40 protein-coding genes and 1 tRNA gene are annotated in these 56947 nt (G+C 34.7%); 18 read left to right on the top strand and 23 right to left on the bottom strand.

All coding sequences use genetic code 11. The features are described 5' to 3' along the window. Nucleotides 1–64 precede the first annotated feature (64 nt). Together FLACOL7796_RS12275 and proS are read right to left on the bottom strand one after the other, a co-directional pair. Nucleotides 65–136: transfer RNA gene (locus FLACOL7796_RS12275), tRNA-Glu, on the bottom strand. Nucleotides 137–213: 77 nt separating this feature from the next. Further along, nucleotides 214–1692: a proline--tRNA ligase gene (gene proS / locus FLACOL7796_RS12280; RefSeq protein WP_173971066.1), complete on the bottom strand. Its 1479-nt coding sequence runs from the start codon at nt 1690–1692 to the stop codon at nt 214–216. A 101-nt stretch (nt 1693–1793) separates the two neighbouring features. Here proS and FLACOL7796_RS12285 point away from each other — a divergent pair, with 101 nt between their 5' ends. The 5 genes from FLACOL7796_RS12285 (at nt 1794) to FLACOL7796_RS12305 (ending at nt 7431) form a co-directional block, all read left to right on the top strand. Next, entirely contained in the window at nt 1794–2810 is a 1017-nt protein-coding gene (locus FLACOL7796_RS12285) for a hypothetical protein (RefSeq protein WP_173971067.1), read from the top strand. Between the two features lie 45 nt (nt 2811–2855). Continuing rightward, entirely contained in the window at nt 2856–4358 is a 1503-nt protein-coding gene (locus tag FLACOL7796_RS12290; RefSeq protein ID WP_173971068.1) for an OmpP1/FadL family transporter, read from the top strand. Between the two features lie 214 nt (nt 4359–4572). Further along, a complete protein-coding gene (gene rimO / locus FLACOL7796_RS12295) occupies nt 4573–5886 on the top strand; it encodes a 30S ribosomal protein S12 methylthiotransferase RimO (RefSeq protein WP_173971069.1) in 1314 nt (437 codons plus the stop codon). A 43-nt stretch (nt 5887–5929) separates the two neighbouring features. Further along, complete coding sequence (locus FLACOL7796_RS12300) at nt 5930–6493, top strand: hypothetical protein (protein WP_173971070.1); 564 nt, start codon at nt 5930–5932, stop codon at nt 6491–6493. Between the two features lie 32 nt (nt 6494–6525). After that, entirely contained in the window at nt 6526–7431 is a 906-nt protein-coding gene (locus tag FLACOL7796_RS12305) for an N-acetylmuramoyl-L-alanine amidase (protein ID WP_173971071.1), read from the top strand. Nucleotides 7432–7930: 499 nt separating this feature from the next. On the opposite strand, the gene FLACOL7796_RS12310 is transcribed toward FLACOL7796_RS12305, so the two are convergent. From FLACOL7796_RS12310 to FLACOL7796_RS12350, 9 genes are all read right to left on the bottom strand, one after another. Then, entirely contained in the window at nt 7931–9025 is a 1095-nt protein-coding gene (locus FLACOL7796_RS12310; RefSeq protein ID WP_173971072.1) for an outer membrane beta-barrel protein, read from the bottom strand. Between the two features lie 605 nt (nt 9026–9630). Then, a complete protein-coding gene (locus FLACOL7796_RS12315; RefSeq protein ID WP_173971073.1) occupies nt 9631–10596 on the bottom strand; it encodes a glycoside hydrolase family 5 protein in 966 nt (321 codons plus the stop codon). Nucleotides 10597–10602: 6 nt separating this feature from the next. Further along, a complete protein-coding gene (locus tag FLACOL7796_RS12320) occupies nt 10603–11841 on the bottom strand; it encodes a glycoside hydrolase family 27 protein (RefSeq protein ID WP_173971074.1) in 1239 nt (412 codons plus the stop codon). Nucleotides 11842–11975: 134 nt separating this feature from the next. Continuing rightward, nucleotides 11976–12938, bottom strand: coding sequence for a T9SS type A sorting domain-containing protein (locus tag FLACOL7796_RS12325; RefSeq protein ID WP_173971075.1), 963 nt, complete (start codon nt 12936–12938; stop codon nt 11976–11978). Between the two features lie 205 nt (nt 12939–13143). After that, the gene (locus FLACOL7796_RS12330) at nt 13144–14397 is read right to left on the bottom strand and encodes a fasciclin domain-containing protein (protein WP_173971076.1); all 1254 of its coding nucleotides are present in this window, start codon (nt 14395–14397) and stop codon (nt 13144–13146) included. Nucleotides 14398–14481: 84 nt separating this feature from the next. Beyond that, nucleotides 14482–15546 carry an IPT/TIG domain-containing protein gene (locus tag FLACOL7796_RS12335; protein ID WP_173971077.1) on the bottom strand — a complete coding sequence of 355 codons (1065 nt, stop codon included), beginning with the start codon at nt 15544–15546 and terminating at the stop codon, nt 14482–14484. Nucleotides 15547–15565: 19 nt separating this feature from the next. Next, on the bottom strand, nt 15566–17128 hold the full coding sequence (locus FLACOL7796_RS12340) for a RagB/SusD family nutrient uptake outer membrane protein (protein ID WP_173971078.1): 1563 nt from the start codon (nt 17126–17128) through the stop codon (nt 15566–15568). Nucleotides 17129–17138: 10 nt separating this feature from the next. After that, nucleotides 17139–20306, bottom strand: coding sequence for a SusC/RagA family TonB-linked outer membrane protein (locus tag FLACOL7796_RS12345; RefSeq protein WP_173971079.1), 3168 nt, complete (start codon nt 20304–20306; stop codon nt 17139–17141). Nucleotides 20307–20619: 313 nt separating this feature from the next. After that, nucleotides 20620–21498 (bottom strand): AraC family transcriptional regulator, encoded by an 879-nt coding sequence (locus FLACOL7796_RS12350; RefSeq protein ID WP_173971080.1) that lies wholly within the window; start codon nt 21496–21498, stop codon nt 20620–20622. A 306-nt stretch (nt 21499–21804) separates the two neighbouring features. Here FLACOL7796_RS12350 and FLACOL7796_RS12355 point away from each other — a divergent pair, with 306 nt between their 5' ends. The 6 genes from FLACOL7796_RS12355 to FLACOL7796_RS12380 all read left to right on the top strand — a co-directional run bounded on the left by FLACOL7796_RS12355 (nt 21805) and on the right by FLACOL7796_RS12380 (nt 29686). Next, a complete protein-coding gene (locus FLACOL7796_RS12355; protein ID WP_173971081.1) occupies nt 21805–22935 on the top strand; it encodes a glycoside hydrolase family 26 protein in 1131 nt (376 codons plus the stop codon). A 123-nt stretch (nt 22936–23058) separates the two neighbouring features. Next, nucleotides 23059–24450, top strand: coding sequence for an MFS transporter (locus FLACOL7796_RS12360; RefSeq protein ID WP_173971082.1), 1392 nt, complete (start codon nt 23059–23061; stop codon nt 24448–24450). 28 nt (nt 24451–24478) lie between these two features. Then, entirely contained in the window at nt 24479–25669 is a 1191-nt protein-coding gene (locus tag FLACOL7796_RS12365; protein WP_173971083.1) for a glycoside hydrolase family 130 protein, read from the top strand. A 7-nt stretch (nt 25670–25676) separates the two neighbouring features. Next, entirely contained in the window at nt 25677–26867 is a 1191-nt protein-coding gene (locus FLACOL7796_RS12370; protein ID WP_173971084.1) for an AGE family epimerase/isomerase, read from the top strand. 3 nt (nt 26868–26870) lie between these two features. After that, nucleotides 26871–28106: a glycoside hydrolase family 26 protein gene (locus tag FLACOL7796_RS12375; protein WP_173971085.1), complete on the top strand. Its 1236-nt coding sequence runs from the start codon at nt 26871–26873 to the stop codon at nt 28104–28106. A 293-nt stretch (nt 28107–28399) separates the two neighbouring features. Continuing rightward, nucleotides 28400–29686, top strand: a complete 1287-nt coding sequence (locus FLACOL7796_RS12380) for a glycoside hydrolase 5 family protein (protein WP_173971086.1) — start codon at nt 28400–28402, stop codon at nt 29684–29686. A 136-nt stretch (nt 29687–29822) separates the two neighbouring features. Here FLACOL7796_RS12380 and FLACOL7796_RS12385 read toward each other — a convergent pair whose 3' ends face one another. The 5 genes from FLACOL7796_RS12385 to FLACOL7796_RS12405 all read right to left on the bottom strand — a co-directional run bounded on the left by FLACOL7796_RS12385 (nt 29823) and on the right by FLACOL7796_RS12405 (nt 37256). Beyond that, nucleotides 29823–30779, bottom strand: coding sequence for an aldo/keto reductase (locus FLACOL7796_RS12385; RefSeq protein WP_173971087.1), 957 nt, complete (start codon nt 30777–30779; stop codon nt 29823–29825). Between the two features lie 315 nt (nt 30780–31094). Beyond that, nucleotides 31095–31697, bottom strand: a complete 603-nt coding sequence (locus FLACOL7796_RS12390) for an HdeD family acid-resistance protein (protein WP_173971088.1) — start codon at nt 31695–31697, stop codon at nt 31095–31097. Between the two features lie 378 nt (nt 31698–32075). Next, the gene (gene bglX / locus FLACOL7796_RS12395) at nt 32076–34367 is read right to left on the bottom strand and encodes a beta-glucosidase BglX (RefSeq protein ID WP_173971089.1); all 2292 of its coding nucleotides are present in this window, start codon (nt 34365–34367) and stop codon (nt 32076–32078) included. A 425-nt stretch (nt 34368–34792) separates the two neighbouring features. Next, on the bottom strand, nt 34793–36172 hold the full coding sequence (locus tag FLACOL7796_RS12400) for a sialate O-acetylesterase (protein ID WP_173971090.1): 1380 nt from the start codon (nt 36170–36172) through the stop codon (nt 34793–34795). Continuing rightward, complete coding sequence (locus tag FLACOL7796_RS12405) at nt 36162–37256, bottom strand: SGNH/GDSL hydrolase family protein (protein WP_173971091.1); 1095 nt, start codon at nt 37254–37256, stop codon at nt 36162–36164. Before FLACOL7796_RS12405 ends, FLACOL7796_RS12400 begins: the two co-directional genes overlap by 11 nt. 220 nt (nt 37257–37476) lie before the next feature. Between FLACOL7796_RS12405 and FLACOL7796_RS12410 the strand changes: the two genes are divergently transcribed. Beyond that, nucleotides 37477–37980, top strand: coding sequence for a C40 family peptidase (locus FLACOL7796_RS12410; RefSeq protein ID WP_173971092.1), 504 nt, complete (start codon nt 37477–37479; stop codon nt 37978–37980). Between the two features lie 86 nt (nt 37981–38066). On the opposite strand, the gene FLACOL7796_RS12415 is transcribed toward FLACOL7796_RS12410, so the two are convergent. Together FLACOL7796_RS12415 and FLACOL7796_RS12420 are read right to left on the bottom strand one after the other, a co-directional pair. Further along, nucleotides 38067–39647, bottom strand: a complete 1581-nt coding sequence (locus FLACOL7796_RS12415; protein WP_173971093.1) for a L,D-transpeptidase family protein — start codon at nt 39645–39647, stop codon at nt 38067–38069. A gap of 165 nt (nt 39648–39812) precedes the next feature. Continuing rightward, entirely contained in the window at nt 39813–40229 is a 417-nt protein-coding gene (locus FLACOL7796_RS12420; protein WP_173971094.1) for a DUF1573 domain-containing protein, read from the bottom strand. Between the two features lie 162 nt (nt 40230–40391). Between FLACOL7796_RS12420 and FLACOL7796_RS12425 the strand changes: the two genes are divergently transcribed. From FLACOL7796_RS12425 to FLACOL7796_RS12435, 3 genes are all read left to right on the top strand, one after another. Continuing rightward, nucleotides 40392–41654, top strand: coding sequence for a sensor histidine kinase (locus tag FLACOL7796_RS12425; RefSeq protein ID WP_173971095.1), 1263 nt, complete (start codon nt 40392–40394; stop codon nt 41652–41654). Next, nucleotides 41651–42334: a response regulator transcription factor gene (locus tag FLACOL7796_RS12430; protein WP_173971096.1), complete on the top strand. Its 684-nt coding sequence runs from the start codon at nt 41651–41653 to the stop codon at nt 42332–42334. The genes FLACOL7796_RS12425 and FLACOL7796_RS12430 overlap by 4 nt, the downstream gene beginning before the upstream one ends. A gap of 196 nt (nt 42335–42530) precedes the next feature. Beyond that, a complete protein-coding gene (locus FLACOL7796_RS12435; protein ID WP_173971097.1) occupies nt 42531–43295 on the top strand; it encodes an MBL fold metallo-hydrolase in 765 nt (254 codons plus the stop codon). A gap of 2 nt (nt 43296–43297) precedes the next feature. On the opposite strand, the gene FLACOL7796_RS12440 is transcribed toward FLACOL7796_RS12435, so the two are convergent. Continuing rightward, nucleotides 43298–45502 (bottom strand): B12-binding domain-containing radical SAM protein, encoded by a 2205-nt coding sequence (locus FLACOL7796_RS12440; protein WP_173971098.1) that lies wholly within the window; start codon nt 45500–45502, stop codon nt 43298–43300. A gap of 123 nt (nt 45503–45625) precedes the next feature. On the opposite strand from FLACOL7796_RS12440, the gene FLACOL7796_RS12445 reads away from it, so the two are divergent. Continuing rightward, nucleotides 45626–49699, top strand: coding sequence for a DUF7948 domain-containing protein (locus tag FLACOL7796_RS12445; RefSeq protein WP_173971099.1), 4074 nt, complete (start codon nt 45626–45628; stop codon nt 49697–49699). Between the two features lie 54 nt (nt 49700–49753). Here FLACOL7796_RS12445 and FLACOL7796_RS12450 read toward each other — a convergent pair whose 3' ends face one another. The 4 genes from FLACOL7796_RS12450 to FLACOL7796_RS12465 all read right to left on the bottom strand — a co-directional run bounded on the left by FLACOL7796_RS12450 (nt 49754) and on the right by FLACOL7796_RS12465 (nt 53449). Continuing rightward, a complete protein-coding gene (locus tag FLACOL7796_RS12450; protein WP_173971100.1) occupies nt 49754–51118 on the bottom strand; it encodes an alpha/beta hydrolase family protein in 1365 nt (454 codons plus the stop codon). Nucleotides 51119–51144: 26 nt separating this feature from the next. Then, nucleotides 51145–51807, bottom strand: a complete 663-nt coding sequence (locus FLACOL7796_RS12455; RefSeq protein WP_173971101.1) for an SdpI family protein — start codon at nt 51805–51807, stop codon at nt 51145–51147. Between the two features lie 2 nt (nt 51808–51809). Next, nucleotides 51810–52064, bottom strand: a complete 255-nt coding sequence (locus tag FLACOL7796_RS12460; RefSeq protein ID WP_026984867.1) for an autorepressor SdpR family transcription factor — start codon at nt 52062–52064, stop codon at nt 51810–51812. Between the two features lie 107 nt (nt 52065–52171). After that, the gene (locus FLACOL7796_RS12465) at nt 52172–53449 is read right to left on the bottom strand and encodes an MFS transporter (RefSeq protein WP_173971102.1); all 1278 of its coding nucleotides are present in this window, start codon (nt 53447–53449) and stop codon (nt 52172–52174) included. A 271-nt stretch (nt 53450–53720) separates the two neighbouring features. On the opposite strand from FLACOL7796_RS12465, the gene bshC reads away from it, so the two are divergent. Then, nucleotides 53721–55310: a bacillithiol biosynthesis cysteine-adding enzyme BshC gene (gene bshC, locus FLACOL7796_RS12470; protein ID WP_173971103.1), complete on the top strand. Its 1590-nt coding sequence runs from the start codon at nt 53721–53723 to the stop codon at nt 55308–55310. 172 nt (nt 55311–55482) lie between these two features. Continuing rightward, nucleotides 55483–56754 carry an acyltransferase family protein gene (locus tag FLACOL7796_RS12475; protein WP_173971104.1) on the top strand — a complete coding sequence of 424 codons (1272 nt, stop codon included), beginning with the start codon at nt 55483–55485 and terminating at the stop codon, nt 56752–56754. Nucleotides 56755–56947: the final 193 nt, after the last annotated feature.

Consider the following 56947-nt stretch of genomic DNA (forward strand, 5'->3'; position numbering starts at 1 on the left):
CCGATAGACGAACGGGCCATTTTAATTCTCATTATTTAAAGAACAATTTCGCAAAAAAAAGTTGTAGCCCGTAGCGGAATCGAACCGCTCTTACATGGATGAAAACCATGCGTCCTAACCGATAGACGAACGGGCCTGCTTCTCTAATGCGGATGCAAAAATACAACTATTTTTAAGATGTACAATACCTGATGCAAAAAAAATTAAAAAAAATTAATATGCCTTTGCAAACAACACTCTTTTTGAGGAAGGATTACCAGTTAACACACAGGTTCCCGCCTCTTCTTTACTATCCAAAGGAATACAACGAATTGTCGCTTTTGTCAAGTCTTTTATTTTCTCTTCAGTCTCAGCAGTACCATCCCAATGAGCGGATACAAACCCTGCTTTACCATCTAAAACTTCTTTAAATTCCTCAAAACTATTTACTTCCGTAATATGCGTATTACGATAGTCTAATGCTTTATTAAATAAATCAGTTTGAATCTGCTCTAACAAGTCATTTATATAAGTAACAATTCCTTCGCCAGAAACCGTCTCTTTTGTCAATGTATCTCGTCTCGCAACTTCAAAAGTTCCGTTTTCTAAATCTTTTGGCCCAACAGCAATTCTCACAGGAACACCTTTTAATTCCCATTCAGCAAATTTGAATCCTGGTTTTTGAGTTGTTCTGTCGTCATATTTAACAGATATTCTTAATTTCTTAAGTTTAGCCGTTAAATCATTTACTGCAGCTGTAATTTCAGCCAACTGCTCGTCTGTTTTATAAATAGGCACAACTACAACTTGTATTGGCGCTAAATTTGGAGGCAATACTAATCCCTGATCATCAGAATGCGTCATAACCAAAGCCCCCATTAAACGAGTAGAAACTCCCCAAGAGGTTCCCCACACGTGTTCTTGTTTCCCTTCAGCATTTGCAAACTTCACATCAAAAGCTTTTGCAAAGTTCTGACCTAAAAAGTGCGATGTTCCAGCTTGTAAAGCTTTACCATCCTGCATTAAAGCTTCAATACAATAAGTTTCATCAGCTCCTGCAAAACGCTCTGTTTCTGTTTTTATACCTTTAACAACCGGAATTGCCATAAAGTCCTGAACAAAATCAGCATAAACATTCATCATCTTTTCAGATTCTTCTAATGCTTCTGCCTTTGTAGCATGCGCTGTATGTCCTTCCTGCCATAAAAACTCAGCAGTTCTTAAAAACAAACGAGTACGCATTTCCCAACGTACCACATTCGCCCATTGATTGATTAGCAAAGGTAAATCTCTATAAGATTGCACCCATCCTTTATAAGTAGACCATATAATAGCCTCACTAGTAGGACGAACAATAAGCTCTTCCTCTAATTTAGCATTAGGATCCACCATTAGTTTTCCGGGTTTATCCGGATCATTTTTTAATCTATAATGTGTTACGATAGCACACTCTTTTGCAAATCCTTCTGCATTTTTCTCTTCAGCTTCAAACATGCTTTTCGGCACGAATAAAGGGAAGTACGCATTTTGATGTCCTGTTTCTTTAAACATTCGATCTAACTCCGCCTGCATTTTTTCCCAAATAGCATATCCGTATGGCTTAATAACCATACATCCTCTAACGCCTGAATTTTCGGCTAGATCTGCCTTTACAACCAGCTCGTTATACCATTTCGAATAATCTTCTGATCTTGTAGTGAGGTTCTTACTCATATTGAATAGTTTGGCACAAATTTTGTTTTATTAATTTTAACTAAATAGTTTGACAAAACTAACTATTTTTGTAATGTGCAACAATAAAAAACACCACAGATATGAAAACTTCTACATCTCTCCGCCAAAACTCAAGTCATTTTTACTTAATTGGAATATTGAGTTTTCTACTAGCATCGTGTGGTTCTTACCAAAATACTTCATATGGTGATAATGATGGAGTATATGGTGGTTCGACAAGAACGTATGCTCAAACAAATACCACAAGCACAAATAATCAATATAGAGATTACTTTAGATCATTGCAAGATGACAATCAGCCAACTGAAATTTTTACAGATGTTGACTCTTACGGCAATTATGCCGATAACGACAGCACACAAACAGTTGCAACAGCTTACCCTGCCTGGGGAAGCGCGAATACAGATGTTTCTGTAAATGTTTACACTACTCCTACATGGTCAATGGGATTCGGACTTGGTTTCGGATATCCATATTATGGATGGGGTTACGGAGGTGGTTACTGGGGCTACCCTGCATACGGTTGGGGTTACCCAGGATATTGGGGACCAGGATGGGGCTACCCAGGATACAGACCTTATTACGGATACAATAACTACTCTTACAGCTATGGAAGAAGAGGTTCTGCTGCTTATTACGGAGGAAGAAACTATGGATACGACAGAAGCTATAGCAACAGAAACTACAGCAATAGAAGCTATAATAGCAACGGAAACTTTACTAACAGAAATTATAGCAACAGAAACTATACCACAAACAGAGGAAGTTACACCACAAACAGACAAAACAACGGATATTCTGACTTTAGAAGAGGTTCTACAAACGGAAGAACATACAATTCTTCAAGCCCAACTTTTACAAACAGAAGAAGTGATGCGCAAGGACAAAGCAATAGCTATGACTATTCTAACAGAAGATCGACCAATACAAATTCAACAAGAAGCTACAATAACGGCGGCAACAACGCACCAACAAGAAGTTACTCTCCTAGCCCATCTCGTTCTATGAACAGCGGCGGAGGAAGCATGAGATCATCTGGCGGCGGCGGTGGCGGCGGTGGAAGATCATACGGAGGAGGCGGAGGTGGAAGAAGATAATATCTTCTTTCACAAATCGAACAATCACATTAAAAACTTATCCCAATGAAAAAAATATTATTCCTCCTTATTACAGGACTAACTGTTAGCGTCTCACATTCACAAGAAGTATCAGATGCAGTTCGCTATGCACAAGACAACATAACCGGAACAGCGCGTTTTAGAGCAATGAGCGGTGCATTTGGAGCAGTTGGTGGAGACCTATCCTCTATCAGCGTGAATCCTGCAGGATCTGCCATTTTTCTAAACAACCAAACCGGAATAACTTTTAGCAACCAAAACATTAAGAATAATTCTAATTATTTTGGAACACAAACAAGTGATAAAGAAAATTCGTTCATATTAAACCAAGCTGGAGTTGTTTTTGTTTTTAATGATCACAATCCAAGCAACAACTGGAAAAAGATAGTAATTGGAGCGAATTATGAAAACACTAACAATTTTAACAATTCTGTTTTTTCAGCAGGAACAAATCCAACAAATTCTATTGATAAATACTTTTTATCTTGGGCAAATGGAGTGAAATTAGGAGATATTATGCATATGGATTACCGAGATATGACTTATAAGCAACAGCAAGCATTTTTTGGTGGTGAAGGCTACGTAATCAACCCCGTTACAGCGGACCCAAATAATACTCAATATGTAAGTAACGTACCAGCAGGAGGCAATTATTATCAGGAAAATGGATATTCCACTAGTGGATACAACAGCAAATTAAGCTTTAACATTGCAACATCTTATAAAGACAGACTTTATTTTGGAGCCAATTTAAATGTACATATAACCGACTACAGAAGAACAAGCAGTTTTTATGAAGCCAATGACAATGCATTGCAGCCAACTGAAACAATATCTGATTTAACCTTTAACAACGACCTTTACACATATGGTAACGGGTTCTCATTTCAGCTTGGAGCCATTGCTAAAGTAACAGACTCTTTCAGACTTGGTTTAGCATACGAATCTAATACATGGTACGAACTATACGATGAATTATCGCAAAGTTTATATACTACAACAGATGCTATTGGAGGATCAACAAAATATTACGACGTTAATCCAAGAGTAGTAAATGTTTACGAATCATATACTATACAAACCCCCGGAAAAACAACCTTTAGCGCTGCCTATGTATTTGGAAAATCAGGATTAATTAGTGTTGACTATTCTATTAAAGATTACAGCAATTCTAAATTCAAACCAACAAGCGATCCACGCTTTAGAGGTCTAAACAACGACATTAGCGATCAATTAACTACTGCCGGCGAATTAAGAGTTGGTGCTGAATATAAAATAAAACAATTAAGCCTTCGTGGTGGATATCGTTTTGAAGCAAGCCCTTATAAAAACGGAACAACAATTGGAGATCTAAACAGTTACTCTGGAGGTTTAGGTTATAATTTTGGAGGAACAAGAGTAGATTTAGCTTACTCTTATTTAGAAAGAAAATCGAATCAGGGATTTTTCACACAAGGACTTACTGATGGCGCGAACATTACATCGAAACTAAATAATGTTTCTTTGACTTTATTATTTGAATTGTAATTAAGAATAAATAGATGAATGGAAATTTCCGTCAGGTGTTACTTGACGGATTTTTTTTTAGCCCCGATGGAAGCGGCATCCTTTTTCTTGCCCCTTTAGCAAGAAAAAGATATAGCGGACAGCGGGAATAGCTTCATAAAAAACACGTAAAAGAAAAGGAAACAAGCGGTGTTTGAATAAAAAAGTGTAATTTTGCACTCCAATTTATAAAAGTATGAGAACCAAGTCTTTAAAAAAGAACAAAATTAACGTAATCACTCTTGGGTGTTCGAAAAATGTATATGACAGTGAAGTGCTAATGGGACAACTTCGTGCAAACGGAAAAGAAGTTGAACATGAAGCGCCAGCAGAAAGAGAAGGAAACATTATCGTAATTAACACTTGTGGCTTTATTGATAACGCTAAAGCGGAATCAGTAAACATGATTTTGGAATATGCAGACAAAAAAGACAGAGGATTAGTTGACAAAGTTTTTGTGACTGGATGCTTATCTGAACGTTACAGACCAGATTTAGAAAAAGAGATCCCGAATGTAGATCAGTATTTTGGTACAACAGAATTACCTCAATTATTGAAAGCTTTAGGAGCCGACTATAAACATGAATTATTAGGAGAGCGTTTGACTACTACGCCTAAAAATTATGCTTACCTGAAAATTGCCGAAGGTTGCGACAGACCTTGCAGTTTTTGCGCTATTCCGTTAATGAGAGGATCGCATGTTTCGCAGCCAATTGAAAAATTAGTTAAGGAAGCACAAGGTTTAGCTAAAAATGGCGTTAAAGAATTAATCTTAATTGCTCAGGATTTAACGTATTATGGTCTTGATATCTATAAAAAGAGAAATCTTGCTGAACTTCTAGAAGAATTAGCAAAAGTAGAAGGTATTGAATGGATTCGTTTGCATTATGCTTATCCTACTGGTTTCCCGATGAATGTTTTGGAATTAATGAAACGCGAGCCTAAAATTTGTAATTATATTGATATTCCGTTACAACACATTTCTGATTCTATTTTGAAATCGATGCGTCGTGGTACTACTCAGGCTAAAACAACTCAGTTATTGAAAGATTTTAGAGCTGCAGTTCCGGGAATGGCTATCAGAACAACTTTAATCGTTGGCTATCCTGGAGAAACTCAGGAAGATTTTGAAATTTTGAAAGATTTTGTTCAGGAAATGAAATTTGACAGAATGGGATGTTTTGCTTATTCTCACGAAGAAAATACACATGCTTACTTATTAGAAGATGATGTTCCGGATGATGTAAAACAAGCCAGAGCAAATGAAATAATGGAATTGCAATCGCAAATTTCATGGGACCTGAATCAGGAAAAAATTGGTCAGGTTTACAAATGTATTATTGACAGAAAAGAAGGTGCTCATTTTGTTGGAAGAACAGAGTTTGATAGTCCGGATGTTGATAATGAAGTTTTGATTGATGCCTCTAAACATTACGTAAAAACAGGTGAATTTGTTAATATAAAAATAATAGAAGCAACAGAATTTGATTTATACGGAGAACCTGCTTAAATTTACGCTAAACAATTATCAATTTAAGATAAAAACATTTTTTATGAAACCTACTCAATCTTTATTTCTTTTGGTTTTTACCTTATTCTGTTTCAATTTTGCTTCGGCTCAATACGGAAACGGATATAATAATGGCTATGGCGGCGGCGGTTACGGAAATGGTTATGGACGCGGTGGCGGAATGGGAATGGACAGAAGTATGATGTCAGGACCTCAACCTAATACAAGCAAACCCAAAGAAACTCCACCCGAAGAGATGGCAGCTAAAATTGTAGAACAAATGAAGCCGGTGGTTAATCTTGATGAACTTCAGGCAATTGCAATTGCAAATGTTTTTGCTGACAGCATGAGAGAACAAGGAATTCTTTTGAAAAATGAAAGCAGTAGTCAGGATCAAAAAGTAGAGCAAATTAAAGCATTAAGAGAAAGCACTACTAAAAAAGTGACTTCTTATCTTAATCCTGATCAGGTAGAAAAATATACTGCCTTTATGGCTGACTTTAAAGAAATTAAAAAACCTTCGAAGTCAAAAAAGAAAAAAGATTCTAAAGATAAAGACACAAAAGAAGTAAAAGAAGAAACTGAAGCAACTAAAATTCAAGAATAACTGTTTCAACCTCATCTTAAAATATAAGCACTATGACAAAAAAACACTTTTGTTATCTGATTTTAGCACTTGTTATTACCGCTTGTTCGACAAACCCATATAAGACCACAGAAAAGGTCTACGATCAGCAGCTTAAAACTTTAGAAACCCAAATTACAAGCAAAGAAGCTAAACCAATACCTGCAGTTAGCCCGGTAGTTATCGACACCAGTTATGCAGCCCAACTGGGTATTGTAAAAGATACTTTATCGAAAACGGGTTCGACTTATTTACTTAATGGTGTAAATACAGAATGGGTTGGAACAGTAAACTTTAATTTAAGAAAACCGAGTTTCATCATTATTCATCATACTGCTCAGGATTCAATCCAGCAGACGATAAAAACTTTTACCTTAACGAGAACTCAGGTTAGTGCTCATTATATCATTTCTGAAAACGGAAAAGTAGTTCAGATGTTAAATGATTATTTGAGAGCATGGCATGCAGGAGCTGCAACTTGGGGAAAAAATACAGATATAAACTCTTCGTCTATAGGAATAGAACTTGACAATAATGGTTTTAAACCTTTTACAGAAGCACAGATTAGCAGTTTGGTTGCTCTTTTAACAAAATTAAAGAAAGACTACAACATTCCTACTCAAAACATATTAGGACATTCTGATATTGCGCCAGGCAGAAAACAAGATCCAAGTGCTTTGTTTCCGTGGAAAACCCTGGCAGAAAAAGGATTTGGTATCTGGCCGGATCCGATTTTAGAAGAAGCTCCATTTGATTTTAAAATCGAACCTGCTTTGAGAATTATTGGCTATAACACCAAGAATCTTTCGGCAGCAATTCAGGCTTTCAAATTACATTATATTCAAACTGATGTAACGCCTACTCTAGATCGAAAAACAATAGATACTATTTATTCGATTTACAAAAAGCAAGTTCAGTAAAAGCAAAATATAAAAAGTATAAAACGCGTTTCTAAATATTTAGGAACGCGTTTTTTTTGTGTAGTTAAATAAAGAACATTTTTTTTCAGGAGCTAATCCCGCTATCCGTTTCAATCTTTTGTGGCGAACACCGCCACAAAAGGATTTCCACTACTATCGGGGCTAGGACAATCATTTTCATAACAATATTTTATCTATTTTGTCATTTCAAGGAGACTCGAGCGATGTGAACAAAAGAAGCAAATCTTCGCGAGTAATTCTAAAAAGCCAGGATTCTCTTTGCGGAGTTTCTCGCGGGGATTTGTCCTTCGTCGAAATGACAAAATTCTGTTTAAAGCTTTCGTTTTTAACACTTACGGGATTAATATTGCTTTTTAAAAAACTTAATAAGATTGAACAATTCGAAGCAACAAAAAATAACGATCAAATAAAAAAGCTGCCAAAACATTAGTGTGTTTTGACAGCTCCAAAAAAAAAAAAAAAATATCAATCTTTATCTCTAGAAAGAGTATGTTGTAGCAATTAGAGCGTAGAATGATCCGCCTGTTGGTAAAGCATCTTTATCTAAAAAGATATCTTCTGAGGCTGCATCGTATCTTAACTCAGGAATTATAGTTAGTTTTCCAACTTTATAGTTTAAAGAAACTGTATTAGCAAAAACACTTGATCCCATTAAGGTCCCTACATTAGCGGCAGCATCTTTAGCATCAAAATATTCCATTCTGTAAGCTAAGCTCAATGACGGTTTGAAAGCATAGTTAGCATATCCTACTAATGAAAACCAATCGCCATCTAAACTGCTGTCAAAGTCATTTTTAGTTTTAGCATAAGTAGCATTAAATCCTAAAGAAAACGCATCTGTTATTGTTTTTGATGCCACAAAGTCAATTTGTGTTTTATTTTCATCCGATGGCACTACTAAAGTTCCCGGAGTAGGATTTGTACTTCCTGATGTAAAATTCAAATATGCGCTTCCTGTTTCTCCAATATAACCCAACTGAGCTATAAATGTTTTTTGAGTTGAACCGGCATCCATAGCTGATTTAAAATCAGTAGGATTTGTAATTCCTGCCATGGCAGTAAATTTTCCTGAGGTATATTGTGCTTTTACCCCGGTATTAAAGAACGGACCATAAGAAAAGGCATAAGACATACTATAGTTTTTATTTCCTATCGCATCTAATACTTCATATCCTATATGTGTACCAAAACTACCTGCCACTACTTTAAATTCATCTGTAATTTGATAAGTGAAAAACAATTGTTTAATTAAAAATTTTGCATCAATATCTTTATCTGTTGTTTCATTATATGAAAATTCTCCTGCTCTTTTTCCGAAACCTAAGTCTACAAAAACAGAGGCTTTTCCGAACGTGTGCGCTGCCTGAACTGAGGCCATTCCTAATTCGAATGAGTCTTGTGAGTTGGTAAAGCTCGTTAAGCCATTCATTTGTTTTGAAAAATCATATTTATAATAAGCATCTGCTGATCCTCCCCAAGTTGTTGCTGGCGAAGTTGTGGTTTCAGTATCATCTTGAGCAAAAGCAAAAGAACTCGTTAACATCGCGGCAAAAATGTGTAATACTTTTTTCATGTGTAATTGGTTTTTGGTTATTAATTGATTCTGGTTAGTTAATCTTTTATATGTGTATTGTAATACTATAAGTCCCTTTTTAAAACCTCTTTTCTGCCTCTAAATCATCTTCATTTTCATTAGCGAATTTATTAACTTTTGTATGAGTAGAATAATTGCAAACTACTTTTTTGATGTTTTGACAGCAGAATTATGGATTACAAAAATTAAATTAACAATAATCGTGATTTGACATAAATAGAGAATCATTTTTGAAAAATCAATAACCAAATTTTACATTTTAAACCATAAAAAATAGGGTCACAACATAAAAAACACTCAAAAACGAGATTAAACACTCATAAAAACTAACACAAAAACACTAATACCCATAAAAAAACAGGGGTGTACAAAAATAAAACACAAAAAGAACTTAAAAACCGCTGAACTAAAAAATCAAAAATCAAGCAAAAACAAACCTTGATAATTCCTACAAAAACAGAACTGCAAAAAGCCCGGTTTAAACTTAAACTTAAGGAATAAACATTTACTATTTTTCGTGATTAAAACGAAAAAAGCCCGTTCGATAACGAACAGGCTTTTCTTAAATTAAACAAGTAATACTACTACTCTTGCGTATTGTACTTTCTTAAAAACTCACGAACTTTAATTCCGGACTCTTTTAGATCTTCTTCTTTCCAATTTCCTTCTGATTTAGCTGATTTTTTTAGAATAGAGCAGGTTTCATCTTTATCAGATACAGACCACGTAATCCAGCTTAGTTTTCTGGCTTCCATCCAATCGATATATTCCTGCCAAGCTTTTAAATCAAGAGGACCATCACCGGAAGCTTCCATTCCGGCAGATTCAGATATAAAAACAGGCAGACCGCTTTGAATTGCTTTATCGGTTTTATCTCTTAAATCTTTGCCATGCGTGGCAGCATAAAAATGCATGGTATACATTATATTATGATAACCCAAAATAGGATCGGCTGCGGCAAGGTCAACATCCTGATCCCAATGTGGTGAGCCAACAAGAATAATATTTTTTGGATCATTTTCTCTGATCACTTTAATTATCTCTTCAGAATAAGCTTTAACCTCAGCCCAGCTTTCATGATCAGGTTCGTTGAATATCTCATATATAATATTGGGATATTTAGAATACTTTTTTGAAATCTCTGCAAAAAAACCTTTGGCCTCGTTGAGATTAATATTATGACTGTGCCAATCGACAATTACATAAATATCAGCTTTAATTGCTCCTTTTATAACGGCTTCAATTTTTTCTTTTGAAAATTTCGGATCTTTCATATAGGAATGTTCTCCAAGCTCAATACCCATTGCTGCTCTGACAACATTACAATTAAAATCTTTTTTTAGCCAACTTACTGCTTTCTCATTATAAAATCTGGGCCACATACTATGCCAGCCAAAACTCATTCCGCGCAAAACGATTGGGTTATTGTTTTTATCCACTAATTGTGTTCCGCTTACACCCAACTGGTCATGATGTTTTACAAACTGCGCATTCGATATAAAAAACATCAATAATAAGGTAAGGCTAAAAAAATATGTTTTTGCTTTCATCATCAATTACAATTGAGGAGTTAATTTTAAAGTAATAACATCATGAGATCCGAGTTCTGCAACAAAATTCTTTTTTGTGTTTCCGATTTCTTTATTCTTCCAAAGATCTTTCAATTTATAAACTGTTTTACTAAAATTCGCTTCATAACCAAAATCCGCGTCTTTTATAAGGTGTTTTTTCCAATCGAAATTGATCTTTTTACTCACTTCACTTCTATTTAAAAAAGTAACAGCCCAGTTTCCATCTGATAAAGGTTTTACCCAAACTTCTAAACCGTCTTCGGCTGAATACTTAAAACCCTGAATTCCTAATTTATCCTGATTGATTGCAATCAGATCTTTGTTGGTTAAAATAGCCAAAGTTTCTTTAGACATTTTTCTAAAATCATTTCCGGCAACAAGCGGAGACGAAAGCATGGACCAAATGGCAAAATGCGATTTATCTTCGGTATCATTCATTTCATTTCCAACTTCCATCATATCAAAATCATTCCAATGATCCGGACCTGAATATTTACGAATGTCTTTTCGCATTTCGGCTATTTTCATAAAACCCCAAGACGACCAATTTTCAGGATGTTTGAATTCACAATCAAAACAAGGATAAATATCCCCAGAGATTCTCCATAAATTTCCAACTGGTTTACCCCACTCCCACGGCTGATTATCTCCCCATTCGCAAAGACTAAAAACAATAGGTCTTCCGGCAGTTTTTAGCGCATTGCTCATTGTGGTGTACGCTTCTGGTGCTGTGATTCCTTTTGTATTGCACCAGTCATATTTAAGAAAGTCAATTTCTAATTTAGCATAAAATCTTGCATCCTGATATTCATAACCACGAGTTCCCGGATAGCCCGCACAGGTTTGCGTTCCTGCACAATTGTACAAACCAAACTTTAAGCCTTTGCTATGCACATAATCAACTACAGCTTTCATTCCGTTTGGAAACTTAACAGGATCCGGAACTAAATCTCCGTTAGCATCACGCTCTCTTGTCATCCAGCCATCATCAAGTACAATATAATTGTATCCGGCAGCAGCCATCCCTGACGATACCATGATATCAGCGGTTTCTTTTACTAATTTTTCGTCGATACTTGTTCCGAAGGTATTCCATGAATTCCAACCCATAGGAGGCGTCATGGCCAAACCTTCAAATTTTCCTGCTGATTGTGTATGGGTATTTCCCTGGCCAAAACTAAAGTTGCACCAGATTGTAAGGGCTAATAATATTGTTTTTTTCATTCTAATTTATTTTGATATTTTTTTTATTCTTTCTAGTTATTAAAGAATATTTAAACTTAACAATTAATGATATAAAAAACTCCAAATCGATGATCTCGAAATGGAGTTCTTTGTTTTAAGAAGAACATTTTTTTTTAATTCACAACTAAATTTTTAGTCTTAACCGTTCCATTTGGATAGGTAACCTGAACAATATAAATTCCCGGTGTCAAAGACGGCCCTACCGCTGTTTTAAGCGGAATATAAGTACTTGGTCCTAGCAAGGAAAATGTAAGTTTTAAAGCGCCTGAACTATTATAAATCCTGCAAGTCGCTGTAGCTTGCGAAGAAACGGCAGTCGCCACTATCGTTATATAGCCATCGCTATACGGATTTGGCGATACTGTAAAATCATAATTTGTTCCCGGATTAGGCGTGTTATTAGCACAACCCGTTAAATTTAAAGAAACCGAATTACCATAAGCGGTGCTGGACACGGTATTCGACTGACATCCTTCTGCTGAAGTTGTTCGTGTTACATCATACAAAAAGTAAGGCTGACCATTTAACGGCAGTTTTAATTCGAATACATTTTTCGATGTTTGTGTTACTACAATACTAGCATCTGCTATTCTTGGCGCGATTGAAAAATTGGTATTTGAGCTTGGATTTGGATCCGGTGTTACGGTTAATGTTATAATATGATATTGATAAGTACAGTAATCATTTGTTTTTGTTACCAAATAATTAGGTTGTACCGGTACTTCCGGTGCGATAAATGTAATTTGCTTTACTGCGACAACCGTTCCTGCATTTTTAAACTCTACTTTGAGAATTTCTCCTCCGGCAATACCCCCCGGATGTTTATACAAAACTTTAGAAAGCGTCAACGGCGATGGATTTCCTGAAAATGTTACTAATGGATCTGTACAAGACCACACTACTTCATCATAAGGCACGCTTGGCGCCACTACTGAATAAGATGGATTTGACGCTACACAATAAGGATTTAAACCTGAAATTTCCTGAGCATTTACTCGACAGCCCATTAAAATCAGAATAAAACCTAATAAACAAAGTTTTTGCTTTGTTGAAAATTGAAAGTCATTTTTTTTCATAAATTCTTTTTTTTGGTTTGTTAATATGAAATAAATTTAACCAGAAAAACAGATAAAAAAAGATACTATTTCCTCAAATAACAATACTAAAAAATCACATAACAAATTGATTATCAATAAATAAAATCAAAATCCATAAAAAAATATTCCCTAATCGAGTGAATTAGGGAATACTTAAAATACAACTCAAAATAAAAACTTTCTTTTATAAGAAACCTATATCATCAAGATATACGGTTCCCGGTAATCCCGAATATTCTTTCATAAATAAAGAATTAAATTCTCCATTGGTAAGCAATTCAGTATGAAGGCTTGAAAATGGTATCGAGATATTATTCCATTGTCCGGCTTTAATATCAACAGCAATACCTGTAGGATCATCCTGACCCGCTATTGAGAACAAAATTCTTGTAGAAGCTGTAGAATAAATCGAAATTTTTAAATATTGATAATCAGCAACCTTAAGACTATTAAACCCAATCATAAGACCACTCCATCCATCTTTATTTTCTCTTTTAATAGATTTGGTTCCTCTGCTTACCATTTCAGTATTTTGAAAATCTTCTGTTCCACCCCAATTCCATGTCCAGCTTGGAGCAGGCGAACCATTAAAATCATCTCCAAACAACAGGTACTTAACCCCAAGAGTAGCAACATTCGAAGTTCCGTAAACTGTTTGTACTTTTACAAGAGCATTAGAGCCATAATCTGCCGGAACTGTTACTTGTATTTCTGTTTTAGACAATACTTTAAACGTAACTGCTTTGTCTTCAAACTTAACCGTTTGCACCTGTACAAAATGTGAACCTTTTATAATTATATCTTCTCCCGGAGATGGAGATGCATTAGACACTCCGTCAATTACCGGAGCCGGAGGATCTAAAGATATCACATTGTCTAAAACATTCACAAAACCATTTGTTCCGTAATAATCTACTCCCGGAGCCGGTTTATCAGAGCCATTTACTTTTAATACTCCATTGGTAACATTTACGCCCAATAAATAAAGATCTGCATCTTCTGCATTGGCCATAGTAGCCAATTCTCCTGTGGTTAAATAATCTGCCTGTACGCCGTCTAAATATCCTACTCTCTTTTTTACTCCTTTTACAACATGGCTTAAAACCACCTCCCTTAAAACATCTACCGGAACCAAATTAATATCAGGATATCCAAGCGAATTTACATAACCGGATTTTACCAGATAAGCATCAAAAGCAGCATCGGTCGGAATGAAAAAGGTAAAATCATCCGGTTTATCAAACGTAGATTTTAATCCGGTTAACTCTACAGCTTTATTAAAAGTCGATAAATTGGTATTTGCAGCTATTAAACCATAAACCGTATTATAATTCTGCTCTGCGCCACCAACATCCTCAATCGTATCGTCGCAAGAATAAGCTGCGGCGAGCAAAAATGCACCTAAGGCAATTTGTTTTAATTTATATAGTATTTTCATAAGTTTTCTTTTTAATAATGTTTACATCTCAAGAATTAGAAGCATCATTTTAAATGTTGAAATGATACTTCTAAAACCTATTCACTATTTTAATATCAGACCTAAATCATCAATAAAAATCGTATTTCCTCCTACTTTACCTCCAAATTCCTGAATAGAAATTTTATTGAGTTCTGCAGGATTATTAAAAGCACTAAACGGAATTTCAACATACGTCCAGTCTGATGAAAAACTATATGATGGTTTAATTGCATCGCTGCCATTTAAGAAAACACCAATCTTACCCGCATTTTGCCCTCTAAGACTTACTCTGATACCTTTATATTTAGAAAGATCAATTTTAGAATTAGCCACTTTAAATTCTAATCCGCCCCACTGATTGGCTTTCCATGAAATACATTTTGAACCTTGTTTAGGATCTTTAGTATAAGCGTCATTATAAGGATCCTCTGCATTCCATAACGCATATCCATCACTTATCGAAGTATACGAATCATCGTAAATGGCACTTCCAAAAGATTGTCCTGCAACGGTAGTTCCGGATACATTGGTAATCGATAAACTTTTGTACTGAATATTATCCGGCACTTGTACAGTAAGTTCTGTCAACGAAGAAGTAATAGGTTCCACTTTTGTAGTTCCAAAATTCACAACCGGACGAAGAAAATAATCACCGGTAATTGTAATGATATCTCCCGGAGTAGGATTGATAGGAAATCCTGTAATACTCGGAAATGGAGGTCGCACTTTTACAGAGTAAACCAACGTTCCTATATTCGTAACCAATTTCATCTCATCCATTTCGTTATAATAAGGAGTAGCGGCATCTACATTTATCACAATCGCATTATCAGTAACCAGAGTTGGATTGAATATCGTTTCTAAACCATTAAACGAAATTGATTTTAAAGTCGAAAAACCTGAACCTCTAATAATATAGGTATTACCCGCATTGATAACATCTGTTGGTACATCTACTTGTCTGTCGCCTTCGACCAAAGGATCATCAATAACCGATTTGCTAATTCCTGTAATGGCCAATGTACCCGAAGAACCTCCGTCGTCATTAGAACAGGAATTAAGTAAGAAAATTGAAATTGAAGCCAGTAAATAAAACTTCAATACCATTATATTTTTTATATTTTTCATAATTGTTTTTCTTTAAGGTTTATTTAAAAACGTAAGGAACCGGAGCTTCTTTTAATTTTGGATTTTTCCTTACATCGTTGGCCGGTTTTGGAAAAATAAAATCAGTTTCTACCGGTGTATAATGTTTTTCTCCCTCATAATCAGAACCTCTGTCTTGCTTTGAAACGATATCGATAGCTTCAGCTCTTGGCAATCTGCCCAGGTCGTACCAGAATTCTCCCTCAAAAGCAAACTCTACTCTACGCTCCTGAAACAATGCTTTTTTCGTTAATGGAATATTATTATCCAATTGACTTAAACCTGCTCTTTTTCTGACTTTATTAAATGATGCTTTCGCAGAAGGATCACTGGTTTCATTAGCTCCTGCTAAAATTGCTTCGGCATGAATTAATAAAAGATCCGCGTAACGCATAATATAATTACAGTTGCTCATAGCGCCCCAATTGTCTGCCGGACCAGTTTCGCCCGTTTCCTGACCTACAACATATTTTTTTACCGCTGCACCTGTAGCATCCAGCACATTTGGATATTTTGTTTTATCTAAAGTAAACCCTACTACATCATCTCCTTTTAATGCAGGATAAGTATCTCCATAAATCATATAAGATTCTTTTCTTCTTAAATCTCCCACTTCAAAAGCTTCCTGAATATCATTAGAAGGCACATAAACTGCTCCATAAGATACTCTGTCGTTTAAAATATCGAGACCATATTGTACATTAGAAAAATTTCCTGCCTGATACTCATTAACAGCACCAGACCATTGCCATGAATAAATAGATTCTTCGTTATTGTTTTTACTTGTTAGGAACAAATCAGCATAATTAGGTAAAAGACCAAATTCTCCTGAATTAATTACTTTTTCTGCCATTAATTTGGCGTTTGGATAATCTTTCTCATAGAGATAAACTTTAGCCAAAAACGACTCAGCAGTTCCTTGCGAAACAAAAACATTCTCTGTGCTTCCCCCTCTCAATCTTACTTTTGATTTAAGATTTGCCGCAGCATATTTTAAATCATTTTCGATGAATTTATACACATCTTCAATTCTGTTCGTGTTCACCATTGGATTTTTAGCAAGAGCTAAATTGTCTTCAATAATAGGCACAGGCCCAAACAAACGAACTAAATAGAAATACGAAACAGCTCTAAAAAAGTGCGCTTCGGCAATTGTATTTTTAATAACGGCAGGACTTACGCCCGCTTTTGCATTACTATTTAAATTATTTATTAAATCATTGGATTGTGCAATAACACCAAAACACGATCTCCATGGATCAGATAAAATAAAACTATCTGACGTTAATTTAAATTGAATCACTTCATTTCCATCTACATTCGACCAGCAGTTTCCTGATGACATTTCTGAAAGAGCAAAGAAACATTTTGTAAAAAACGGCGCCCACATTCTTCCGTACATTCCGTAAGTAGTGCGTTGTACCTGCTCATCCGAAGTGTAAAAGTTATCACTAACATAACCATCCTGAGTAGGTCGATCTAAGTAATCATCACTACATGAAGCAGATAAAGCCAGTAAAACAAAAACCGCTACGCTTTTAAAATTTATTTTATATATTTTCATAATCGTTTTATTAAAATTCAACATTCATTCCGAAAGTAATGGTACGGTTTGTTGGGTAACGTCCCGAATCAATTCCACTCAATAAAGCATTTTGATTATAGTCTCCAATTTCAGGATCATAACCTGTGTATTTTGTGAAAGTGTATAAGTTCTGAACACTTGCATAAAATCTCAACTTGCTTAATTTGGCTTTAGAAATCACATCTGAAGGTAAATTATACCCAAAAGTTAACTGTGAAATTTTCAGGTAAGAACCATCTTCTACATAACGATCTGATATAGCGATGTTAGGATGCCCGTCTCCGCCATCTGGTCTTGGATATTTAGCATTCGGATTATCCGGAGTCCAGAAATCAGCCGCTTCTGCTAATTGATTTTCGTATAAACGTTGGTTTTTAGTTGCAGCTCTTCTCGTTAAATTCATTACTTTATTTCCCTGAGAACCTGTTAAGAAAATAGAAAGATCAAGATTTTTATATCTGAATTGATTGTTGAAGCTATAGATAAAATCAGCCTGAGGATTTCCAATGTATGTTAAATCCTTCTCGTCGATTAACCCATCTTTGTTTTGATCTACATATTCTACATCACCCAAAACACTTTTTACCGCTTTGTTTCCTGTATACGGAATTGGCGCATTGGCTAATTGTTCGTTTGTTCTGATGATTCCAACAGTTTCATAGCCATAAAACTGACCAATTGGCTGACCCACTTCACTTTTCGTAACGGTTTTAGTAGTATATCCGTTAACCTGAACATCTTTAATTAAATCAAAATTATCTACTAAACTCAACAATTTATTGTTGTTTTTAGAAAACATAAGAGTAGCATCCCAAGAAAAGTTTTTAGAAAAACTATTCGAATATTTAAGCGTTGCCTCAATACCCTGATTTCTCATACTTCCTAAGTTTACTGTTGGCGCTGCCAAACCACCCTGATATTGTTCTAAACCGGTAACATAAGTTGGTAAAGGCAACACAAATAAAAATCCGGAAGATTGTTTTCTGTACACATCTACAGTAGCAAACAATTTCGCTTTAAACAAACTAAAATCAAGACCTAAATTGGTATCTTCAGCTTTTTGCCATGTAAGATCCGGATTGGCAATATTACCCGCCGTAAAGAAATTTCCTAAAGCCGATTTAATGGTTTGAATGTTTGAGCTGTACAATCCACCGCCAATGTTTTGGTTTCCCGTTTCACCGTATCCCACTCTAAATTTAATATTGTCGATATACTCTTTAGTGCCTTCCATGAATTTTTCGTTAGAAAGTTTCCATGATCCTGAAATCGAAGGAAAGTAACCCCATCTTTTATCTTCGGCAAAATTAGAACTACCATCAGCTCTTATTGTAGCCTGCAAAAAGTATTTGTTATCAAAATTATAATTTAAAGATCCTAAGAAAGAGTATAAAGCATTTTCGCCTTTGTATTCGCTGGCAACCAATGTTTTTTGATCTCCCAAATTTATCGAGTGAACATCATTACTCAACAAACCACTTATAGACTGACTTCCTCCAAACCAATGTGAATCATTAGCTTCCTGAAGTCCCATAAGCGTAAAATTATGTTTTCCTGTAGCAAAGCTGTACGTCAGCATATTTTTAAGATTCAGTCCGTACCATGTATTTGATCTTTCCTGAAGTTGATTTACTTTATTTACAGCGGCTCCCCAGGCATAAGTAGGCTGAAATCCTTCGAAATTTTGAATATTGGTTGAGCCTCCAAAATCGAAACGATAATCCAATCCTTTTGCTAGCTTAATACTAGCATAAAAATTACCCTGAAAATTCTTTTGTACCAAATAATTGGTGTTCATTAAAGTACTGGCAACCGGATTAATCCAGGCACCTTGTGTACCATTTTTAGGCGGACCTGCATAAGTACCATCTAAATTTCTAACGGCAACATCAGGAGTAGATAATATGGTAGTACCAATAATACCATCGCTATAACCTTCTATAGTAATATTTTGGTTCGTAATACCTGTATTAAGCGTAACTCCAACTGTTAACCAGTCTTTGATTTTTGTATCCAGATTTACTTTAAAAGTATATCTTTTAAAATCAGAACCAATAACAACCCCATCCTGATTTAGGTATCCGCCTGAAATATAATAACTCGTATTATCCTTTGCTCCTGAGAAAGACAATTGGTGACTATTCATCAAAGCTGTTCTGTATATTTCGTCCTGCCAATTTGTTCCTTTACCCAAAACCGAAGGCACCGCAAACTCGTCTCTTGGCGCTACACCATAATATTCAGCCAATGCCGTTTGTTGCTTTGCATATTGGCTTAGATCCATAGTTTTAAGTAATCTTGTCACATTTTGAGTAGAAAAAGCAGTATCGTAGGTTATTCTTCCTGTTCCTTTTTTACCTTTTTTAGTTGTAATAATCACCACTCCATTCGACGCTCTGGAACCATATACCGCAGCAGAAGCCGCATCTTTTAAGATATCCATCGTTTCAATATCATTTGGGTTCAAAAATGCCAATGGACTATTAGTGACGCTTCCTGTATTGGTACCAATATAACCACTAACAATTGTTCCTCCTGTAGCTTGGTTTGTAGCGTCTCCAGAAATAGGAATACCATCTACAATATATAACGGTTCATTACTACCACCCAGCGATGCACTACCACGAATCTTAACGGAAACACTTCCTCCGGGTTTACCCGAGTTATTGGTTACAACAACACCGGCAGCTCTGCCTTGCAGTAATTGCTCTACCGTTACTTGCTGAGAATCTTTAAAATCCTTTGCTGTTACTGATGAAATTGCACCTGTTACATCTTTTCTTTTCTGGTTACGATATCCCACGTTTACCAGTACTTCACGCAAATCCTCAGCACTAAGCTTTAAGACTACGTTTATTTTACCTCCATTTTTTACATTGATTGTTTGAGTAACATATCCTATAAATGAAACTGAAATACTAGCGTTTGCTGGCGCATCAATAGCATAGTTTCCGTCAAAATCTGTTGAAACTGATTTTTTAGTTCCTGTTACCATGACATTTGCGCCCGGTATCGAAAGTCCCTTATCATCAGATACTACTCCTGTTACCTTAACCTGAGCCGTAATAAAATTACTGGTCAGTAACAAAAATAAAATCAAAGGAACCGCTCTGTGGTTAGCGTTCCAATGAATGAAGTTAGTCATTAGTTTTTTCATAATAAATGTTTGGTTAGTTTAAATTTGTTGTTCTAATTCAAGTCATAAAAAAGGGTTGTATTTATTTCTTAAATTATTTAACAAATCTATAACACAAGGAAACATTAAATCGATAGTATTATATCATTTGATGATAATATTTTTACTATAACGTTTTAAAAAAACACATATGAAAATAAAAAGTGTAAAAAATTACATTATTCGCAAATCAACCCCAGTAAACTACTTGATCTTATAAATAAAAATTAGCGAATTCGCAGAAAAGCAAACGATTTCGTTAAAAATAATATTTGTTTGTGTCAAAAAAGTATCATTACAAAATACGTTTTAACCCAGAAAAATCTTCTCTATATTGACTAGGAGTACAATTTTTAATAGCCTTAAAACTACGATTGAAATTGGCGATGTTATTAAATCCGGATTTAAAAGCTACCTCAGAAACGCTCATATCTTTTTCTACGAGCCAACGTGCTGCATACCCAATACGAATATCATTGATATAATTAACGAAAGTTTTTCCGGTGCGTTTTTTAATAAAACGATTAAATGAAATTATCGACATACTCGCAATATTCGCCACATCCTCTAAAGTAATTTTTTCTGCAAAATGTTTCTGCACATATTCATACACCAGCTTCATTTTATCATAATCATCAAACGTATCGTAATCTACCGTATAAGTCGAAAGCAAACGTTGATTTCTTGAATTGGCTAAATCATAAAGCAATGAAGTAATTTCTAAAAAGTAGTCCATACCATCTAATTTAGAAAGCTTTACCAGTCTTGGAGTCAATTCTTCGGCTACTTTTTTCGAAAATAAAATGCCATGAATAGATCTGTTAAACATATCACGAATAGGATTCATAATACGTCTTGACAACAGAGATTCATGAAAAAGATCATTATGAAACTGAATCGTTATTTCGTGAATTTTTTTACTTGTACATTTATTCAATTCCCAACCGTGATATAAATTCGGGCCAATTAAAACCAGCTCAACATTATCTATTTCTTCGATATTATCACCCACAACACGCTTTACTCCTTTTCCGTTTAAAATAAAATTGATCTCAAATTCCGGATGGTAATGCACCGGAAAATCAAAACTATCTTTCACTCTGTCGAAAACCAAAAAACTGTCTCCGGCCGAAAGCGGAGCAATTTCTCTGTAAAAATTTTTAGTGTTACTCATCTTTAAAAACTATTTTAGGAAGTACTATTCGTTTTTTTTATTTGCAATAATATGATATATAATTGATAAAATAATATTAATTAGACGATAAACATCCGATTATCTTTGAAAAATAGAATTATCATTTTTACAAAAAGAATATTGATATAAAACATTAATCACTTTTAATAGAATATCTTTTTAAAGTTTTGATAATTTTAATCAAAAATTAATACTGATAAACAGATTGCAAAAATGAAGGTTTTGCAAGACTTGTTTCAATTGTTACTTTTACACTTATTACACTGAAAAACAACCATTTTCCTAATGAAAAAAAACATACTAACACTAATCGCCTCGATATTTATAGGAACTTCTTGTTCATCACAGCAAATTATAAGTAATACTAATTTGTCACTATCAGATAAAAAAGCAACACCTGAAACGGTTTCTTTATATAAAAAGCTCAATCAATTGACTCAAAAAGGTTATTTATTCGGACATCAGGACGATCTTGCTTATGGCGTAAACTGGAAATACGAAGACGGTCGAAGTGATATAAAAGATGTTGTTGGCGATTATCCTGCGGTTTATGGCTGGGATCTTGCCGGCTTAGAAAATGACAGTCCGGATAATATAGATGGTATTCCCTTTACAAAAATGAAACAATATATAGAAGAAAGTCACGAAAGAGGCGGTATCACAACCATCAGCTGGCATTCTGACAATCCTGCAACCGGAAAAAGTGCCTGGGACAATACACCAAATTCACTTAAAACAGTTTTACCCGGTGGAGAAAACCATCAAAAATATACGATTTGGTTAGACAAAGCCGCAAAATATCTGCTTTCCTTAAAAGATAAAAAAGGAAAATACATTCCGATACTTTTTAGGCCGTATCACGAACTTACCGGTGGATGGTTTTGGTGGGGAAAAGGAAATGGCACACCGGATGAGTTTAAAACTTTATGGAAATTCACTTTTAATTATTTGCAAAAAAAAGGAGTTCATAATTTAATTTACATTTATAATACCAGTAGTTTCAGCTCTCAGGAAGATTTTCTGGCCAATTATCCCGGTGATCATTATGCTGATGTGATAAGTTTTGATTCTTATCAGAACAATGACGACAAAGACGGTAAAAAATTCATAGCAGAAGTGCAAAGCCAACTAAAAATTATAGATGAAATTGGTAAAAAACAACACAAACTAATTGCTATTGCTGAGGCAGGTTACGAAGCCGTTCCGGCCCCAAAATGGTGGACAGGAACTTTATCTAAAGCGATTGGCGATTATAAAATTTCTTATGTTTTATTATGGAGAAACCACGGCTGGCAGGAAAAAGAACAAAAAATGCATTATTACGCTCCATATACCGGTCAGGTAAGTGAGAAAGATTTTATTGAATATTATAAACTTGACAAGACGTTATTCGAAAAAGACATTAGAAAAAATTAAAAATTGAGAATTAAAAATTAAAAATCTGTTTAAATCTGCGAGATCCGCGTGCTAAAAAAATCAACACATAGAAATATTAAAATAATTAACCAAATCTAAATCACAACCTTTAAAAAAAGCCTAATGCACGACAAAATTAGTTTAAAAGAAAAAATAGGTTACGGCCTAGGAGATGCTGCTTCATCCATGTTCTGGAAAATTTTCAGTATGTATCTTCTATTTTTCTATACCGATGTTTTCGGACTGGCACCTGCCGTTGTAGGAACCATGTTTTTGATTACCCGAATCTGGGATTCTTGTTTTGATCCGATTGTGGGAATCATTGCCGACAGAACAAAAAGCAAATGGGGAAAATTCAGACCTTACCTTTTATGGGTTGCTGTGCCTTTTGCCGTTATCGGAGTTTTGACTTTTTATACGCCTGATTTTGATGAGAAAGGAAAAATAATTTATGCCTACGTTACCTATTCAGCAATGATGATGATTTATTCTTTAATCAATGTACCGTATGCATCTCTTTTAGGGGTAATGTCATCTGACCGAAAAGAAAGAAATACTTTGTCTTCTTACAGAATGGTTTTTGCTTTTGGAGGAAGTCTTCTGGCGCTTTGGTTAATTGAGCCTTTAGTGAATTATTTCGGCGGAAGCCTAAACTCTAAATCAGGTTGGCTGGCTACAATTGCCGTGTTCGGAATCATTACAACTATTTTTTTCTGGGCTTGTTTTTTCTTTACGAAAGAAAGGGTAAAACCAATTTCAGACGAACAAAATAATCTAAAGGAAGATTTAAAAGATCTCTTAAAAAATAAACCCTGGTGGATTTTACTGGGAGCCGGAATTGGTGCATTGGTTTTTAATTCTATCCGTGACGGAGCTGCCGTTTATTACTTTAAATATTATGTAAGCAACAGCGTGAACTTCGATTTCTCGCTTTTCGGTACAGATTTTCACATGACGCCCACTTCTATTTATTTGGTTTTAGGGCAAGCCGCCAATATTATCGGAGTCATTGCTGCTACGCCAATTGCCAACAGAATTGGTAAAAAGAAAACCTTTTTTGGCGCCATGGCATTGGCCGCAATTTTGAGCTTGATTTTCTATTTCTTTGGGAAAGAAGATGTGTTCTTAATCATGAGTTTTCAGGTTTTAATCAGTATTTGTGCAGGTTGTATTTTCCCATTAATCTGGTCGATGTATGCCGATAGCGCCGATTACTCAGAATGGAAACAAGGCCGCAGAGCAACAGGATTGGTTTTCTCTGCATCATCTATGTCACAAAAATTTGGATGGACCATTGGTGGTGCCGGAACCGGATGGCTTTTAGGCTATTATGGTTTTCAGGCTAATGTTGAGCAAACTGCCGTAACCCAGAACGGAATTCAATTAATGTTAAGCATACTTCCTGCCATTGCAGCAATAATATCAGTCGCTTTTATCTTGTTCTATCCGTTATCCGAAGATAAACTTCAGGTAATCGAACAGGATTTAAACGAAAAACGAGACCAAAACAATTAAAAAAATACAGATACAGAAATCTATTTATATGACAGCAATAGCCTCTTCGACTACATTTCAGGATAGAAAAGTAGCATTAGAAAAAGAACATACAACACTGATCGGGCAAAAAAATGCGCCACAGGATCACGCCGGAAACGGTATATACGAACGCTACAAAAATCCGGTTGTTACAGCAGCCCATGTACCATTGAACTGGCGCTTTGACCTTAACGAAAAAACCAATCCGTTTTTACAGGAAAGGATTGGGATGAATGCCGCTTTTAACGCAGGCGCCATGAAATGGAAAGGAAAGTATTTACTGGCAGTTCGTGTTGAAGGAATCGACAGAAAATCTTTTTTCGCTATTGCGGAAAGCCCAAACGGAGTTGATAATTTTAAATTTTGGGACAAACCCTGCGTGATTCCACAAACCGAAGAACCGGATACCAATGTTTATGATATGCGTTTGATTCACCATGAAGACGGCTGGATTTACGGTATTTTTTGTACGGAAAGAAAAGATCCAAAAGCGCCTAAAAGCGATACAAGTTCGGCTGTAGCCAATGCAGGAATCGTGCGTACAAAAGATTTAATAAACTGGGAAAGATTACCGGATTTGATTTCGAATACCGGACAACAGCGTAATGTGGTTTTGCATCCTGAATTTGTAAACGGGAAATATGCTTTATATACACGTCCGCAAGATGGTTTTATTGATGTTGGTGCCGGTGGAGGAATTGGTTTAGGCTACGTTGACGATATGACAAATCCGATTGTAAAAGACGAAAAAATCATCTTTGGGAAACAATATCACACGATTTATGAATTGAAAAATGGTCTTGGCCCTGCTCCTATCAAAACGGAAAAAGGCTGGCTGCATCTCGCACACGGTGTTCGAAATACCGCTGCAGGATTACGATATACACTTTATATGTTCATGACAGATTTAAACGATATTTCGAAAGTGACACACGTTCCGGCAGGGCATTTTATGGGGCCTGAAGGAATCGAAAGAGTTGGCGATGTATCGAATGTTTTGTTCTCAAACGGATGGATTGAAGATACTGACGGAACGGTTTATGTGTATTACGCATCATCTGACACCAGAATGCATGTTGCTGTTTCGTCTGTAGAAAAACTGGTCGATTATGTTGTTAATACTCCGGCAGATACTTTTATCTCAGCAGGTTCAGTGAAAACGATCATCAATCAAATAGATAAAAACAATACAATTTAAATTTACCGTGTCAGTACAACTCAAGCAACTTAAAACGGAATTATCAGACGAACTTGATGCTATTCTAAAATATTGGTCTAAACATACTTTAGACAATGAAAATGGTGGTTTTGTTGGTCAGATTGATTTCAACGATCATATCATTGCCAATACTGAAAAAGGTGCTGTTTTGAACGCCCGGATTTTATGGAGTTTTTCGGCAAGTTATAAAGTCACAAAAAATGAAAATCATAAAAAGATTGTAAAACGCGCTTTTGAATTTCTTTCGGAATACTTTTATGATGCTGAATTTGGCGGTTTATTCTGGAGTATCAATGCTGACAAAACACCAAAAAATACTAAAAATCAGATCTATGCTTTGGCTTTTGCGATTTACGGATTATCTGAATATTATGCTATTGCTAAAGACGACAAAGCTTTAGAAATAGCTATAAATTTATATTTAAAGATTCAGGAACACAGCTACGATAATGAGCACAAAGGCTATTTTGAAGCTTTAACGCGCGATTGGCAACCTATTGATGATTTGCGTTTGAGCGATAAAGATGTCAACGAAAAGAAAACCATGAACACGCATTTGCACATTGTCGAAGCTTATGCGAATTTATTCAGGGTTTGGAAAGATAAAACGCTTCAAAACGATATTATAGAGTTATTACAAACGATTGAAGAACATTTTATTAATACCGAAACAGGTCATTTACGTTTATTTTTTAATGAAAACTGGATCGAAAAACCGGACGTGATCTCTTACGGACATGATATCGAAGCGGCCTGGCTTTTATTGCAATGTGCCGAAATTTCTGAGGATGAAACGCTGATTGCCAATTATAAAAAACATGCCATTCAGATGGCCGAAGCAACAAAAGAGGGACTTGATTCTGATGGTGGTTTGTGGTACGAATTAGATCCTGAAAAGAACGAATTAGTAGCCGAAAAACATTGGTGGGTTCAGGCCGAAGCTTTAATTGGTTTTTACAACGCTTATCAATTAACCGGCGATGAAACTTATTTAGACATTGTTTACAAAAACTGGAAGTTTATAAAAAAATATATTCTGGATAAAGAAAACGGAGAATGGTTCTGGGGAATTAACCGCGATTATTCTTTGATCGAAAAAGACAAAGCCGGTTTCTGGAAATGTCCGTATCATAATAGTCGCGCTTGTTTAGAACTTATTGAGCGCATTAAAACATAAAAGATGAAAACTACATTTTTGAAAATAGCATTTTTAAGTCTGTCGATTTTAGCAATTTCAAGCTGTTCTTCAAACGACGAATCAGATCCTGAAATCATCATTGAACCGCCAGTTTTAAACCCAGGCGATCTGTTGACTACGCAAAATGTGGCAACATATATGGTCGATGCAAATGCTACCAAAGAGACTGTAGCTTTATTTTATAATTTAAAAAAGCTTGCCAAAACTAAAGTCGCGATTGGTCAGCAAGATGCTTTTAATAGTTTTTATCAGGACAATGGCGGAGATTCGGATATCAAAAAAAATACAGGTTCAGATCCTGCAATTTTAGGTTCTGATTTTATGTTTATTACTGACAAAAACAATAACAATCAGCCGGATAACTGGTTTTATCAGCAAGAAGAAAAAATTACAATCGCTACAAAAGCCGCTTACGCGAAAGGAATAATCAATAATTTTTGCTGGCATTTGAGAGAACCTATTAAAGAAGATTCTTTTTATACCGTCGATATGACGGCAGACCAAAAAGCAAATGCTTTTAAAAGTATTTTGCCCGGCGGAGCAAATCATGAATGGTATAAGAAAAAATTAGACAAAATTGCCAGTGTCCTTTTAAATCTAAAAGGTTCGAAAGGAGAATTGATTCCGATCATCTTCAGGCCTTTTCATGAATTTGACGGAAGCTGGTTTTGGTGGGGCGCTAATTTCGCTACGGCTCAGGAATATAAAACGGCTTATCAGTTCACCGTTGATTACTTAAAGAATAGTAAAGGCGTGCATAATATTCTTTACGCCTTTTCGCCTGACAACTCATATACTACAGAAGCGAATTATTTAAGCAGATATCCCGGTGATAAATATGTAGATGTTTTAGGAATGGACAATTATGGAGATTTTGATAATCAGGGACAATCTGGAGCTAACAAAGCCAATTCTAAACTAAAAATAATTGCTGATTTGGCTAAAGCCAAAGTAAAAATTGCAGCATTAACAGAAACCGGTTATCAGGTTACAAATGCAAAAATGCCAATAACAGATTGGTTTTCGACTTATTTGTACAGCGCATTGACATCGAATGATATTGAAGTTAGTTATGCCATGCTTTGGAACAATACTAAAGATGCTTATTTTGTACCAAATGGTGCTGTTTCGAATGCAGCAGATTTTAAGACGTTTACTACGAAGTCAAAAATGACATTAGTAAATTCTTTACCAAAGATGTATGAATTACCAAAGTAACGTTAGCTTTAAAATGGCACACGGATTTGAACAGATTTAAACGGGTTTACGCGGTTTTTTTGTCATTTCGACGGAGGAGAAATCACACGCTTGAATCGACAAAGATTGGCGATTTTAGCAACGGAGTTTCTAGTGTGATTTCTCCTCCGTCGAAATGACAAGATTGTCGAAAACCAAAAACTTCTAAAAACACCTAAAGCCCTAGCCCTGATAGAAGTGAAAATCCTTTTGTACCGGGGTTCGGCACAAAAGATTGAAACGGATAGCAGGAAACAGCTCCAAAAAAACAACAAATGAAAAACAGATTTCTAAAAACTCTTGGATTAATGTTATTATTTTCTGCAATCGCATGTCAGGCGCAGGAAAGAATTACGGTTAAGGGAACGCAATTTTATAAAGGCGATAAACCGTACGCCTATATTGGTACGAATTATTGGTACGGAAGTTTATTGGCTTCGAAAAAAGTGGGCGACCGAAAAAGATTGCTTCGTGAACTGGATTTGATGCAGAAAAACGGAATCGATAACCTGAGAATACTCGTTGGTGCCGATGGCGGAAAATACGATTTTACGGTTCGTCCGGCATTGCAATACGAGCAGGGAAAATACGATGAGGATTTGCTTGACGGTTTGGATTTTTTGATCAATGAAATGAGCAAACGTAAAATGTATGCAGTTTTGTATTTGACGAATAACTGGGAATGGTCGGGCGGAATGTCGCAATATTTAGAGTGGAATGGCAAAGGCGCGATTCCGGTTCCGAATATTGCTCCGAATACCTGGCCGCAATTTATGGAGTATACAGAACAATTTCATAGTTGTGAACCTTGTATGAAGGCTTTAGAAAATCATGTGAAGTTTATTATCAGCAGAACCAATAAATATTCGAAAAAGAAATATACCGAAGATAATACGATTATGGCGTGGCAAGTGGGCAACGAACCAAGGCTTTTTACGGTAGAGAATGAAACGAAATTTACGATTTGGCTGAATAATATTGTAAATCTGATTGATAGTTTAGATAAAAACCATTTGGTTTCGACAGGTTCTGAAGGGAAAAACAGCTCGAACGATAGTATGGAAATCTTCGAGAGAACACACCAAAATCCGAACATTGATTATTTGACAATGCATATCTGGCCTAAAAACTGGAACTGGTTCAAAGCTGATAGTGCCGAAAAAACGATGACAACTACACTTGAAAATGCTGGAAAATATATTGACGATCATATTAAGGTAGCCAATAACCTAAAACGCCCTATTATTATTGAAGAATTTGGTTTAGGAAGAGAAAACGAAAGTTTACTGGCAACGACATCAACAAAAAACAGGGATGTTTTTTATGATTACATTTTTAGCAGAGTTGCCAAAAGCGTTAAAAATAATGGCCCGTTGCAGGCTGCGAATTTCTGGGGATTTGGTGGCGAAGGAAAACCTGTAACCCAAGACGGAAAATGGAATCCCGGAGATCCCTTAACAACTGATCCTCCACAGGAACCACAAGGATTGAATTCGGTTTTTTCTTCGGATAAATCGACTTTGGATATTGTGAATAAGTACAATTTACAATTGAAAAAATAGATAAAGTAAAACTTTATAAATTTCAAACCCGACAGGTTTCAAAAACCTGTCGGGTTTATTGTTTCATATAAACGAAAGAGACGCACTACTGTGCGCCTCTACGATATGCGTTATTTATTTTTTACAAAATACAATTTTATACCAATATCTTTTCAATAGCATTCAATTCATCCGGAGTAAAATCAAGACTTTGTAAACAATCAATATTATTATTTAATTGTCGTACAGAACTTGCGCCTATTAAAACCGAGGTAATACGTTTGTCTTTTTGCAACCAAGCCAAAGCCATTTGTGCCAAAGATTGATTACGATTTTGTGCAATTTCGTTTAGCTGAACTAATTTATTAATACGATCGGGAGTAACCTCATCTTCTTTTAAATGTCCGTTTGGATTATGCGCTCTGGAATTTTCAGGAATTCCGTTCAGGTATTTATCTGTTAAAAGTCCTTGTGCCAAAGGAGAAAATGCGATGCAGCCTACTCCTTTTTCTTCGAGAACATCTAGTAAACCATTTTCTACCCAACGCTCTAACATCGAATATTTTGCCTGATGAATCAAACAAGGCGTGCCTAATTGTTTTAAAACATCAACCGCAACACGAGTTTGCTCTGCTGAGTAATTACTGATTCCAACATACAACGCTTTTCCGCTTCTTACGGCATAATCAAGCGCCATCATGGTTTCTTCTATTGGCGTTTCGGGATCTGGGCGATGCGAATAAAAAATATCGACATAATCGACTTTCATGCGTTTCAAACTCTGGTCTAAGCTCGATAATAAATACTTGCGAGAACCCCAATCGCCATAAGGTCCGTCCCACATTGTGTAACCTGCTTTGGTAGAAATGATGATTTCGTCACGCAAATTTCCCTGAAAATTGTGCCAAAGGATTTTACCAAAATTAGTTTCTGCAGAACCTGGAACCGGTCCGTAATTATTTGCCAAATCAAAGTGGGTAATTCCTTTATCAAAAGCTTCTACAGCAATACTTTCGGCGTTTTCAAAATTATCGACCGACCCAAAGTTATGCCACAATCCTAAAGAAATTTCAGGAAGTAATAATCCGCTTCTTCCGCATCTGTTATATTTCATTGTTTTAGTTTAATGGTTGAAAGTTTAATAGGTTTTAAAGATAAAAAAATATCAATAGCGATTAATTCAAAAGTTGCGTTTTTTTAATCTCGCAAAGACGTGAAGAAGCAAAGTTTTTTTGCCACGAATTCACGAATGAATTGCTTCAAAATTCTCGTCTATTTTGTTGCATAGCCCCTAGCTTCAGCTAGGGGAATTTATGTTCAAATAAGAAAGGGCTTTAGCCAAACCTAATTAGTTTGTCTAAAGCCCTTTCGTTTACGTATAAATCAACATCCAGTTAAAACCGGAAAGTATTTAATATCTAATAAAATTCTATAAATGAATTTTCTCTTTCAAATCATCAATTTTTTCAGGAATATCGTGTATTCTTTTTAGTTTGAAAGAAAGATAAATATAAAAAATTCCCAATGCTATAAAAGCAAAAGCAGTCCAGTATACTAATGAAAGTCCGGCAAAAAGAGGATTCCATAATAATACAAATGAAAAAATTGTTCCTAATATCCCTAAAAACAAAAGATTCTTCCAATCCGGAACAGAATAACTCTTTAGATTAAAAGCAATAACAATCGCCATTATCGAACGGAACAAAACTACAAACCCAACATATAACGGAAGTAATGTAATCGAAATTAACGGATTAGAAATCAACAATATCCCAACCACTAAACCTATAATTCCGGATGCTAATGTCCAGCCCCAATTATCAATTTTCTTTCTGTTCGAAAGAGCAAAAATGATATCAAAAACTCCACTCACCAAAAACGAAATGCTAAAAAGAAAAGCAAGTGTTAAATAAGCGGCCAAAGGAGTAATAAAAGACCAAATCCCGATTCCAACAAAAAGTAATCCTATCAATAACGGAATGTACCAATAATCAATCGCTATTCTAACTTTTTTAAATAAAGAACTTTCCATAAATACTATTTTAAAATCATGCTTACTCTGTAAAGTTTTCAGCTTACCTTTAAAAAATTGACTTCTTTAAAAAACCTGTAAACAGCTGTTTTTCAAATGAAGTTATCCCAAAGATAACGATTAAAAATAATATTTATAATTATTAACCTACAAAAATACTTTAATCAAACTCTGCGTGTTTGGCTAAAGCCTTTTTTCTATTTCAATCTAATTCCCCTAGCTGAAGCTAGGGCTATGCAAAAAAAATCGCCACCAATTCACGAATAAATTGTTTAATAATTCGTGAATTCGTGGCGAAAAAACTTTATAAATTAATAGCAAAAAAAACTTTGCGTCTCTGCTCCCGATAGCCATCGGGATTGCGAGATTATTTCTTAGCTACTTCAACTCAAAACCACCTTCTAAACCTTTATCAGAACTTCCTCCTACCATAATCTTAAAAGTTCCCGGTTCTACAAGATAATTCCCGTCATTGTCATAAAAACCTAATTCTTTATTCGTTAAAGTAAAAGTTACCGTTTTCGTTTCTCCCTTTTTCAAATTCACTAATTCAAAACCTTTCAATTCTTTTATTGGCCGAACTATACTTGCGAATTCATCATGAATATATAACTGAACAACTTCTTTTCCGTCATAATTTCCTGAGTTTGTAACCGCAACGCTAACCTCAACTTTTTCTCCTTTTGCGAAAGAAGTCTTATTCAATTTTAAATCTTTATAATCAAATTTGGTATAACTCAACCCAAAACCAAACGGATATTGAGGCGTTTTTTCCACATCCATATAATGAGACCAAAACACATTTTTATCACTATCTACAGGTCTTCCTGTACTGTATTTATTATAATAAATAGGCACCTGCCCCACATTTCTCGGAAACGAGATTGGTAATTTTCCACTTGGGTTATAATCTCCATATAAAACCTGCGCAACCGCATTTCCTGTTTGCGTTCCTAATTGCCAAGCCTCTACAATTGCCGGAACATTTTCAGCCGCCCACGGAATACTTAACGGACGACCATTATTTAAAACCAAAACTACATTCGGGTTTACCTTATAAATTTCCTCTAACAATTCCTGTTGCAAGCCTGGCAAATTCAAGTCCGTTCTGCTTCTTCCCTCCCCGCTCTGAAAACCGTATTCTCCTAAAACCATCACTACAACATCGGCATTTTTAGCTGCCGTTTTTGCAGCTTCAAATCCGCTTTTGTCTGTTGTATTAAAAACTGTTTCCGTTAAAAAAGTTGCTTTTTGTTTCAATAAATCAGCACCTTTTTCAAAAACCAATTGATTGTCTTTATATTGCTGCATGCCTTCTAAAACCGAAACGGCCGTATTGTCATCAGCCGCAATTCTCCAGCTTCCAAGCGGACTATTTTTATCATTTGCCAAAACGCCAATCAAAGCAATTTTTTGTCCGGTTTTCTTTAGCGGAAGCAAATTCTTATCGTTCTTCAACAATACGATAGATTTCTTCGCCATATCCAGAACACCGTCATTATTCGCTTTACTTCCCACAACCGCTTTTTCACGTTTTTCATCACAATATCTGTACGGATCATCAAACAAACCAAGCTCAAATTTCACACGCAAAATTCTACGAACCGCATCATCAACCAAAGCTTCTTTTACTTTTCCTTCCTTCACTAAACCCACTAATTTTGCTACGTATAAATACGATTCCATATCCATGTCAGAACCTGCAATGACTGCTTTTGCTGTTGCATCGGCTTCATCTTTTGCATATCCGTGCGCAATCATTTCGCGGATCGAAGCGTAATCAGAAATTACAAAACCATCAAACTTCCATTTTCCTTTCAGGATATCCCTTTGCAGGAAAACATTTCCCGTTGCCGGAACTCCATTCAATGTATTAAACGAATTCATAAAGGTACGAACTCCAGCTTCAACTGTCGCTTCAAAAGGTGGCAAAACCGAATTGTACAACTTAGAATTACTTATATCCACAATATTATATTCCAGTCCCGCCTCAACATAACCATACGCCGCAAAGTGTTTCGCACAAGCCGCAATCGTATTTACTTTGGCCAGATCAGCAATTGTTTCGCCCTGAAAACCGTGAACTCTTGCAATCGCAATTTTACTTCCCAAATACGGATCTTCTCCTGCGCCTTCCATCACACGTCCCCAACGCGCATCATTTGCAACGTCTACATTTGGGCCAAAAGTCCAGTTAATTCCAGATGCCGAAGCTTCATCAGCCGCAATTGCCGCTGACTTTTTAATCGCTTCCAAATCCCAACTCGCCGCTTCTGCCAACGGAATCGGACTTAACGTTTTATAACCATGAATCACATCAAAACCTATAATCAACGGAATCCCCAATCTCGTTTCTTCAACCGCAATTTTCTGCACGGCACGAACTTCCTTAACACCACGCACCGTCAGCATCGAACCCACCCAGCCTTTACGCAAATGTTCATATTTCAACTCAGCCGTTCCGCCTTTCGGAGCAGGCCCCGTAACATCCCAAAATCCGTTATATTGATTCATTTGCCCCACCTTTTCCTCCAAAGTCATCAAAGGCAAAAGCAAATCGATACGTTGTTCAATAGTTTTATTTTTATCCAGATATGGCTTTTTTTGTGCATTCATATTTCCAACAGTAAACAGGGCAAAAACCCCGATTGTTATTATTTTATTTTTCATTGGTTAGTTTTTTTTTAAAGCTGCTAAGGTTCTAAGATTCTGAGTTGCTAAGTTTTCTTTTTGGGCGTGTCCCTCCCGGCCGGGCTATTCGTTGCAAGTCCTCGCACTTCCTTCGTCAGGCTGTGGGCTTTTCACTACTATCCCTCACGCGAACGGTTAAAAGAACTTTTAGTTTTTAAACTCAATCTTGTCATCCTGAGGAACGAAGGATCACACAAGAGATTCCGCACAGTAATTCTCCAATCTTTGTCGAGTTTCTAGTGTGATCCTTCGTTCCTCAGGATGACAAACTGTATGTTTCACTTTACGGGGCTTGACTCCACTCAGCCTGACAAAGGCAAACAAAAAACCAGCGTCAATCCGTTACATCAGTAAAATCCGTGGGCAAAAAATCTAAAATCTACATTCTAAAATCTAAAATCCTCTTACTCCGTAACAAAACAAGAAGCTGGTAAATTCGCTTTATTAAACAAATCCGACTGAATTGTATTTCCCCACGCAAATCTCACTTTTACAGGATTTACAACTTTCTTGCTTACCAAAACCACTTCATTATTTTTTATCAAAGCTTCTGCGGGATAGAAAACACTATCGGCTCCAGCCACTTCAAACTGATTTGATGTTTTGTTCTTAAAATACAATCCATCAGCATAATCGAACGAAACGATAACTTTGTTTTTATCTACTTTAAAATCTTTAAAAAGCGGTCCATTTACCAAATTAGAATTGACTTTATAAGTATCCGCCAAAGCCAAATTCGCCAAACGAATCCCAACCGATTTTTTGTTTTTTGGATGAATATCAATAGTATCCGAAATATCACTCGTCAAAACCATTCCCGTTTTAGAAACTTCTTTCAATACTTTTCGTTGAGAATTTCTTACCGTAACATTCGAGAAGTTATTACTGCCTGTTTTATAAGGCGCGATTTGAACGTAATAAAACGGAAAATCATCATTCCAGGCTTTTCTCCACGAAGTAATCAAAGCCGATAAAGTTTGGTCGTACACCAAAGAACCTACATTCGATTCTCCCTGATACCAAAGTGTTCCTGCAATCTTAAAACCTACAAAAGGATAAATCATGGCATTATAAGCACGTCCGGGTTGACGTGGTCCGTATTCTTGCTCGTTTAGTTTTTTAGCATTTTCCAACAAAACCGGATCATTTTGAACCACTTCTTCCGGCATCCAGATTTCAGCCGGAGTTCCACCCCAATTCGAAGAAATCAATCCTATCGGAACATTTTTTAAATCTTCCTTTAAGCGTTTGGCAAAAAAGTAACCAATCGCACTGAAGTTTTTCATGGTTTCCGGAGTCGACTCGACCCAGTTTCCTAATAGATTATTTTGAGGACTTGTAGCCGTTAATTTCGGAACGGTAAAAAAACGAATATTATGATTTGTAGCATTTTTAGCTTCTTCTTCCCCATTATCAATTCCCCAACTTACCGACATTTCCATGTTCGATTGTCCCGAACAAACCCAAACTTCACCAATTAAAATATTTTTAAGAATCACTTCATTGTATCCTTTTATAGAAATAATATAAGGTCCTCCGGCTTCGGGCGTTTTAATATTCAATTCCCATTGCGCCTGATTGTTTGCAACAACTTTATATTCCTGATTGTTCCAGCTCGAAACCAATTTGATTTCTTCTTTTGGATTCGCCCAACCCCAAATCTTAACCTGAGAGTTGCGTTGTAAAACCATATTATCGCCAAAAATATTCGGAAGTGTAACGTTTGCCATCATAGTACTGGAAATCATCAGAATGAAAACAAACTTAAATATATTATTGTTCATTTAACAACTTTTTTAAAAACGGAGCATATTCATCAGCCAAAACCTTATGATCTGCCACATCAGGATGTCCGGAACAACCTTTTGGAGTCATGGGTTTAAATTTGAAAATTAAAATGGGTTTATGGATTTTATCTTCCGCGAAAGCGTTCTTCACTTTATTCAGACAATCTTCAAAAACAATCGCTCTTTCTCCATTTATCATCGGACTATTTGTAATCACGATCTGAGCTTTTGGATTGTGCTGGTACAACATTTTAATAAAGTTGATGTAATTCGAAACGTACTTTTCAGGGTTAAAAGGCAAACGTTCTTTTTTGCCATCTCCGCCAGAAAAATCATTCGTCCCTAATGCAATGCTGATAATATCAGGCTGAAAAGCAAAATCGTATTTAGGTTTAGAATTATCTTTCGTCAAATACAAATTCGGATAAACGTCAGGCATAATTCCTTCTTCTTTATTCTCGTCGTTCCAGTTTCTGTACATTCCAATTCCCGAAACAGAACTCATCAAATAATCGACACCAATTTCCCTCGAAAGTACTGGACCATAAGCATAATATCCGTTATGATGATCAAAGTATTCTCCTTTATCACACGGAATATCCGATGGATCGCTAGCTGCCCCGCAGGTAATAGAATCGCCAATAAATTCGATTTTCTTTTTCTTTTTAGCAGTAATTGAAGTGAGTTTTGCCGTAGTTCCTGCAAATAAAATTCCGCCGCTATGAGCCTCTGTAGTTTTGTAAATCTCTAAAGTATGTTCCTTTTTATTCGACGTTATTTTTACTGGAAAAGATTGTACTGCTCCTTTTTCGATTCTCAATTTCCCTATATATTTCCCGTCTAAAACCAGTGAAACATAATTATGATGTTCCCACGAATCTACACTTTGCAATGCAATCGAACATTCATTTCCTGTAAAATTAAACGAAACCGACGAAGCCGTTCCTATTAAAACTACATTGTTATCGGGGAGTTTTTCAACACGACCCTGATATAAAAAAGTATTGGTTTTGTTTTGTGAACTCGAAACGATTGAAATCAGTAAAAACGAAATCAAAAATGATATTTTTTTGAGAAACATAATTTATTTGTTAAAATATAAATACGATTCACAAATATATTTGAAATATGAGATACACAAAGATACTAAAACATCAAATAGTAATATAAAATCACCAAACTCATAAGACTATTTCCTGGTTCTTACCGTTAATTAATAAGCTATCTTGCAAAACATATCCTTTGATATTCTAAAGCAACGGTCTATCTTTATCAATTAAATCTTACAACACTTCTTAAAAATGAAATCATCTCTATATATCGCATTTTTTGTTACTATTTTATGTTCTTCATTTACATTAAAAAAAAATCAAGTTGAAGCAAACCGAATTGAAACCGCTCAAAGTAAAATTGATCGGGATTCTATAATTGTTTATGCAAAACAATATTTAGGAATTCCTTATCTCTACGCAGGAAACGATCCTAAAAAAGGATTTGATTGTTCGGGTTTTGTCAATTATATTTTTAAAAATTATGGTATTACATTACCCAGAAGTTCAAGCGGTTTTAAAAATTTAGGAACAAAGTTAGCTCCCGAAGATTTTAAAGTGGGGGATGTTTTGGTTTTTTACGGTTATAGAAACAAAAACATCGTTGGGCATGTTGGTATTATTTGTGAAGCAAATGGGATGCATTCAAAATTTATTCATGCTTCTTCAGGGAAAGCAGGCAGTGTAACGATTAGCGATCTTGATTCTGATCATTATAGCAAACGTTATTATAAGTGTATTAATGTATTGCATTGATATATAGCCACAAATTACACAAATTAGCACGAATTATTTTTCTATAAATTAGTGGAAATTCGTGTAATTCGTGGCAAAAAATCTTCTTATTCTTCAGTCAATAGTTTTATCAAACTTTCGTCTCTTTTATAAACATCTTTATAAAAATTCAAATTGCCATCGCGATCTACCCAAGCGGTAAAATAACCGATATAAACCGGAATTTTCTTTTTTAGCGTATACCAGCTTTCTTTACCGGCATGCATAGCTTTATCGATTCTTTCCGTAGTCATACTTGGATCTTGTTTTAAAAGTTCTATTGCCAATTCTCTTGGTTTACCAACACGAACGCATCCGTGACTAAAAGCCCTGTTTTCTCTTTCGAACAAACTTTTTGAAGGAGTATCATGTAAGTAAATATTGTTTGAATTTGGAAATAAAAACTTTACCAAACCAAGCGAATTGTTTTTTCCCGGTAACTGACGAACTGCGCCATTATTCCATTCCAGATTTTTCTGAGCCAGATAATTTTTGTTCTTAGCCATTCCCGGTTTTATTTCGCTTTTAATAATGCTTGGAGGTACATTCCAATACGGGCTGAAAACAATATTATTCATCATTCCGCTAAAAATTACGGTTTTGTTCATTGCTCTTCCCACTACAACTGGCGATACAAATGCAATTTCATGATTGCGAATCAAATACAATTTAAACTCCGGAATATTAACTTCGATGTATTCTTTTCCTTTTTCGAGTTCAGGGTCAATCCATCTGCAACGTTCCATGTTGGCAATAATAGTTTTTATTCTATCCGAAACAGGAACATTTAATTCCGCAATATGTTCCGGTAAAATAATGTTTTTCGGCGTTAATCCGTGGTGCAGTTCGTAAGTCCTGATTCCTTTTATCAATGTTGAATCACAAATATTGCTTTTGTTATTTTCTTTAAGATCGCCCGTTATATACAATCTTTCTCTGATTTGCCCAATCGTAGCGACAGAATCTCCCAATTTCAGACTTTTAAAATCTTCGGCAGTTTCGATAGTTTTCCATCCGCCTTTTTTCTCAATCTCTCTATATCGGTGAAGTGCATCACGAAGTTTATAGTACTGACTGAACATTTTGCTCTTTTTGTCGTCACTAATAGTCGCTTTTTTATAAATAGAATCTGAAAAAACCTGATAATTAACTTTTTTTCGGGGTAAAAGCCATTCTAATGATCTGGTCGTTTTTTCGTCAACGCCCGAAACTTTCTGTACATAATAAAAGTACAGGTTCGTAATCATCAAATCGGTGTCTTTTTGTGACAATTTATTTTCGGCTGTATGCTCAAAAATAGGACTGATTTTTTCATTGTAAGGAAAATTAGCTTTCAAACCTTCCTGATCTAATCCTTTGTATTTATTAAACAAAGTATTTGCGTATTCTACAACGCCCCTATTATCCAGCCACAATTGAGTCGATTTGTTTTTTTTGTATAAAGCCAGAACCTCATTCTGAAATTTAACCAATTTAGGATACGACTGATAAAATGTCGAAATGCCAGAACTATCAATTGTAATTTTAAGTTCAGGAACCACTTTCTCTGAAGCTTTTTTTGATTCTTCTGTTTTCTTGTCTGCTTTTTTATTACAGGAAACAGCAGCAAAAAGAAGTACAACAGCAACAAGCGAATACAAAATTTTCATAATAATTTTTTTAATAAAAATAGAAAAGTTTTGGAGAAAACAAACCATTTAAAAAAAAATTAATACTGACTTTACAATCTGTGCATTCCTTCAAAAAAAGGCATAAAAAAAACTCCAGCAACATGGCTCAACTGGAGTTTTTCATTTTATAACCAACCTTTATTTTTAAATTACTGTACCTTTTAAAGTAAGTACTTTTGGAGTTGTCTCCGCACTTGTTGTTACAGTAACTGTTTTTGTAAAACCACCTTTGTTTGCTGCGTTATACGTTGCTGTTACTTTAGCTGATTTTCCAGGTAAAATAGGCTCTTTTGTATAATCTGTTGCAGTACAACCACAAGATCCCTGAACGTTTGTAATTACAACCGCTGTTTTTCCAGTATTTTTAAATTCGTACACAATTGCTTTTGGTGTTCCCTGAGGAATTTGGCCTACATCAATTGTTTCTGCTTTCCATACAATTGTAGAAGCAGCTTCTGCCTCAACTTTTGTTTCAGCTGTAATCGATTTTATCGGAGCAATTGCCGAAAAAGACATTAAACTTAAAGCTAAAGCTAACATCGAAATTTTGATCATTTTCATAATTATTTATATTAATGGTTTATAGTTCTAATTTTGCTTTACAAAGATATTTCAGACAAATCTTAATCGCTGTTAACCGCTTTCAAATCTTTGTTAATGACTTGTTAATCGGTGTTTTTAAACCTAATTTTGATTAATATTACACTCTAAAATACCCTTTTCTTGAAAATCAATAAACTCAATAGTATTATCCTTCTGGGACTTGTAGCCATTATTAGCATACTGGTGGCACAATTGCTTTGGACAAAAGAGGCTTTTACTTTAGAACAAAAAAAATTAAGCCAAAAGGCAAACATTGCTTTACTCGAAGTTGCCCGAAAATTATATGAAGGAAAGGATCACGAATCGTCGTGTCAGAATCCTGTGCAAAAAATTTCGAACGATTATTATATTGTAAATATTCAAAATGCTTTTGAACCGGATATCTTAGAATTTTATCTAAGATCTGAGTTTAAGAAAATGAATATTACCACTGATTTTGAATACGCCGTATACAATTGTCAGAGTGATGAAATGGTGTACGGAAAGTATATTTCGTTTTCTGAAAAAGAAAAAGAGAAAAAGACGGTTTCGTTTCCTAAACACAAAAATTTAGTTTACTATTTTGCGATTCGCTTCCCGAACGAAACGACATATTTATTTAGTTCAATGCGTTTTTGGTTTATCCTTTCGATTGCTTTAATTCTTATTTTATTGATTTATGTGTATTCGATTTTTACACTTTTGCAGCAAAAAAAATACTCTGAATTGCAACGGGATTTTATCAATAATATGACGCATGAATTTAAAACGCCTTTATCCTCTATACTAATTGCTTCAAAATATCTTAGCGAACAAAATCCGATTAAGGACGATAAAAAACTTCACACGTATACCAATATCATCATCAATCAGAGTCATAAACTGAACAATCATATCGAGAAGATTTTAAATGTTGCCAAATCAGATTCTGCTCCTTTAGCATTAAAAAAAGAAATGATTTTAATTGTTCCTATTATCGAGGAAGTAATCGAAAATATTCAGTTAAAATATCCTGATGCAACCATTAAAATTGAAACTTTATCACACGATTATAAAATAGAGATTGATGTTTTTCATTTTACGAATTTAGTCTATAATTTATTAGATAATGCGGTGAAATATTGCAACGAAAAACCGGAAATTACGATTGCAATATCATCAGAAAATAATATCTTAAAACTTGCTTTTATTGATAACGGAATCGGAATTTTACCTAAAAATTTATCGTTTATCTTTGATAAGTTTTATCGTGCACAAAACGAGAAAAGTAATGAAGTGAATGGTTTTGGACTTGGCTTGTATTATGTAAAAGAAATTTGCAACTTGCATAACTGGAAAATAAAAGTCGAAAACAATCTCGCAAATGGTATTACAATAACCTTGTCTATTCCTCATAAAAAATGAAACAATTCAAAATACTTTATACTGAAGACGATGAAACTTTAGCTTTTTTGACTAAAGACAATCTGGAACAAAATAACTATGAAGTTATTCATTGTTGCGACGGACAATTGGGTTTGGAAACCTTTAAAAAAGAAAATTTTGACATTTGTATCTTTGATATCATGATGCCAAAAATGGATGGTTTTGAATTGGCTACAGAAGTTAGAAAATTAAATACCGATATTCCGATTATCTTTCTCTCGGCAAAAACATTAAAAGAAGATCGTATCAAAGGTTTGCGTCTGGGCGCCGATGATTATTTGGTAAAGCCTTTTAGCATCGAAGAACTACTACTGAAAATTGAAATATTCCTGAAGCGTTCTCAGAAAAATATTCCGATGGAAAAATCTGTTTATGAAATTGGGAAGTATCAATTTGACACGAATAATTTTATTTTATTTAATGAAACTGAAAAAATAAGCCTTACACAACGTGAAGCCGAATTATTGAAATTATTTCTGGACAATAAGAATTCAGTTTTAAAAAGAGAGCAAATTTTGACTTCGCTTTGGGGAACTGATGATTATTTTATGGGAAGAAGTCTGGATGTTTTTATTTCGCGACTGCGTAAAATTTTAGTTAATGAAAAAGGCATTTCTATCGAAAATCTTCACGGAATTGGGTTTAGGTTTACGGTGTAAATTTTGTTTATAATTGTTTTTACAGTGCTATAAAACATTTTTAGCATTAACAAAGCATCCTAAAAATATAATAATTACGAAAACCTTCTTATAAATACATTATCCTGAAAAGTTATATTTTTAATACAAATTAGAAAAAAACTGTAAAATTAATTTTAAAAAACTTTCGTATTTTTAATATCTAATTTTCCTGGATATGAAATTACATCACTTACGCAACGCCACTTTAGTTATTGAAACTGAAACCGATGTTATATTGGTTGATCCCATGTTAGGAAAAAGAAAAACCATTGCTCCTTTTACTGTTTTTCGTTATAAACCTCACAGAAACCCGCTGGTTTCTTTGCCTAAAAATAGCAGGGATATTTTAAGCCGTGTTACCATTTGCCTGATTACCCATTTACATCCTGATCATATTGACAAAGCCGGAGAAGTTTTTCTTCGACGAAAAAGCATTCCGGTAATTTGCAGTTCAAAAGATGAAAATGCTTTGAGCGCAAGAGGATTAAACATTCTTCAGACTTTAAATTATTGGGAATCGGAGGATTTTTTGGGAGGTAAAATCACAGGTATTCCGGCGATTCATGGTTATGGATTTATTGCCAAACTTATGGGAAACGTAATGGGTTTTCATATCGAATTACCAAATGAAAAATCGATTTACATAAGTTCTGACACTGTTTTTACTGAACATGTACAAAAAGTTCTGGTTGAATTTAAACCGGAAATTGCTGTAGTAGCCTGCGGAACAGCAAGATTAGATATTGGTCAGCCTTTACTAATGCAAATGAACGATATCCTGAAATTTGTTGCCTTAGCGCCTAAATATGTTTTGGCAAATCATTTAGAAGCCTTAAATCATTGCCCAACAAAAAGATCTGAATTGAGATTAGCCTTAGAACAAAATGGCCTTTTAAATAAAGTATCTATTCCAGAAGATGGAGAAACTGTTTCTTATTAAAATTATAAAACCAGCAAACCAAATTCGCGTAAAGTGTTTATAGGTTTTGAATACCAGAACAATTCAAAATCATCTAAATTCGTTTCAAAATCAGCTTTTACTTCCTGAAAAGTATAATTTTTAGCATTCGAAATCGTGATTTTGGTTAAAATTTCTACCAGCCATTCACCTTCTTCTTTATTGGTCTGAATGTTGAAACTTTCTTTTTTATCATGAAAAGTAAAAGTCATCATTTCCCAGGATCTGCCTTTTTTAGATTTTGTAAAATGTTCTGTAAATGGCTTTCCTCCTAACCAAACTACTTTTGCATTTGGTTTTGTATTAAAGTCATTTCCTTCTTCGAGCGCATTAAAAATAAAATCGGGATCAATTTTCGTCTTCGGAATTTTAAAGTCGAACCAATCCTGCAATTCGTAGTCAAAACAAATTCCGTGCATGAAATTAAAGAGCGATTTCTTTAATCCGAAACTAAATTTATCGTGGTTGATTCCAGTAGAATCGGTATAATCAATATCATTATTGGCGAAGGTTCCAATAGCTTCGGTCTTTTTTGTTACGCCAAATTTTTCCGGATACAATCCAACCGGACTATGCGCCGTCATGGCAAATTGATGCCAAAATCCCGATTGTAAAATTCCAGCTTCAAATAATTGACGTACCATTTCGAGACTATCCACCGTTTCCTGAATGGTTTGAGTTGGATATCCGTACATTAAATAAGCGTGAACCATGATTCCGGCTTCGGTAAAGTTGCGTGTTACTTTTGCCACTTGTTCTACGGTTACGCCTTTGTCTATTAATTTTAATAATCGATCAGAAGCAACTTCTAAACCTCCTGAAACAGCAATACAACCGGAAGCTTTTAGTAATAAACACAAATCTTTAGAAAAGCTTTTTTCAAATCGAATATTCGTCCACCAGGTTACGGCTAATTTTCTTCGCAGAATTTCTAATGCCAAAGCGCGCATCAAAGCAGGCGGTGCCGCTTCATCAACAAAATGAAATCCGTTTTGACCTGTTTGCAGCATCATATCTTCCATACGATCGCACAACAAATTGGCTGCAACGGGTTCGTAAACTTTGATATAATCTAACGAAATATCACAAAAAGTACATTTTCCCCAATAACAACCGTGTGCCATGGTAAGTTTATTCCAGCGGCCGTCACTCCACATTCTATGCATCGGATTTACAATTTCGATAACCGAAATGTATTTATCCAAAGACAAATCAGAGTAATCCGGAGTTCCTACGTAAGCTTGTTTGTAATCGTGTTTTAATGAATCGTTTTTGTAAACTACTTTTCCGTCTTCTAAAAGAAAGGTTCGTTTGTATAAATTGTAATTTGGATTTTCGAGATTGAAAATTAACTCTTCTATCGGAACTTCTCCATCATCTAAGGTAATAAAATCGAAAAACTCAAAAACGCGTGCGTCAGAAAGCGAACGCAATTCGGTATTTGGAAAACCACCTCCCATCGAAATTTTAATCTCGGGATGATGTTTCTTAATCCATTGTGCCGATCTAAAAGCGCTATATAAATTCCCAGGAAAGGGAACCGAAATTAAAAATAAAGTAGGCTGAACAGCTTCAATTTTTGCTTTTAAAATCGAAATTAAAATCTTGTCTATATAAGTGGGTTCTTGCTGTAAAGCATCATATAATTCATCAAATGAATTGGCGCTTCGGCCTAAACGTTCAGCATATCGGCTAAAGCCAAAATTTTCATCGACACATTCTACAATATAATCGGATATATCTTCAAGATATAAAGTTGCCAAATGTTTGGCTTTGTCCTGCGTTCCCATGGTCCCGAAAGCCCAATCGAGTTCTTCTAATTGTGCAAAACGAGAAGCTTCCGGCAGAAAATCTTCCTGACAAATTTGTAATGCCAATGTTGGATTTTTTCCCTGCAAAAACTGAATTACGGCATCAATTGTTTTGATATATTCGTCCTGTAAAGCAAAAATACGCTTTGAATTATCAGATATGTCCTGATTCAATCCTTCAAATCTGAAACCTGAAAATTCAAACAAATCCATTAATCCTTTTTTCGAAAACAGTTCTAAAATAACATCGATACCTAAATCCGCCTGAACCGATTCGATATTTTTTGTATTCAGAAACCCTTTTATATACGCCGTTGCTGGATACGGTGTATTCAGTTGTGTAAAAGGCGGCGTAACGACAAAAAGTTTGGTTTTCAAGGCAACATTATTTTTTGCAAAAATACACCATATTTCATGACTTTTCAGGAAAAGATTCAACTTGTGATTTTAGTTTTATCTTGTAGATATTTAATTACATTTGTTGCTATCCAAATAATTCTGATGAAGCAAACTTTACTTTTATTTTTTCTATTATTAACAACTCATTTGTTTTCTCAAAACAAAAATCAATCTATTGGTTTTAAAGAAAATAAAGGTCAAATATTCGATCAAAAAGGAAAACCAAATACTGCGGTAAAATATCTATTAAACTCTAATGGATTAAATGTTCAGCTTAAAAAAAATGGATTTTCTTACGACGTTTACGAAGTTAAGCAGACTCCAATTGTTCTTTCTCAAACACGAAAAACACTTCCTTATCAGATTCCCGAAAAAGACAAAGAGAAACCAGAATATAATTTAGAATACACTTTTCATAGAATTGATATTGATTTTTTAAACTCAAATTCGAAAGTTGAATTAATTACAGAACAAAAATCAGCCGATTTTGATAATTACTATAATATTCCAAATAAACCGGAAGGAATTACTGGCGTTTATCAATTCAAGCAAATCACTTACAAAAACATTTACCCTAATATTGATGTTGTTTTTACGATTCCGAATGATCCTAAAAAAGTTGTTGAATATAATTTTGTTATTCATCCAAAAGGAAAAATCTCTGATATTCAACTAAAATTTAATGGAGCTGAAACTGATTTGGTTGATAATAAAATTCAAATGAATGTTCGTTTCGGAAAAATGGAAGAGACACTACCTGCAAGCTGGATTGAAGAAGGAAATCGTAAAAAGGAGATTGAGGTTGGATATAGAAAAATTAAAAAAGATGTTTATGGGTTTAGTAGCTTAGAAGCTGTTTCCGGAAAAACTATTGTTATTGATCCCGTGCCAACTAGACTTTGGGGAACTTTTTATGGAGATGAAAGTGGAAGTTCTGGTTCAAACTGGTACGAAGTTGATTTAACAACTGACTCTCTTGGCAATGCATATGTTTCAGGATCTACAATGTCGCAAAGCCCTTCTTATGCAACGTCTGGAGCACATCAAACAGGCGGAAGTCATCAGTATATCAATTCAATTGCAAATGGGATTATATTTAAGTTTGACAAAAACGGCAATAGGCTATGGGGAACCTACTATGCTGGTACACAATTTGTTTATATTTATGGCGTAAAAACTGATTCACAAAATAATATTTTAATTACAGGCTATACAGGGTCAGAAACAAACATCAGTACTGTGGGATCTTTTCAGCCAAATTTAAGAGGATCTTCAGATGCTTTCTTAGTAAAATTTGATAGTAGTGGCGTAAGGCAATGGGGAACTTATTTTGGTGGTGAAGATAGCGATTATGCAACTAAATTGGATATTGACATTAATGATAATGTTTACATTGTTGGTACAACTTCCAGTAAAACAAATATAGCTATAAATAGTAATTTTCAAACTGAATTAAGTTATTCATCAAATCCATATGGGATAAATACAGACGCGTTTATTGCAAAATTTAATACAAATGGAAATTTAGTATGGGGTACTTATGTTGGAGGGGATGGAAATGATAATTTAACTGCTATTGCAATAAAGGATTCTTACTTAGTTGCTGGAGGATCTACTAAAAGTACAAACAATATGGCAACTACTGGTGTTTTTCAGGAAAAACCAAACTCTAATTTTCTCGGAGATGGATACGTTTGTAAATTTTCCTTAAACGGAGAAAGAATTTGGGGTTCTTATTATGGCGGCAGCTCACCCATGGAAGAAATTCGATCGGTAGTAATTGATAATGACGAAAATATTTATATCGGAGGATATACTTATAGTAGCGATAACATTGCTACATCTGGAACATTTGAAGACTCAAATGCAAATCTTTATAAAGGTTTATTAGCAAAACTAAATGCTCAAGGACAAAGAATATGGGGTACTTACGTTGGAGATATTAACATTTCTTCTATAGTCTTTCAAAATAATTCACTTTACATTGGAGGTGGAAATATGGATTTTAGAACTGACTTAAAACTCACAACTCCCTGCTCTTATAAACCTAACCGAATTAGAACTCATTATGGATATGCAGGTAAATTTTCTAAAGAAGGACTTTTTATTTGGGGAACATATATCGGTAATGATAATACTTTAAAAATAGCTTTACATACTGACGGTGCAATTTTTGTAGCTGGATTATCAAGTTTCAATGATGATATTGCCGATGGAAGTTCTTATCAATCTAATATTTTGGGCGATAAAAATTTTTTTTTAATGAAATTTTCTGAAGATCTTTCCTTTAAAATTCCAGAAATTTCATCAAATTCTCCAATCTGTACCAACAAAACATTACAGCTTAAAGCATCTGGAGGAACGAATTATTCGTGGACAGGTCCAAATGGTTTTATATCAACAGATCAAAACCCAATCATTACAAATGCTACAACTCTCAATAGCGGAGAGTATAGTTGCTTAATTACTGGAACAGGCGGTTGTGACGATACTAAAAAAATTACTGTAGTTATAGGAGATATCGAAAAACCAGTTCCTGATGTTGTAAATCTTCCAACAATAACCGGAGATTGTAATACAACAGTAACAACAATTCCAACAGCAACAGATGTTTGCACAGGAATTATTACAGGTACAACCACAAATCCATTATCTTATAGTTTACCAGGAACCTACACAATTGTTTGGAATTATAATGACGGAAACGGAAATATTTCTACACAAAATCAAACTGTTAAAATTAATAGTCAACCCCTTGCTACTGCCAATTCTCCACAAACATTTTGTCTCAACCAAAATGCAACCTTAGATGATATTGTCGTAACTGGACAAAATAAAAAATGGTATAATGCTCTAACAGCCGGAGTTATTTTACCAAATACTACAATATTACAAAATGATATAACTTACTATGTTTCACAAACTATAGATGGGTGCGAAAGTGACCGAATACCTGTAACAACAAAAATTCAAAATACATTAGCACCAACCGGAAATTCAAATCAACTATTTTGCACAGGGCAAAATCCAACAATAGCCAATATTCAAATAACCGGTGATTTAGTAAAATGGTATGATTCTGTTACAAATGGAAATCTTCTGTCAGCTTCAACAACTCTCGAAGATGGTAAAATATATTATGCTTCGCAAACGGTAAATGGCTGCGAAAGTGAAAGATTTGGAATCACAATTTCTATTGTCAATATGCCTACTGCTCCAACAGGAACTGGAAATCAGGCTTTTTGCAAAAACGAAAATGCAACAATAAACAGTATTCAAACTTTAGGACAAAACATACAATGGTATGATACTAATTTTTCTGCCGCAGTTTTACCTAATACAACTTTTTTAGAAGATAATAAAACTTACTATGCGTCGCAAACTATAGGATGCGAAAGTGACAGAACTCCTTTTTTTATTCATGTTTATAATACTGCATTACCAACAGGCAGCACTAATCAACAATTCTGTATTGATGAAATTGCAACTATCGAGAATCTTAATGTAACCGGAACAGATTTAAAATGGTATGACGCTGCAACAAACGGAAATATTCTACCAGAAACCACTTTATTAGAAAACAAAATCTATTACGTTTCTCAAACATTAAATAGCTGTGAAAGTCAGAGATTAGCGGTAAATGTAAAAATTCAGGATACTCCAATTCCAATATCAGATTCGCCACAAACATTCTGCGTGCAACAAAATGCTTCAATAAAAAGTATCAAAATTACAGGGCAGAATATAAAGTGGTATCAAAGCACAGCTTCAAGCACTACATTGTCTGAAACAACATCTCTCGAAAACGGAATCACCTACTATGCTTCGCAAACGATAAGTAATTGCGAAAGCGACAGAATACCTGTTACGATTCATGTTCTTGCAGCAACAGAAGGAAATTGCATTAATTATGTGGATGAATTGCCTTATCCAAAATTCTTTACACCAAATAACGATGGTTATAACGATACCTGGTCAATAGATTTTGCTTATTTAAAACCTGATATCGGAATTAAAATTTTTGACCGCTACGGAAAATTCATCAAAGAAATAAATCAAAATAATTCGTGGGACGGAACTTACCTCGGTACAAATGAACCCGCATCCGATTATTGGTTTACCACAATAAGATTAAACGGAAAAGAATACAGAGGACATTTTAGCCTGAAACGATAAAAAAATAACCGCAAAGTAAATTTGCGGTTATTTTTTATTTAGAACTTATGCATCTTATTTTGTTTGTACTAAAAGCCAATTGGATATTTCTTCTAGAGCTATAGGAGAAAATGTCTGCTCAATCGAATCATATTCCATAGGAGAACCGGTTTTACATTCCTGAAACAAATGATTTAAACCAGGAAGCTCTTTGATTGTTGTATTTTTATTCCCTGCCTTAATTAAAACTTTTTTAATCGTATCTAAATTAACAGTTGCAGGAACTTGTAAATCTTTGCTGCCATTAAGAGCTAAAACAGGGCACTTTACTTTTACTAAAGCTACTGCCGGATCAATTCTTAAAAAATTATACCACCATACATTTGTAATTTGATCTACGAATGATTTTGCCGTTTTATCATCAAATTTTGAGTGAGCGTAGCTGCTTAAATTATTTTTTAAGTTTTCATCGTTTGCAGTCGAAGCCAAAATAATTTCATAAGCTCCTTTAAAAATTTCCTGTCCTTTTTTAATATCATTTTCAGGAACTCCAAATTGCTTTTCAAGTATTTCTTTTTGTAATAATAACAATTTATCCCCACGAAGACCAGGCGCGGCTAACAAAACAATAAAGTCAATATCTTTTGAATTTCCTGCAATCATTGGGGCGATTACCCCTCCCTCACTGTGTCCTATTAATCCAATTTTGCTTTTATTAATTTCTTTTCTGGTTTTTAAATAGTCAACGCCAGCCTGAACATCTCTCGCAAAATCGATTGTTGATGCTTTTGTATAATCACCAGTAGATTCACCAGCACCACGATCATCAAAACGTAAAACAGCGATTCCTTTTTTAGTTAAATAATCAGACAACACTAAAAATGGTTTATGTCTTAGTATTTCTTCATCTCTATTTTGTTTCCCGCTTCCGGTAATTAAAATCACAGCTGGAAAATTACCCTCTTTTTTAGGTAAAGACAATGTTCCTGCTAAAGTTACATGATCTGTTTTATTCTCAAATTTCACTTCCTCAGTATAATACGGAAAAGGTTTTTGCGGTTCTTGCGGTCTTGCATATACCTGTTTTTGAATTACATCTTTTGATAAATTCATCTCGAAAGATTGTCCTCCTTGGGTAAAAGTACCTTCAATAACATTCTCTTTATTTAATGTTCCCAGATAAGAAATTTGAGCATTTGGTATTTCTAATTTTAAAATTGAACTTTCAAAAGTTGCTTTCTCAATAGGAATTCCAGTTACTTTCTGATCCGGACTATCCATTGTTGCTTTATAACCATTTTCTGTTGGAGTCACATTAAACGACACTCTTAATTGAGTGCCCTGAACTTTTAAAACGCCATTCCATTTTCCTGAAATTTCTTGTCCCATCATTAAAAAAGAGCTTAAAATGGTTATTAAAATAAGTACTATTTTTGTCATTTGTTTTGAATGATTGTGTGATTTAATTAATTTGATTGACGATCTCTTTTTTGTATTTGCTTGAATTTTATAAAAGAATAAACTACAGGAATTAAGGCCAAAACCACAATGATAAAAACAAATACTTTACCAAACACATTGTTTAAAAGCAAACCTCCCAGTATTAGTAGAAAACCTCCAATAACCCAAATCTTGCCAGCACATACATGAGTAGCTTTCCAGACTTCATTATTTTCTAATGTCCATGGTGTACGTATTCCTATAAAATAATTGGGTTGAATTACTTTAAAATAATTTCCGAAAATGATCAGTAAAACGCCCAACAATGCGAAGACTAAATTAGGATTATTCACAGATCGCTCCTTGGTAGTATACACAATCAATAGTGCAACTAAAGACATGAACAACACCAAAAAAAACTTAAGCTGGTAGAATTTTCCTCCCATTAAAGAAATCCTGTTCTTAGGATCTATTCTTGGAATAAAAGTCATCAAGACATACATCAAAACCGGTAATAGCAACAACATCAAAATAAGCGAAAACTTGTCGCCCCAATTATCAATTTCTCCCTTATAATTCCAATGTATTGGAACCCTCTGAGGAAGGCTATCCCAAATAATAGCTAAATACACAAAAGGTGTCAAAACAATTCCAATTATTGGAAGCTCTTTTTTCAGTTCTAAATTCATTTTTATTTTTTAAAGGTTAGTATCCATTGCAAAACATCTTCCATTATGGTGGTATTGATGGAGTAAATGATGAATTGCCCGTTTTTTTCAGAAGTAATTAAATCAGCACGTTTCAAAATATCCAAATGATGCGAAATACTAGGTTTTGAAATATTAAACGCGTCAGCAATTTCTCCGGCAGACAAATCTTTCTCTTTTAAAAGTTCGAGAATTTCTCTTCGGGTTGCGTCGTTTAATGCTTTAAAAATATCATTCATCATTTATATATTTAGACAAATATCTAAATACTTTTTTAATTAACAAAAAAAGAGACTATAATATTAAATTACAGTCTCTTTAGAAATTTTATTTTAAATAGTTTTTTTTAAAACTTATGTTCTTCTTTGCTAATTACTAAAAATGCAAATAAAGAAATACATGCCGCAATGGTTAAATACAAACCTACATAGCTCACACTATAAGTAGAAGCCAGCCAAATTGCGATCATTGGCGCGAATGCTGCTCCAAGAATTCCTGCCATATTAAAAGTTAAGGATGCTCCGGAATAACGAACGTTTGTTGGAAACAACTCTGATAAAAAAGTTCCTAAAGGTCCATAAGTGAATCCCATTAAAGCCATTCCGATACAAGCAAAAATGGTTACCAGAACAATGTTTCCTGAACTTAAAAAATAAGAAAAGAAAAATCCAAAAATTGCAATAGCCACTGTAGCTATAATAAGCATTTTACGGCGGCCAATTTTATCAGCCACTACAGCAGAAACCGGAATAAAAATAGCAAAAAACAATACCGAAAATAATTGTATTAATAGTCCGTCTCGTTTCACAATTCCTAAATCTGAAGTCGCCCAGCTCAACGTAAAAACGGTCATTAAATAAAAAACCAAGAAAGTTGTAATGGCTGCAAACGTTCCGAAAATAAGTTGGTTTTTATATGATTTTACCAATTCTAAAAAAGGAACTTTCACTTCTTCCTGTTCTTTTTTAGAATTTTCGAAAGAAGGGGTTTCAGTAATTTTTGTTCGAATATAAAATCCAACAATTACCAAAAGTGAACTCGCAATAAAAGGAATTCTCCATCCATAATCCATAAAAGCTTCGTTGCTCATAGAATCGGTTAATAATAAAAAAGTTCCACCTGAAAGTAACAATCCTATTGGAGCTCCCAATTGCGGAAACATTCCGTACCAGGCACGTTTGTTTGGCGGTGCGTTTTCTATAGCTAGTAAAACAGCTCCTCCCCACTCGCCTCCTAAACCTACGCCCTGCCCAAAGCGACACAACATCAACAATAACGGCGCGGCCACACCAATACTGGCATAACTTGGTAAAAACCCAATAGTAACGGTAGAAATACCCATCGTTAATAAAGCGGCTACTAAAGTAAATTTACGTCCAATTTTATCTCCATAATGTCCAAAAAAAGCAGAACCTAGAGGACGAGATAAAAAAGCTATTGAAAAAGTAGCCAAAGATTCTAAAGTCGCTATAGTCGAATTAGAACCGGGAAAAAATAATTGCGGAAAAACCAATACTGCCGCATTAGCATAAATATAAAAGTCAAAAAATTCAATTGTAGTTCCTATTAAGGAGCCAAAAAGAACATGTTTTAAGGAGTTCTTTTTTTTCAGGTTATTTTCCATGTAAAATAGATATATCTTTTTTTTGATTACAAAAATATAGTTTCGCTATTAATATTTTACATTTACAAGCATTAGTTTCAAAACAACACTGTATTTTTAACAAATTTGATGTATTTTACATTTTAAAAAACATTCCGTCAGCCAAAATTAAAAACCTGATTACGGGAACTTTAAAATAAAATTTAAAAATCAAATCATAAGCAATAGTTAAAACCGTTTTTAACTGCATATTTTCATTAAATTTACAGCTGTCAAAAATAAATATAAAATTATGCCTACCGACTGTATCAGCTACCAAACTTCAGGATATTTCTCTAAATTGATGCAAGATTATTTAGATCAAAAACCAGAATTAAAACCGCTGTACAACCATTTTCCTACTTTAGAAAATTTCGAAAAACAAATTGCAGAGAAAGCGGCAAATTTTGATAACAACAACCGAATTCCGCTGGTTGAGACTTTAAAAAAACAATATCAGAATATCGAAATCTCTGATTTAACGAAACAAAATATTGAACTTTTAGGGCTTCAAAACACTTATACCATTACAACCGGTCATCAATTAAATCTATTTAGCGGTCCGTTATACTTTTTATATAAAATCATCTCGACGATTAATCTTACGAAGGAATTAAAATTAAAGTATCCAACGAATAATTTTGTTCCAATTTATTGGATGGCAACCGAAGATCATGATTTTGAAGAGATCAACTATTTTAATTTTAAAGGAAAAAAATTCAGATGGAACAAAGAAAGTACTGGCCCGGTTGGCAGACTTTCTACAGAAGGTTTAGCTGAATTTTTTGAAATCTATTCAAAAGAATTAGGATCAAGCACCAATGCCAATGTTCTGAAAAAACTTTTTGAAGAGGCTTATTTAAAACACGAAAACTTAGCCGATGCTACCCGTTTTCTAGCCAATAGTTTATTTTCTGCTTATGGTTTGGTAATTTTAGATGCTGATGATGCGAATTTAAAACAAGCGTTTATTCCGTATATCAAAGAAGAATTATTAGAGCAAACTTCGTTTAAGGCGGTTCAGGAAACTATCGATCAGCTAAAAGACTATACCGTTCAGGTGAATCCTCGGGAAATAAATTTATTTTATATCGAAGATGATTTACGCGAACGAATTATTTTCGAGAATGATAAATACTTTGTCAACAATACTAAAATCTCATTTTCTAAAGATGAAATCTTAGTGTTACTAGAAAGTAATCCGGAGAAATTCAGTCCAAATGTGATCATGCGCCCGTTGTATCAGGAAATTATTTTACCTAATTTATGCTACATTGGCGGAGGCGGAGAAATTGCGTATTGGTTAGAATTAAAATCTTTTTTCGAAGCTGTAAATATTAATTTTCCAATGCTTTTGGTTCGTAACTCAGTACTTTTATCTACTGAAAAACAAGCCCAAAAAGCAGACAAATTAAACCTTACATGGGCGGATTTATTTACAAAACCAGCCGAATTAATCAATACCATTACACACAAATTATCTGCTTTCCCTATTGATTTAACACCTCAAAAAGAAGCATTAGAAAAACAATTTGAATATCTTTATGAACTTGCAGAGCAAACCGATAAATCATTTACCGGAGCTGTAAAAGCACAGGAAGTAAAACAAAAGAAAGGCTTAGACAATCTTGAAAAAAGATTATTAAAAGCACAAAAACGAAAATTAGACAATGAACTGCAGCGTGTTGCAGATTTGCAATTCGAATTGTTCCCGAATCAGAGTTTACAGGAACGTCATACCAATTTTTCAGAATTTTATCTGGAAAAAGGCGAACAACTAGTGCCTCTTTTGCTGCAAAAACTGAAACCTTTAGAAATGAATTTTAACATTATAACAATATAAAAAGCAAGCTGCGAATTCACGAATTAATCAAATAAAAATTCTTGAATTCGTGGCTGAAAAATAATAAAGTAATAATTACTGAGAGCCAAATAACCACCTATCTTCTCAAAATTATTATTTCAAACCAAATAGCGATTTAAAAATTATTAACTAACCAATTTACCCAAAACCAATGGTAAAAGAACGCTTAATTTCGCTAGATGTCTTTCGCGGACTCACTATTTTATTAATGACAATCGTAAACAATCCAGGAGACTGGGGCAATGTTTACCCGCCATTATTACACGCCGAATGGCACGGCTGCACACCAACCGATTTAGTATTTCCGTTTTTTATTTTTATAATGGGAGTTGCCGTTCCGCTGGCAATGCCGGACAAATTTTACGACGGCACCACATTCAACAAAATATTAGTTCGTTCTTTGCGAATGCTTTGTTTGGGTATTTTCTTCAACTTTTTTGGAAAAATCCAGTTATTTGGGTTTGAAGGCATTCCGCTTCTTATTGGCCGACTGGCTATTACCATTGCAGTAGGTTATGCCTTAATGGGCACTTTCAGCTCAAAAGTCAAAAATATTCTTGCCTTTTCAATTCTGTTTATTTATCTATTTCTGGCGTATAGTGGTATCGAAGCGTATCATGACGTGAGACTTCCGGGCGTTTTACAACGAATTGCCATTGTATACTTTGTAGTTTCGCTTTTGTATTTAAAAACATCTCAGAGAACACAAATCATAACCGGAATTGTTTTGCTTTTAGGCTATTGGGCAGTTATGACTTTAATTCCTGTTCCCGGAATTGGCGAAGCTAATCTTGATAAAGGAACCAATCTAGCTTCATGGCTTGACAGCGTTTTACTAAAAGGACATATGTACCGCGGCACCGTAACCTGGGATCCGGAAGGAATTTTAAGCACCATTCCGTCAATCGTAAACGGAATCATTGGTTTGCTTATCGGGCAACTTTTGCAAGCAGATACCATCAAGATTCAAAAAGCACAAAAAATGGGTATTATCGGTACGATATTGATCTTTTTTGGCTTAATCTGGGATATTATTTTTCCAATAAACAAATCCCTTTGGACCAGTAGTTACGTCTTGTACACAACAGGATTGGCAACCGTTTTTCTTACTATTTTATATTACACCATTGATATCGCCAATTACAAAAAAGGCTTTAAACCGTTCCTGATTTGGGGAGTAAATCCAATGATTGTTTTCTTTACCTCGCAGATCATTCCGCAGGCTTTAGTCATGATTCAATTTAAAAACCCACATAATCCCGAAGAACAAATCAATCTTTTAAGTTATTTATATACTTTCGGGATTGCTCCATTTTTCAACAATCCAATGACCGCTTCTTTGGCCGGAGCATTGGTATATGTTGGTATATGGACGTTTATTTTGTGGATATTCTACAAAAACAAATTGATATTCAAGGTTTAAAGTTTTTACCATATAAGTTATATAAGTTCATTTTAGAAATACGTTATACTTTACGGAGATATTCTGCACGTGGTATTTAAATGAACTTATATCACTTATATGGTTTCTTTTTTTACTTAAAAAATCATTAAAACATTTTTTAATTACGAATTAATTAAAAACAATTAAAAAAAAAAGTAAACTTTTTAAAAAA

The sequence above is a fragment of the Flavobacterium bizetiae genome (assembly GCF_902804475.1).
In the GTDB taxonomy this organism is placed as follows: domain Bacteria; phylum Bacteroidota; class Bacteroidia; order Flavobacteriales; family Flavobacteriaceae; genus Flavobacterium; species Flavobacterium bizetiae.

Excerpts from the sequence above, each read along its gene's own strand:
- proS (WP_173971066.1), bottom strand. The coding sequence starts at position 1,692 with ATGAGTAAGAACCTCACTACAAGATCAGAAGATTATTCGAAATGGTAT.
- FLACOL7796_RS12285 (WP_173971067.1), top strand. The coding sequence starts at position 1,794 with ATGAAAACTTCTACATCTCTCCGCCAAAACTCAAGTCATTTTTACTTA.
- FLACOL7796_RS12290 (WP_173971068.1), top strand. The coding sequence starts at position 2,856 with ATGAAAAAAATATTATTCCTCCTTATTACAGGACTAACTGTTAGCGTC.
- rimO (WP_173971069.1), top strand. The coding sequence starts at position 4,573 with ATGAGAACCAAGTCTTTAAAAAAGAACAAAATTAACGTAATCACTCTT.
- FLACOL7796_RS12300 (WP_173971070.1), top strand. The coding sequence starts at position 5,930 with ATGAAACCTACTCAATCTTTATTTCTTTTGGTTTTTACCTTATTCTGT.
- FLACOL7796_RS12305 (WP_173971071.1), top strand. The coding sequence starts at position 6,526 with ATGACAAAAAAACACTTTTGTTATCTGATTTTAGCACTTGTTATTACC.
- FLACOL7796_RS12310 (WP_173971072.1), bottom strand. The coding sequence starts at position 9,025 with ATGAAAAAAGTATTACACATTTTTGCCGCGATGTTAACGAGTTCTTTT.
- FLACOL7796_RS12315 (WP_173971073.1), bottom strand. The coding sequence starts at position 10,596 with ATGAAAGCAAAAACATATTTTTTTAGCCTTACCTTATTATTGATGTTT.
- FLACOL7796_RS12320 (WP_173971074.1), bottom strand. The coding sequence starts at position 11,841 with ATGAAAAAAACAATATTATTAGCCCTTACAATCTGGTGCAACTTTAGT.
- FLACOL7796_RS12325 (WP_173971075.1), bottom strand. The coding sequence starts at position 12,938 with ATGAAAAAAAATGACTTTCAATTTTCAACAAAGCAAAAACTTTGTTTA.
- FLACOL7796_RS12330 (WP_173971076.1), bottom strand. The coding sequence starts at position 14,397 with ATGAAAATACTATATAAATTAAAACAAATTGCCTTAGGTGCATTTTTG.
- FLACOL7796_RS12335 (WP_173971077.1), bottom strand. The coding sequence starts at position 15,546 with ATGAAAAATATAAAAAATATAATGGTATTGAAGTTTTATTTACTGGCT.
- FLACOL7796_RS12340 (WP_173971078.1), bottom strand. The coding sequence starts at position 17,128 with ATGAAAATATATAAAATAAATTTTAAAAGCGTAGCGGTTTTTGTTTTA.
- FLACOL7796_RS12345 (WP_173971079.1), bottom strand. The coding sequence starts at position 20,306 with ATGAAAAAACTAATGACTAACTTCATTCATTGGAACGCTAACCACAGA.
- FLACOL7796_RS12350 (WP_173971080.1), bottom strand. The coding sequence starts at position 21,498 with ATGAGTAACACTAAAAATTTTTACAGAGAAATTGCTCCGCTTTCGGCC.
- FLACOL7796_RS12355 (WP_173971081.1), top strand. The coding sequence starts at position 21,805 with ATGAAAAAAAACATACTAACACTAATCGCCTCGATATTTATAGGAACT.
- FLACOL7796_RS12360 (WP_173971082.1), top strand. The coding sequence starts at position 23,059 with ATGCACGACAAAATTAGTTTAAAAGAAAAAATAGGTTACGGCCTAGGA.
- FLACOL7796_RS12365 (WP_173971083.1), top strand. The coding sequence starts at position 24,479 with ATGACAGCAATAGCCTCTTCGACTACATTTCAGGATAGAAAAGTAGCA.
- FLACOL7796_RS12375 (WP_173971085.1), top strand. The coding sequence starts at position 26,871 with ATGAAAACTACATTTTTGAAAATAGCATTTTTAAGTCTGTCGATTTTA.
- FLACOL7796_RS12380 (WP_173971086.1), top strand. The coding sequence starts at position 28,400 with ATGAAAAACAGATTTCTAAAAACTCTTGGATTAATGTTATTATTTTCT.
- FLACOL7796_RS12385 (WP_173971087.1), bottom strand. The coding sequence starts at position 30,779 with ATGAAATATAACAGATGCGGAAGAAGCGGATTATTACTTCCTGAAATT.
- FLACOL7796_RS12390 (WP_173971088.1), bottom strand. The coding sequence starts at position 31,697 with ATGGAAAGTTCTTTATTTAAAAAAGTTAGAATAGCGATTGATTATTGG.
- bglX (WP_173971089.1), bottom strand. The coding sequence starts at position 34,367 with ATGAAAAATAAAATAATAACAATCGGGGTTTTTGCCCTGTTTACTGTT.
- FLACOL7796_RS12400 (WP_173971090.1), bottom strand. The coding sequence starts at position 36,172 with ATGAACAATAATATATTTAAGTTTGTTTTCATTCTGATGATTTCCAGT.
- FLACOL7796_RS12405 (WP_173971091.1), bottom strand. The coding sequence starts at position 37,256 with ATGTTTCTCAAAAAAATATCATTTTTGATTTCGTTTTTACTGATTTCA.
- FLACOL7796_RS12410 (WP_173971092.1), top strand. The coding sequence starts at position 37,477 with ATGAAATCATCTCTATATATCGCATTTTTTGTTACTATTTTATGTTCT.
- FLACOL7796_RS12415 (WP_173971093.1), bottom strand. The coding sequence starts at position 39,647 with ATGAAAATTTTGTATTCGCTTGTTGCTGTTGTACTTCTTTTTGCTGCT.
- FLACOL7796_RS12420 (WP_173971094.1), bottom strand. The coding sequence starts at position 40,229 with ATGAAAATGATCAAAATTTCGATGTTAGCTTTAGCTTTAAGTTTAATG.
- FLACOL7796_RS12430 (WP_173971096.1), top strand. The coding sequence starts at position 41,651 with ATGAAACAATTCAAAATACTTTATACTGAAGACGATGAAACTTTAGCT.
- FLACOL7796_RS12435 (WP_173971097.1), top strand. The coding sequence starts at position 42,531 with ATGAAATTACATCACTTACGCAACGCCACTTTAGTTATTGAAACTGAA.
- FLACOL7796_RS12445 (WP_173971099.1), top strand. The coding sequence starts at position 45,626 with ATGAAGCAAACTTTACTTTTATTTTTTCTATTATTAACAACTCATTTG.
- FLACOL7796_RS12450 (WP_173971100.1), bottom strand. The coding sequence starts at position 51,118 with ATGACAAAAATAGTACTTATTTTAATAACCATTTTAAGCTCTTTTTTA.
- FLACOL7796_RS12455 (WP_173971101.1), bottom strand. The coding sequence starts at position 51,807 with ATGAATTTAGAACTGAAAAAAGAGCTTCCAATAATTGGAATTGTTTTG.
- FLACOL7796_RS12460 (WP_026984867.1), bottom strand. The coding sequence starts at position 52,064 with ATGAATGATATTTTTAAAGCATTAAACGACGCAACCCGAAGAGAAATT.
- FLACOL7796_RS12465 (WP_173971102.1), bottom strand. The coding sequence starts at position 53,449 with ATGGAAAATAACCTGAAAAAAAAGAACTCCTTAAAACATGTTCTTTTT.
- bshC (WP_173971103.1), top strand. The coding sequence starts at position 53,721 with ATGCCTACCGACTGTATCAGCTACCAAACTTCAGGATATTTCTCTAAA.
- FLACOL7796_RS12475 (WP_173971104.1), top strand. The coding sequence starts at position 55,483 with ATGGTAAAAGAACGCTTAATTTCGCTAGATGTCTTTCGCGGACTCACT.